Raw genomic sequence first — 55977 nt, forward strand, 5'->3', positions numbered from 1 at the left:
CGAGTTCTTCGTAAGCAGCCAAGGCCGCCATGACGTGCTCGAGGTCCACGGGGCCCTGGTCGTAGCCCCGCAAAGCGCTCAGGCACTCCCGTTCGGCGAGGATGGCGGCGCGCTGTGACACCGCTCCCGACAGGATCGCTCGCTTCAGAGCGGGGTTGCCGTCGACCTGAGGGACGCGCACGGCGGTGTAGGCACCGTCCGCGGTGTGGTAGTTGTTTCGGTCGTCCATGAACGACTGCCGGAAGGCCGATGTGCTGTCGAAGCTGGTAACGCCGAGTTCGGCGAAGCGCTCCATGCTCTCCACCCGAGTAATACCGAGCAGGTGCAGTTGCGTTTCCGGCCGCAGGATGGTCGAGATCTCCTCCAGGCACGCCAGGATCTCGTGGGTCTTCAGCGGCACCATGCCGCCGAGTGCGATTCGACAGTATCCCATCTCCTGCAGGCGGGCCACGCTGTCCGCGTAACTGCCAGGGCTCCACCCCTGTGCAGCGCCGACCGGTTCCACCAAGCTGGCGCGTTCCTGCACGGCAGCGAGGAACTTCTCGGCCAGGTCAAGGGAAATATGCCGCCGCTTCGCCCAAGCGGAGTTCACGTCACCCTCCCCTGCATCAGGGACGTACCCGAAGATGACGTGGTCGATGCTGACGCCCGAGTCGAACCCGCATTCGTCGTAGAAGTCGAGGACCTCGTCGACCGAGTAAGGCGGGTACTCCTCCTCGACGTAGTTGAAGGCGCCGCAGTCGCCGAGACTGGCGGTGGCGGGGGGCAGCCTGAAGTACTTGCGCACTCCCAGGCGGTAAAGCCTCGCACGCTGAGGTGCGGCGTACTTGCCCGCCCCCTTCATCGAGCCGTCGACGATCGCCTTGCTGACGAGGATGCCGTCGTAGGGAGACGGTGTGACCACTTCATGCGCGTACACATCGTCGCGCTGACGGACCCGGGTGGGCAGGTACTCGTCGTTGATGAAGTCGTACGTCGGGCTGACGAGGTCCTGACTGTCCGGAAAGTAGAACCTCACGACGCGTTCACCCGCGACTTGACGTAGACACGGATGATGAAGTTGGACAGGACACTGATGTGTCGCGGGGTGTTCTGGAGTTCGTTCCAGACGATGTTCAGCTCACCCCACCGCCCCTTGGTCCAGTGACAGTGGTCCGCGATCAAAGTCAGTTCCTTCTTCATCTGCTCGACGACATCTGCTGCTTCCAGGTCCACGTTTGGGACGATCTTGTCCATGAGTCGCCCCATGGCCCTGATGCCGACACCGTGCATCAGCCTGCTCTTGGTCGGCGGCAGACCCCAGGCTTCGGGAAAGGTGTGCTGCACGGCGGTCCAGTAGGAGACCAGAATCTTGCGTATCGCGCCCGTGTCGATGGTGCTGTTCGACAGGTTGCGGTAAAGGAATAAGACGCCTGCGGAAGAGTTCAGGGACTCCTCGACCGCGGCTGTGAGGCTGTTATCGGTGACGACGGCGGTGCCGCGCTGTTCCGGACTGGTCGACGGTCGCTTGATCAACCCCCGAAAGGGCGAATCCGAGTCCTGGTTGAGCATCGTGACCAGGGCGGACGGCAACTTGCGGGCGGACAGCTTCGCGGGCAGGGCCGTACCCACCTCGGGCAGCAGTTCCGCCACGAGGTTGGCGGGTAGCGGGGACACCGTGTTCACCCGCAGGAACTGGTCACGCTGGGTGGCGATGTCCTCGGCCACGAACCCGGCGACCGTCACGGGCAGGCGAGTCCGCTTCGTACGCGCGAGGGCCAGGCTCCGCTGCTGGCCGTCCACGATCCATGCCGGTCGGGGCTCGTCCGGGGTCTGCGGGAGCGGAATCTCGAGCGTGCCGCTGGTGGCCAGGCCGTCGGTGGCTGAAGGTCCTGGACTGGATCGAAAGCGAACGGAGCCGGGCAGAGCCATGATCAACCCGTTGGGGAACAGCACCTCGTCGCCGTCGAGATACTCGAGGATCTGTTTCACGTGCTGCTTCTTCTCGGGGCGCTGATAACCCAGGAGACGGCCAGCGTCGTCCCGAGAGATCCGCGCCACGTCGGAGATCAGCGCGACTTCCTCGGCCGCGAGAGTAAAGATGTACAGGGGGATCGTCGGGTGCTGGTGGACCTTCAACGCCCTGCGCTTGAGGTTCACCGCTCTCCCATCGTCTCGGAGTAGAGGTTGGCGAACCTCTTCTGCTCGCAAGCCCTGCCGCTCTCCCTGAGTAACCGGTGCAACCTGGTTCGCGAGATGCCATGCTGCTTGGCTGCCGACGCCCGGATGAACTCTTTGACCTCCGCGTCCGTCATCGGCGTGCGGTTGTAGGTCTCGCGGTGTGCCGAACGCTCGACCCAGCGTGTCCACGACTCAGTCGTGGTGGGTGAGGTCAGCCCACCGTCCTCGCAGTGGGCCAGCCAGGAACCGGCCATCCGCGCGTTCAGCCCGGTCAGGGTACCGCCCAGCGCTTTGCGAAGCGATCCATTGGCCCGTACCCGCTGTACACCGGGTATGTCCTCGCTCCCACCGACGAGCAGGACGTCACCGCCCACCTGACCCAGTTCGCGTAACTCCGCTGTCAGGGCACTCCCATAGACCTCCGACAACACCAAGAGCACGGAACTGCGAGATCCCAATTCGACGAGGGTCGATGCGCCGAGGCGTTCCTGGAGGCCCTTCCACCACAGCCGACGGTCGACCCCGGTGGACGCGACGCTGTCTTCGTGGCCGAGGCTGAAGGTAGCGGCGTATGCCGGAAATGAGGCGACAGTGGACTGCAAGCCCAACCCCGCAGACACGACCCACAGTTCCGCTTCGAACCCCGCTCGGGCGGCCGCACCGACCACAGTGTGCACTTGCTGCCAGTGCTCGCCCTTGTACAGGCGGCTCAACGAGGTGCGGTGCGCGCCAGCGCGGATCCGGTCCGTCCAAGTGCGGAGTCGACCGCTCACCGTGCCCGACGGAAGGGAGCCCGCACGGAGAGTCGGAGGCGGGATGAGCATCTTACGGTCCGTGCAGGTCACTACCACGGATAGTTTTTTCACGCCTCGCCGGCTCCCTTGGGCCCTAACTCGCTTCCGATGCGGTTTACTCTACAGCCTAGTTAGCCAGATATGATCCAGACCCGCTGTCCACGAATTGAAGGGTTGACGTCGATGGAACGACCGGCGATCGTACTGCTCAGCGGCGGTCTCGACTCGACGACGGTACTGGCCATAGCGAGGGACCAGGGCTTCACCCCGTACGCGCTCAGCTTCCGATACGGACAGCGCCACAGCGTCGAACTGGAGGCAGCTCAGCGAGTCGCTCAAGCGCTCGGGGCAGCCGGGCACAGGACTGTCGACATTGACCTTCGCGCCTTCGGCGGTTCAGCGCTCACTTCGGATATCTCGGTACCCAAGCACGACAACGTCGACGAGGTCGACGCGAGCAGCATCCCGGTGACCTACGTACCGGCGCGCAACACCATCTTCTTGTCCTTCGCGCTCGCCTACGCCGAAGTCGTCGGCGCGACGGACATTTTCACCGGCGTGACCGCGGTCGACTACAGCGGCTACCCGGACTGCCGACCTGAGTACATGGCGGCCTACGAGAAGATGGCCAACCTCGCCACCAGGGCCGGAGTCGAGGGAGGAAACCCGCTCCGCCTCCACTCGCCACTCATCGAGATGTCCAAGGCGGACATCGTTCGCGAGGGCCTCCGACTCGGGGTTGACTACTCGATCACGTCGAGTTGCTACGACCCAGACGAACAGGGACGGGCATGTGGCCGCTGTGATACCTGCCTGCTGCGGCTCAAGGGTTTCTCCGAGGCTGGTGTCACCGATCCAGTGACATATCGAAACGTGAACGCGTGACCTACTTCATCAAGGAAATCTTCTACACCCTGCAGGGTGAGGGCAGCCACGCCGGCCGGCCGGCCGTCTTCTGCCGCTTCTCCCGGTGCAACCTCTGGACCGGCCTCGAGAAAGACCGCTCCCGGGCGATCTGCAAATTCTGCGACACGGATTTCGTCGGAACCGACGGCACGGGAGGCGGGCGGTTCTCGACGCCCGACGAGCTAGCTGAGGCAGTCGAACGGACGTGGCCGTCGGCGAACTGGGACAACCGCTTCGTGGTGTGCACGGGAGGAGAACCGCTGCTGCAGTTGGACGCAGCGGCTGTGGATGCCCTACACCGCCGAGGGTTCGAAGTCGCCGTGGAGACGAACGGAACCCGTGTGCCCCCAACTGGAGTGGACTGGCTCTGCGTTAGCCCGAAGGTCGGAGCCGACCTGGTGGTGACCTCCGGTGACGAGTTGAAGTTGGTCTACCCCCAGGCGGGTGGCGACCCTGCGCAGTTCGAACACCTGGACTTCCGTTCGTTCCGGCTTCAACCCCTCGATGACCAAGAGCGGGAGAGCCACACCGAGGCGGCGGTGGAGTACTGCTTGAAGAACCCGCGTTGGTCACTGTCCTTGCAAACGCACAAGTACTTGGGAATCCGTTGATGGAGATCTTCCGAGAGTTCACCTTCGAGGCTGCTCATCGGCTTCCCGAGGTGCCGGAGGGGCACAAGTGCGCTCGCCTCCACGGCCACTCCTACCGCGTGACGGTGCATGTGGAAGGTTCCGTCGACCCGCAAGCTGGCTGGGTTGTGGACTTCGGTGATGTGAAGGCCGCGTTCAAACCCCTTGAAGAGCAACTCGACCACCACTACCTCAACGAGATTGACGGGTTGGAGAACCCCACCAGCGAAAATCTGGCCGTGTGGATCTGGGACCGCCTGGCGCCGCGGCTGCCCGAAGTGTCCGCTGTAACGGTCCGGGAGACCTGCACTTCCGGGTGCACTTATCGAGGACAGTGACGTGCACGACATCCAAGCAGAAACTGACTCTCGGGGCATCGAGGTCGACCAGGTCGGCATCGCCGGGGTGCGGTATCCGGTGGTGTTCGATGACGGCATCACGAAACAGCGGAGCATCGCCGAAATTTCGGTCGCCGTCCAACTGCAGGCGGACCGCCGGGGCACGCACATGAGTCGAATGGTCGCCCTCGTTCACGAAAGCTTGCAGGCGTTCGACCCCCGAGACATGGCCCAGGTGCTGAAAACCGGCGCGGCTAAACTGGACGTCCCTGGTATCTCGGTGGTGCTCAGCATGCCGATCTCGGAGGTGACGTCCGCGCCGACGAGCGGACTGGAGTCCGTGTCCGTCCACGACGTGGAGGTGACCGGCACCTGGCAGGACGGCTCCTGCCGCGTGACCGCAGCAGTATCGTCAGAGGTCACGAGTCTGTGCCCCTGCTCGAAGAGCATCTCCGACTACGGTGCCCACAACCAACGCAGCAAGGTCACCCTGTCGGTCACGGGAAGCGGGGACCACTTGTATCCCCTGCCGGTGCTGAATGCAGTCAAGATCATCCGAGACAGCGGGTCGGCTCCAGTGGTTCCACTCGTCAAGCGCGTCGACGAGCGCACGCTCACTATGCAGGCCTACGACCATCCCGTGTTCGTCGAGGACATGGCGCGCGACATCTCACTCATATGCCGCAACCGCGGGTTAGCCCACGAGGTCAGGGTGCGCAACCTCGAAAGCATCCACAGCCACGACGCGGTGGCTCTGATCACCGGGTGACGGCATGTCTTCAAGCGCTTGCGTAACCGGGACGAACGCACAGCGGTTCTCAGAAGTCAGCCTGCTCCGAAAGAAGGATTCCGTGAAGAAGATCACTCCGAGCGGGGTGATTCTGCTCGTCGCATACATCGCCACCATCCCTTTAGCGAACCTAGTCGTAACCCAATTCGGCGCCGTCCCGGTCGGGTTCGGCTTTCTCGCTCCAGCAGCCGTCTACTTCGCCGGTTTGGCGCTAGTCCTGCGAGACCTGGCACGTGAGAGCGTTGGACGCAGAGCAGTCTTCGGCGCCATCGTGGTGGGCACCGTCCTGTCTTACCTCTTGGCCGCCCCTGCGCTCGCCACAGCGTCGGCCGTCGCGTTCATAGTGGCAGAACTCCTGGACTTCGCGGTGTACGAACCGCTGCGGAAACGCGGCCTCATAGTTGCTGTGGTTGGCTCGAATATCGTCGGCCTGCTGGCAGACAGCTTGATCTTCCTCAAAATGGCCTTCGGTTCCTTCGAGTTCCTGCCCGGACAGATCATTGGCAAGGCATGGATGACTGTTGCCGCTGTGGCCGCCCTAGCGTTACTCGGCCGCAGGAAGACTATGATCCACCGCAGGGCATGACCTGAAATGTTGCCAGTGATGCTCAAGAGGGACGCCATCATCATGGAATGTCGCTTCCCAAGCGTTGCTCACCGTAGGCGAACGTCCAGTTCGCTTGGCTGGTCATTCCGTCCACAACGTTCAGGATGACTCCTGACGAAGGTACTGCTACGCGACCTGAATCAAGTGCGGTTCAGAATCTGCGTAGCGAGTGCGTATTCAAAAGCGATGCGGAGTCGAGGAGGCGGATCAATTCGTCCGGCGGGTCGGACCCGCAGCCGCTTGGCGAAATGGCTGGACGGCGCGGGGATGGGCTTGTTGAGCCACTTCTGCTCGTAGTTTCGGATGAACCGGTCGAGGATCGCCACGGCCTCCGAGGACCGCGCGGGGCAGCGAGTCCGCGGACGACAGCCTGCCAGCTGCGTCGTGCGCGAGATGACGAGACTCGTTCACGAGGTGAGCTTCGGGTCGAGCGTGCGCAGAACAGCGAGTTCGCGGTGAGAGAGGTACCAGCCACGAACAACAACCGAACTCACCTGCGCCGGGGTTAGTCTATCCGCATGCTCGGCTTGGACAAGTTCGACCTCGAAGAGATCGGGACAGCCCTGCAGGACCAGACCGACTTCGAGTACTTCCATCTGGTCGACCCCCGGACCGGCGAACTGGGGTTCTGGACCGCGGACGGCGGGATCGACGGTGAGCACCCGGTCGACCTGGATGAACTGGATCTGATCGCGATCCAGCCGCTGCCGTCCTACGTCTGGTACCAGGACATGGCGGACTTCGCGGAAGATGTCAGTGACGAGCGGGCCGGCCGGCGGCTGGCGAGAGCTATCCAGGGCAAGGGCGCCTTTCGCCGCTTCAAGAACGAGTTGTACGAAGAGCACCCGGAGCTTCTCCCGGCCTGGCACGCGTTCAGCGACGTCCGGGCGCGACGTCGCGCGGTCGAATGGCTTGCCGACAACACGCTCGTCGACCGCGACACCGCCGCCCGGTTCGCCGCCGAACATCCCGATCCAGACCTGCCATGAGTGAGCGCGGACCCGACATGAACGACGAAGAACGCTGGTTGCTCCCGACCGAGCAGGAAGCCGTGGCGAACCTGCGCGCGGTGCTCGAACTGTGCGCGGGAGGACAGCTGAAGACCAGTGACCGAACTTCACTGCCTGCGGCAGCGACGGTGGAAATGATCGCGGAACACCTCGTCGACGGTGATTTCTACGTCGACAACGCGATCGCGGCCTTCGCCTGGCCTCTGCTGCTCCAGGCAGGCGGCCTCGCGAAGGTGGAGCGCAGCAGGCTGCGGCTGACCCCCGCGGGCCGAGACGCGTTGGCCGAGCCGGGACCGGACACCATCCGCCTGCTGTGGCAACGCTGGCTGACCCACGCGGTGATCGACGAGTTCAGCCGCGTCGAGAGGATCAAGGGCCAGCGCTCGGCCAACGTGCTGACCGCGGCCACGACCCGGCGTCAGATGGTCGCGAAAGCACTGGCGAAGTGCCCGGTGGGCGAATGGCTGGACGTGGACGCGTTGTTCATGAAGATGCGCCGCGGCCACACGAGCCCGACCATCGCGCGTTCCGAGCGCGCGTTGTGGAAGTTGTACCTCGAGGATCCGGAGTACGGCAGCTTCGGTTACGCTGGCTTCGCCAAGTGGGAACTGCTCCAAGGCCGCTACACCCTCGCTGTCCTCTTCGAGTACGCGGGGACGCTCGGGTTGATCGACCTCGACTTCGTCCACCCGGCCGGGGCCCGTGACGACTTCCGCGACAACTGGGGTGGCGAGGACATCGAAGCCCTGAGCTGCTATGACGGGCTTCTTGCCATTCGCCTGAACGCGCTGGGCGCCTACGTTCTCGGTTTGGCCGACACCTACGAACCGCCGGTTGCCGTGGAACCGGATGTCCGGGCCCTCAAGGTGCTGCCGAATCTCGACGTCGTCGCCACCACGCGGCTCTCGGCTGCCGATCGGCTCACCCTGTCCGCTTTCTCCGAACAGACAGCCGACCACGTCTGGACCGTCTCCGCGGCCACTCTCTTGTCCGGTGTCGACGCGGGGCGGGACCTCGACGAATTCACGCGGTTCCTCGACGAACGGACCGAGCACGAACTGCCCGGCGCGTTGACGACCTTGATCTCCGACGTCCGGCACCGGATCGGGCAGCTCACCGATCTCGGGCACGTTCGCCTGATCGAGTGCGCCGAACCCGCGACGGCCGCGCTCATCGCGCACGATCGCCGACTCCGTCCGCTTTGCCGTTTGATCGGCGACCGACACCTCGCCGTCCCCCAGGACCAGGAGCCGAAGTTCCGCAAAGCCTTGCTGCGTTTCGGTTTTGTCGTGGGTGTTTAGAGGCCGGACCGCTCGAACCGCTCCAGCAGGCGCGGCTTGCGACGGTGTTCGGTACGCAGGCCCTCGAAGCGTTCGACGAATGCCGCGGGTTCGCCGGTTCGAGCGCTGACCGCCTTAGATCGGCGAGCACGACCGCGTTGTCGTAGTCGGCAGGCCGCTTGTTCTCGATCAAGCGGCGACCTTGCGCCACGCGCTCTCTTCGTCCGCAGCCAGTGCCGCGAGTCGCAGCTCCCGTACCTCGGCGCGCGTCCGGTCCCTGAGCAAGGCTTCCGCCGCGGCGCGAGCGGTGGCCACTCCCTCTCGCTCGGTGCGCCGGGCCGACGCTGCCTCCAGCAACTCGCCCACCGTGCGGGTGTCGGCCGCCGGTGCGGCGGCGTGCCGGCGCCGGAAGCGGCGGCGCACCTCTGCCGTCACGTGCGGGTCGCCGGTTACCGATCGCACGAGCAGCGCGTCTTTCTCCATGCCAGGCACTGACAGAGTCGGTGGGGCAGTACAGCTGGGCGGTGTCGACATCGAGGAACCGCTCAGGAGCTCGATGGTCATGGGATTGCCGCCGAAGTCGCCCCAGTGGTCCTTGTCGCGGTGATGTCCGCGCGCGTACCCGGTCACTCGCGCGACTCTGCCAGATGGTCTTGCGACTCCCACCTCGCTCCATAGGCCAAGCCCGGCGTGAGGCCGCGGAATCGCAAGTGGACCTCCCCCGATGAATCCACCTGTTCCCGACGGCCCAGGTAACCCGGGTCCGATACGTCCCGTTGGAACGCTCCCTCCAGCGCCCAGACCTCTGGCGGCCGAGAAGCGCCGAACCGGACCCGCAGGTCGAACTCATCGCACGGCTGCCGCGGCACTGAAACCATGTACGGCCGCAGCGACAGCGGCCGGAACACGACCGCGTAGTCGAACGACTCGCCCCGGGACAACGGACGCGGCAGCTCCAGCCCGTATCCCCACCGGGAGGACGTCTCCATCCCGCGGTCCACCAAAGTCCCGCCGTAGAGAACAGTGGCCGAGGGGCGTCCAGCCGGAAGCGACACCGCCAGATCGAGAGACCGAAGCCCCTCATGGTCAGCGACGATCCGACGCTGCTCGAGGACCAGAAGCTCGTCGAGCACGAGAGCGATGGCCAGCGACGACGTGTGCCAGCGGTCGGACGACGAAACAGCCGGCGGCGAGGACGACGTCGAAGCCAGGTCCGCCAGCAGGTCGATCGCCTCGTCCACGCGCCGGCGGACCGTGCGGGGGTCGCGGTCCAGACGATGAGCCGCCCAGCGGACCCTCTCCTGGTACAGCGGCTGGCGGGCCTCCGCGCAGATCGCGAAGGCCGCCAGCGCCGCCACCCGCAGATCCTCGGGGAGGTCCGCCGCCAGCTCGGACAGGCGGCCGCCCACCTTGTCGCGGATCGCCACCATTCCGTCCTCGGCCAAGACTGAGCATGCCGAACGAAGACGCGGTCCGACCCGGTCCTCGACGCGGCCCGCCAAGCCTCGGCCCTTGCGCAGCGTCTTCAGCTCCTGGACCAGCTCGGAACGCTCCACGGTCGTTCTCCTTCAGTGCGTTTCCATGGCCGGCACCCCCTTCAGGACAGCGTGCGACCGGGCGGTGGACCGGAAGTGGACAGAACGTGCATCACCGAGGCGATCAGCGCCGTCCCCAGGCGGACGCCGTCGCGGCTCAGGTACGTGCGGAACGTGCCGATGCGGCCCAGCGCCTCCTCGTCCGCGTCGCCTACTCCGAACGCCACGACCCGGGGGCGGCGCGGCCAAGCCGGATCGCACAAGGACGAGAACGCCGACGGCCAGGTCACCGGGTCCGTCGGCTGGCCGTCGGAAAGGAAGAACACCAAGGGCCGGTGCACCCGCACCCGGTGGGTCTCCAAGAGCCGGATGTCCATGTCGATGGCCGAGCGCAGGAACGTGAACACCGGTCCGAAGTTGGTGCCCGCGCACGGCCCCAGCGGCGGCAGCTCGGCGACCTCGCCCGCGAGGTACAGCCCGTGCACCGCCGATGGCTCCTCCCCGAAGCCGATCACGCTGCACAGCACCCGGTCGGCGACCGACGTGTCGGCGTGCACCGCGCCGCGGAACTCGCGCAATCCCCTGTTCAGCTCGTCGATGTGGTCGGCCATCGAAAGCGAGATGTCGCACGCCACGTAACACGGCAACACGTCGGACCCCATACCGGTTTCTCCTTCACCCCTGATTCGACCGGCGGAGTCTCGCAACCCGGTGTGTATCGAACGTGCAAGAAATGCGGATTACCGAAACTCCAACGGGCGATTGCGCGACATCAATCGGGGAAAGCAAGCTGACGGCCGGGGAGGCTGCGTGGAGTTCCGGATGCTCGGCCCGCTGGAGGCGTGGCACGACGGCGCACCGGTGCAACTGGGTGACCAGCAGCAACGGTTCGTCCTCGTCGTGTTGCTCCTGAACGCGAACAAGCCGGTGTCGAGCGCCCGGCTCGCCGAGATCGTCTGGGCCGACCGCGAAGCCAAGCCCACCCTGGTGCGCAGCTACGTCAAGCGGCTGCGCGACATCGGTGTCGGTATCGAGACCACCCCCACCGGCTACCTCCTGCGGCTCGGCGAGGACCAGCTCGACACCGTCCGGTTCGACCGGCTGCGCGCCGAAGCGGGCCGGACCGACGACCCGCGCCGGAAGATCGAACTGCTGCGGGAGGCCGTCGGGCTGTGGCGCGGGCGGTTCCTCGAGGACATCGACATCGACCGCGTCGGCGGGCCCGAGGTCGGGTTCCCGGAGGAGAGCCTGCCCGACGCCGTCGGCGATCTCGCCGAGCTGGAGCTGGGCACCGGCGACCACCGCTCCGCGCGCGATCGGCTGCGGCCGCTCGTCCGGTCCGACCCGGCCAGCCAGAAGCACGCCGGACTCCTCATGCGCGCCCTGCTCGCCGGGGGTGACCAGGTCGGCGCGCTGCGCGTCTTCGCCGGCACCCGCGACGCGCTCGCCGAGCTGCGCATGGAGCCGGGTCCCGTGCTGCGCAACCTCGCCGCGCGCGCCGAACACGGGGAACCGCCCAGCTCACTGCCGTCGCGACCCGGTGGGTTCACCGGCCGCGCCGACGAGATCGCCGCCATCGAGACGGCCGCCGCGGCCGGGCGCCGCGCCGTCTGGGTCAGCGGCGCGCCGGGTGTCGGCAAGACCGGCCTCGCCGTCGAAGCGGCGCACCGGCTGCGTGACCGCTTCCCCGACGGCCAGCTCCTCGCCCGCCTGAACGGCTTCACCCCGGGCGTCCCCGAGACCAGCGTCGGCGACGCGCTCACCGAGCTGCTGGTCGAGCTCGGCGTGCCGCCCGAACAGATCCCGGCCACCGTGGGCCGGAAGGTCACGCTCTACCAGACGACGCTCTGGGGCACGCGCACGCTGGTCGTGCTGGACAACGCCGCGTCGCCGGAGCAGATCCGGCCGCTGCTGCCCGAGGCCGACGGGTGCCTCGCCGTCGTCACCAGCAGGCGGATGGGTGACGTCGGCGAGCCGGTCCGGCTTTCGCCGTTGCCGCCGGAAGAAGCGGCCGAACTGTTCCACGCGCTGACCGATGCCCCGCGGGTGCGCGGCCGGGCGGCCGAGGTGGCGCTGATCGTCAAGCGCTGCGGGTTCCTGCCGATGCCGATCCGGGTGGCGGCCGCGCTGTTCCGGCGGCACGACCGGTGGCCGCTGGAGCACCTGCTCCACCTGCTCGAAGAGAACGGCCCCTGGGGCGAGGAAGACGGCGTCGCCGCCGTCCGGGTGTCCTACCAGCAGCTCGGCGAACCGCAGCGCGCCATGTTCCGGCTGCTCGGCAGCCTGCCCGGGCCGGACGTCGACGTCGCCGGCGGCGCCGCTCTCGCCGGCTGCGACGTCGCCGAGGCCCGGCTGGTGCTCGACGACCTGCACGAGGTCAGCTTGCTGGAGGAGGCCGCGCCGGAGCGGTACCAGATGCTGGACCCGCTCAAGGAGTTCGCCGCCGTCGAACCGGCGCCGCCGCAGGCGCTGGTGCGGCTGCTCGACTTCTACCTCGTCACGCTGGCGGCCGCGGTCGGCGCCGCGTACCCCTTCGACCGGGCGCAGCTGCCCGCGTCCGACCGGTCCTGCGCGGTGACCCCGGAGTTCGCCGACGCCCGTGCCGCGCTGCGGTGGATCGCCGACGAGCGCGACAACCTCGTCGCCGCGATCCACTACGCCGCCCGGCACGACCTGCCCGAGCACACCTGGCGGCTGGCTGTGCTGCTGTGGCGCTACTTCAACACGACCAACCAGTTCGAGGACTGGATCGACACCCTCGAGCTCGCGTGGAAGACCGTCTCGGCCGATCCGGGCAACGACTACGGCCAGGCGCACGTGCTGCTGCGGCTGGCCACCGCGCACGACCGGCGCGGGCAGCTCGCGGAAGCGCTGGAGCTGGCCGCGCAGGCGCTGCCGAAGTGGCGCCGCCTCGGCGATCCGCGCGGTGAAGCGGCGACGTTGTGCGCGCTCGCGATTCCCACGATGGAGCTGGGGAAGCACGAGCAGGCGATCGCGCACCTCGAGGCCGCGCTGGCGAAGTACGAGCAGACCGAAGACCGCCGCGGCGAGGCCCACGCGCTGAGCATGCTCGGCTACCTCAACGAGCTGCACGGCAACCTCGACGTCGCGCTGGGCCAGCATTCGGCGGCCGCGCGGATGCTGCGCGAGATCGGCCACGTCCAGGGTGTGGCGCACGCGCTGAACAACCTCGGCTCCGTGCAGGAGAACTTGGGCCTGCTCCCGGAGGCGCTGGCCAGTTACACGGAGGCGCACGGGCACGCCGCCGAGGTCGGCGACCACTGCGTCGAGGCCTACGCGCTGAACAACATCGGCAACGTGCACCGGCAGCAGGGCCGGTTCGCGCAGGCCGTGCGGTACCACGACAAGGCTCGCGAAGTGGCGGCGAACGTGCCGGACGCCGATCTGCGCATCCAGCTCTACCTCGACCGCGGCGCGACCGCGCTCGCCCGGGGTGCGCAGCGGGACGCTTTGACGGCGTGCAAAGCAGCTTTGGACTTGGCTGACGGCAGCGGAAACCGCGCTTATCAGGCCCGTGCGCATCGCGGCGTCGCCGAAACGCTGCACGCGATGGGTCAGCATTCCGAGGCTCGGACGCACTGGGCCGCCGCCGAAGCCGGGTTCGACGCGCTCGATTTGCCGGAAGCCGGTGCGGTGCGGGACGAACGCGCCGCGTTGGAATGCGACTGCCGCCTGCGGTGACGCATTCCGGGCCGGCCGGGGCACGGCCGGCCCGGTGCACGTCAACCGTGCCAGGGGTTGCCGTCGGTGCCCGCGGGCGGCGGGGTGGTGGTGGTGACCGGCGGCGGGGTGCCGCCGTCGCCGTCGGCGAACGCCGTGGTGGAACCGATCAGCGGCGCCGCAGCGATGATGCAGAGCGCGAGCACCGGGCCACCGATTCTGGCCAGCTTCTTGGGCATGGACATGACGAATCCTCCAAGGGAATGGTGGTTTTTCAGGGATTCCGGAGGATTTCCGGGCCCTGCAACCAGGATTCGTCACGCGGGATGGGTCAACAAGGCGTTTCCTGTTGCCTACCGAAATAGGAAACAGTCAACTCCCAGGAAACAGAAAGGCGCCGGCGAGCAGAACCACGCCGGCCACGAACAGTGCCGTCGTCATCGAAGCCGTGTTCAGGATGGCGCCCAAGATCGCCACGCCCAGGACCGCCCCCGTCTGCCGGGAAGCGTTCAACGCTCCGCCCGCTGTGCCCGCCAGCTCGGCCGGAGCCGATCCCACCACCGCCGTCAGCAGCGAGGGAATCGCCAGGGATACCCCGAAACCCAGCAGTGCCAACGCCACCACCGAAAGTCCCGGTACGAATGCCTGAAGGACCGTGCCCGTAGACATCAGCACGAAACCCGACACCGCCGGGATGCGCGAGCCGATTCGGGCCACCAGACGGCCCGTGAAGATCGGGTTGAACGCCGTCGGGATCGTCAACGGCAGGAATGCCAGGCCCGTCGAGGATGGCGAATAGCCCCGCGTTTCCTGGAAATACAGCGACAACACGAACAATACGCCCGACAGGCCGAAATTCACGATCGCGCCCGCCAAAAGGTTTCTGGAGAGCAGGGAAAACGGCAACATCGCGCCAGGACGGCGTTGGGACGCCACGAACACCGCGACCGCCGCCACGGACAGCGGCAGTAACCACAAGTCAGCCTCGACCAGGGCGTACGTCAGTGTCGACAAAGCGATGACCGCTGAGATCTGGCCGATCAGGTCGACCCTGCCCGGTTTCGGCGGCGTAGCGGGAGCCGAGCGGGACAGCGCCAAAGCGGTCAGAGCCACCGGGACGTTCACCACGAAGATCGCGCGCCAGCCGAAAGCCTGCGTCAGGAGGCCGCCCAGAAGCGGGCCCGCCACCAGGCCCGTTCCGCTCACCGCCGCCCACACGCCCATCGCCTTCGCCCGGGCGGCAGCGGACGGGTAAGCCGAAGCGATCAGGGACAGCGAGGACGGCACCAGCAGCGCACCCGCCACTCCGAGCAATGCACGGAGAGCGATCAAGACCGCCGGCGAGAAAGCGAAAGCCGACAACAAGGACAGCGCAGCGAACGACGTCAGGCCCGTGAAGAACACCCGGCGGGCGCCGAAGCGGTCCGAGCAGGCGCCCGCCGTCAACAGGAACGCAGCGAACGTCAGGGTGTAGCCGTTCGAAATCCATTGCTGGTCGGACAAAGAAGGCGACAACGCGGGGAGCGCCACCGTCACGATCGTCGTGTCCAGCATGACCAGGAAGTAGCCGAGCGACAGGCCGGCGAGGAGTCTTGCCACACCAAGAAGCCTGGACTCTCCGTGACATCGGTGGAAGCAGGCAGTTACGATGGCGGGTATCGGGAACGCCGATGGGGGTCCACATGGAACTGCGTCACCTGCGCACCTTTCGCGTCGTCGCGCGAACGCTCAACTTCACGCGCGCCGCCGCCGAGCTGCACTACGCGCAATCCAGTGTCACCGAACAGATCCAGGCCCTCGAAGCCGAACTCGGGTCGCAGCTCTTCGACCGCGCCACCAGGACGCTCACCGCCGCCGGGAAGCGGCTCGTCGGGTACGCCGACCAGGTGCTCGAACTCGTCGAGGAAGCCAAAGCCGCCGTCGACGAAGAGCGCGGCGAACCCGACGGCGAGCTGACCATCGGGGCGCTCGAAACCCTGTGCACGCACTGGGTTCCGCCGATCCTCGGCGCTTATCGCACGAGGTGGCCGCGCGTCCGGATTTCGGTGATGGAAGGTGGCCGCGGCGAGCTGTACCGAGGCATCCGAGAGTCCGAAATGGACGTTTGCTTCACCTTCGGTACCCCGCCGGCCGATCCCGCGTTCGCCAGCCGGACACTCGGCGAGATGCCGCTCGTCGTCATCGTGCCGCCCGGACATCCGTTGGCGGACAAGGAAGAAATCCGGCCCGACGACCTCCGCGGCGTCGGATTCCTCGCCACACCGAGAGGCTGCGGCTTCCGGGAAATGCTGGACCGGATCGACGGACCCGTCGTCGACACCGAGGTCGGCAGCCTCGCCGCCCTCGGGCGCTGCGTGGCCGCCGGGCTGGGGTGCGGCATCGTGCCCGCGATCGTCGACCATCCCGGCGCGGTCGCCGTCCCCCTGGCCGGGCAGACGACCGACGTCACCATGACCTGGCGACGGCGCGACGAGCGCAAACCGAGCGTCGCCGCACTGCTCGCCACCGCCGGCGCAGGCGCCGGGGCTTGACCACCTCGAGACCGCCGGCCGGTTGAGGTCTTCTCAAACGCCCATCGAGGTGGAAAGCTGCTGTCCGAACCGAGGGCCTGACCAAAGGTCCACTTCTGACAACGTTGTCATCTCCTGGAGGTGCGCCCATGTGGTCGCAGAGCAGACGGATGGCCGCCGCGGTGGCCGCGGGGGTGGTGGTCGTCGGCCTGGCGCCCGCCGTGGCACAGGCCGCGCCCGCCCCGGCGGATCCGGTGAGCCTGGTCAACCCCTTCGTCGGCACGCAGAACTTCGGCAACACGTTCCCCGGCGCGAGCGCGCCGTTCGGAATGGTGCAGGTCAGCCCGGACACCGGCGGTCAAGGCGGCTACGACTACCTGCAGAACGCGATCTACGGCTTCAGCCAGACACACCTGTCCGGCGTCGGCTGCGGCGTGATGGGCGAGCTGCCGATCATGCCGACCACCGGCGCTGTCGACAACGTTGACAAGGACGCTTACAAGTCCACGTACAGCCACGACGACGAGCACGCCGAGCCCGGCTACTACCGCGTCGGCCTTCAGAAATACGGCGTCAACGCCGAACTGACGGCGACCGCGCGCACCGGCTGGCAGCGCTACACCTTCCCCTCGACCGGCCAGGCGAACGTCCTGTTCAACACCGGCCAGGCCAACCAGTCGGTCAAGGACTCCGAGATCCACGTCGTCGGCGACCGGACCCTCGAAGGCCGCGTCCGCGCCGGCGGGTTCTGCGCCGGCCACGACGAGCACACCGTCTACTTCACGGCCACCTTCGACCGGCCGTTCAGCTCCTACGGCACTTGGCGCGGCTCGACGCGCACCGACGGCAGCCGCGACGCCGCGGGCACCGGCGGCAACGGCGCCTGGGCCAGCTTCGACGCGACCACCGACCACGACGTCGTCCTCAAGGTCGGCCTGTCGTACACGGGTCTCGACGGCGCGCGGAAGAACCTCACCGCCGAAACGAACGACAGCTACGACTTCGACGCCACCCGCGCGGCGCTGCACCAGCAGTGGGCCGACCGGCTCGGCGCGATCAAGATCGCCGGCGGCACCACCGACCGGCAGACGGCGTTCTACACCGCGCTCTACCACGCGCAGCTGCACCCGAACCTGGCCGGCGACACCGACGGCGCGTACACCGGCTTCGACGGCAAGGTGCACACCGCGAGCGGTTACACGCCGTACCAGAACTTCTCGCTGTGGGACACCTATCGCCCGCAGAACCAGCTCCTCGAAATGCTCGAACCGCAGGTGGCACGGGACGTCGCGCTGTCGGTGGTCGCCATCGGCCGTGACGGCGGGTGGCTGCCGCGGTGGGCGCTGGCCGAGAGCGAAACCAACATCATGACCGGCGACCCGGTGACGCCGTTCCTCGTCGAGGCGTGGTCGAAGGGGCTGCTCGCGGGGCATGAAGAAGAGGCGTACGCGCTGCTCAAGAAGAACGCGACGAGCACGCCGCCGGCCGATTCGCCGTACAACGGCCGGTCCGGCGTCGACTTCTACAACGACCGCGGTTACATCCCGAGCGGCCTGGAGCTCGGCAAGGACTGCGCGGCCAAGGGCGGCGACAACGACTGCGATCACCCGGCGTCCGCCACCATGGAGTACTCGGCGGCCGACGCGGCGCTGGCGTTGATGGCTCGTGGACTGAACCACCAGGCCGACGCGCGGATGTTCGCCGACCGCGGGCAGTGGTACAAGAATCTTTGGGACTCCTCGACGCAGCAGTTCCGCCCCCGCACCACCGAGGGCACCTTCCTCACGCCGTACAACCCGGTCGACGCCGACCACCAGTTCCACGAGGGCGGCGCCTACCAGTACCAGTGGCTCGTGCCGCAGGACCCGGCCGGGCTCGTCTCGCTGATGGGCGGCAAGAAGACGACCGAGAAGCGGCTCGACTCGTTCTTCGCGTACGGCAATCTTTTGAAGGATCCGGCGGGCACCGCGCGCAACGACTGGATCTCCAGCCCGTACGACTACTACGGCAAGGCGACGTACAACCCGAACAACGAGCCCGACCTGCTCGCTCCCTACATGTACAACTGGGTGGGGACGCCGTCGAAGACCGCAACCGTCGTCCGCGCGGCGATGACGCTGTTCACCACCGGCCCGGACGGCATGACCGGCAACGACGACCTCGGCACGATGTCCGCCTGGTACGTCTTCTCCTCGCTCGGGCTGTACCCGACGATGAGCGGCGCGAACTTCCTCGCGCTTTCGAGCCCGCAGTTCGAGTCGGCGACCGTCCGCATCGGACAGTACGGCCGTTCGCAGGGCGGCACGCTGACCGTGAACGCGCCGGGTGCGAGCGACACGAACCGGTACGTCCAGAGCGTGTCGCTCAACGGCCGGGACGTCCGGCAGACATCGCTGGACTGGTCCGCGGTCGCGCACGGCGGGACCCTGAACCACAAGGTCGGGTCGAAGCCGTCTTCGTGGGGGACTGGCTCCGAGCCGCCTTCGGTGAACAACGCTGTCGGTGACCTGCGGCGGCACGTCGACGCGTCGCTGCGGCAGTCGTCCGTCGTGATCCCGGCGGGCTCGGCGCAGCAGGTGCACCTCGACCTGGACGTCCTCGCGCAGAACCCGGTGCTGCAGCCGGTGACCGTGTCGGCGACCGTGCCGTCCGGGTGGAAGGCCAAGGTCCAGCCGATCGACCTGATCTGGTCGGGACGGCTGCCGGTGCAGAAGACGGTGCCGATCACGGTGACGGTGCCCGCGAGCGCCGCCGCCGGGACGTACCCGGTGCAGGTCAAGGTGTCCGGGCTGGGCGCGAACACCGTCACCCGCTCGGCGACGATCGAGGTCCGGACGCCGTCGGCGTGTGCTTCGTCCGGCACGCAGTGCGCGGTCGACCTGGGCCGCGACTACAACCACGACGGCACGGCGACGGTCGAGGCCTCTTCCGACGGCAACTTCGACGGCGGCGGCTGGAGCTACGACGCTGCGCTGCTGCCGGCCGCCGGCCCGGTGACCTGGGACGGCGTCACGTACGCGGCCCCGGACGCGTCGGGGACGGCGGCGAACTTCGTCGAGGCCCGCGGCCAGTCGCTGCTGCTCCCGGCGGGTCAGCACGGCGCGCTGCGGCTCGTCGGGTCGTCGCACAACGGGCCGGTGTCGACGACGCTGACCGCGCACTACACCGACGGCACCAGCGCGGACGTCGCCGTGACGTTCGCGGACTGGGCGGGATCGGGTTCGTCGGTCGTGCTCGACATGCCGCACCGCATCAAGGCGGGCAGCGGGGTCGACGGGCCGCCGGTGCGGCTGTTCGGGATCTCGGCGGCTTTGGACGCTGGCAAGACGGTGCAGTCGGTGAGTTTGCCGAACGACCCGCGGGTCGAGATCTACGCGCTCACCCTGGCCTGATGGTCCGGTTCGCCGGGCCCGTCCCGGCGAACCGCTCCACCAAGCCAGGGAGACTGTCAGTAGTCATTCGTCACCCCATGCATCTTGTTAATTAGCATGCGAACTAGCATGTCAACTAACATGATGGCCGGAGCGACGGAGCGGACGATGCAGGACGAAGAACTCTCCGAGATCGTCGACAACCTTCGCGCCCTCGGCAGCGACGTCTCCGACGTCGAGGTCAAGCGAGCCGAGGGCGGTCTGCCCCGGTCGGCCCGCGAATCACTGGTGGCGTTCTCCAACACGCGGGGCGGCACGCTGATCCTCGGCCTCGACGAGCAGGCCGGCTTTGCGACCACTGGCTTGTCCGACCCGACGAAGATGTCCTCGGACCTGGCGGACATGTGCACTGCGGAGATCGAACCCTCGCTACGTCCGCACATCGGCATCCACGAGTTCGAGGGCTCTCGGATCCTCGTGGCCGAAGTCCCGGAACTGGCATCGAACCGCAAGCCCTGCTTCAGCCGGGGCGCCGGAATGAGCCAGGGCAGCTTCGTCCGAGTCGGCGACGGTGATCGAAAACTCACCAGTTACGAAGTCCAGCTTTTACTGGCGAACCGCGGCCAGCCACACGAAGACGAGGCTCCCGTTCCGGGTACCGGGCTCGCCGACTTGGATCCGGCACTCGTCGAAGCCCTCCTGGCCCGCCTCCGCACTCGCCGTCCGTACGCGTTCAACGAGCTCGACGACGTCGCGGCCCTGCGCAGGGCCAAAGTCTTGGTCAACGACACGAACGGCACCGTCGTCGTGAGCGTCGGTGGGCTGCTCGCACTCGGCCGGTACCCGCAGGAGCACCTCCCGCAGGTGATGCTCACCTTCGTCCACTACCCGACCCCGGACGGCTCCGACCTCACGACCGGGGAGCGGTTCGTCGACAACACGGTGGCGGAAGGACCGATACCGGTGATCGTCCGCGACGCCCTCATCGCGGTGCGAAAGAACATGACGCGGCGGTCCGTGGTGCACGGAGCGGGCCGTGCGGACATCTGGCAATACCCCGAAGCGGCCCTCCGAGAGGCCATTGTGAACGCGCTCGTGCACCGCGACCTCTCACCGGACGCGCGCGGCACCCAGGTACAGGTCGAGATGTATCCCGACCGGTTGACCATCCGGAATCCCGGCGGCCTCTTCGGACCGGTGACCGAGGAACAGCTCGGCGAGGAGGGCGTCTCATCGGCGAGGAACGCGAGCCTCCTGCGAATCCTCGAGGACGTACCGCTTCCCGGAGGCTCGCACGCGATCTGCGAGAACCGCGGCTCGGGCATCCGGACCATGATCAACGCTCTTCGAGCCGCGCGGATGAGCCTGCCCGCGTTCAAAAGCCGGGTGAGCACCTTCACCGTCACCTTCCCCAACCACACCTTGCTGGGGGACGAGACGATCGCGTGGATCAATTCCCTGGGGGAACACGGACTTTCCGAGAGCCAGTGCGTCGGACTCGCGACCTTGCGCGATGGCGGGCATCTCGACAACCAGGCCTACCGGACGGAAACCCGCGTCGACTCCCGCGTGGCGACTCACGAACTGCGTGATCTGCTCGCACGCGAACTGGTGGTGCAGAGTGGCAACCGACGCTGGACGAGATACCGGCTCTCCCCCGCACTCCTCCCTGACTCCGGCGTGACCGCAGGCTCCGCTCGGAAGCGAGCAGACCGCCGAGGCGAAATCTTGGCCGCTCTCGGCGACGGCGAGAGGTCGAGACTCGAGTTGGCGATGGCGACCGGCCTGACCGACCAGACGGTGGCCAGGTGGTTGCGCATCCTGCGGAGCGAAGGCGTGGTGGAGACGACCGAAGTCAACGTGCGGAACCCGGCAACGCGGTATCGCCGTACCGGGCAGATCGCACTCGACGAATAGACGGCCATCAAGACGAGCCGGCGAAGCGGGCGACCAGGTCGGGAAAGCCGAACACCGTGATCCGCGCGATGCCGCCCTTGCCGAGGGTCAGCACCGCCAGGCCGAACGGCTCGCCGCGGTACCAGGCCGCCGCCGCGAGCTGGCCGTTCGCTCGGGTCGGCGTCATGTGCCATTCGCCCGGCTCGCCCATTACGTGTCGCAAGAATGCGACACAAGTCCGCTTTCCGGCGAACCACGACCGCGACGGCACCGGTTCGATCACCGCGTCGTCGCGGAGGATCTGCTCCAGCGCCGCCAGGTCGGAGTTCATGAACGCGCTCATGTAGCGGTCGAGGAGTTCGCGCTGCTCGGGCTCGGTGAGCGGGTCGACCTCCGGGGCGTCGTTGAGGGTCGCCCGGGCGCGCTGGAGGGTGCTCTTCACCGCCGCGACCGTCGTGCCGAGCATCTCCGCGACCTCGGCCGCCGGGAACGCCAGCACCTCCCGCAGGATCAGCACCGCGCGCTGCCGCGGCGGGAGCAGCTGCAGCCCGGCGATCAGCGCGAGCCGGACGCCGTCGCGGGCCACGGCGATCTCCGCCGGGTCGTCCGCCTCGGCGGTGATCAGGGCGTCGGGAATCGGCCGCGGCCAGTGGTCGTCCGGCTCGGCCGGGACCTGCGGGGCGTCGGGATCCGAAGCCGGCGCGCCCAGCCCGGACGGCAGCGGCCGGCGTCCCCGCTGCTCCAGCGCCGTGAGGCAGGCGTTCGTCGCGATCCGGTAGAGCCAGGAGCGCACCGACGCACGGCCCTCGAAGCGGTCGTACGCCCGCCACGCGCGCAGGTAAGTCTCCTGGACGACGTCCTCGGCCTCGTCGGGCGTGCCGAGCATGCGGTAGCAGTGGGCCAGCAGCTCACGCCGGTACGGCTCGAAATCCACGGTCACACTCTTGCTGACCGGCGCGGACCGCGAAAGGAATCGGTCAGGCGACGATGCGCGGCTCCGACGCCAGCCTCGACAGCGCCTGCGTGAGCCGCCGGGCGGCGGCCTCCCACTCCTCCAGCGCGCTGCCCCTCCCCAGCGCCGCCGTGCGCAGGGACCGCCTCAACTCCGGGTCCGCGTACCAGCGGTGCAGCGCGTCGGCCAGGGAAAACGGGTCGTTCGGCTCGACCAGGAGGCCCGGCATCTCGCCGTCCGCGTCGACGCCCAGTGCGTCGTACACCCCGCCGACCTCGGTGGCCAGTACCGGGATGCCGCGGGCCAGCGCCTGGGCGACGAACATGCCGGACGTCGCCGCGCGGGCCGGGATCACCAGCAGGTCCGCCGCGTTGTAGGCGGCGTTGAGGTCGACCGCGTCGCCGGCCAGTGTGATGCGGCCGCCGAGGCCGAGGCGCTCGATCGACCAGCCGAGCTCGTCGACGTACCCGCGGTCCACCTCCAGCGAACCGGCCATGACGCACGACAGCGCGAGGTGGTCGACCTCGCCGAGGACCTGGACCAGCAGATCTTGGCCGTTGCGGCGGGTGACGTCGCCGACGCACAGCAGCCGGGACACGCCGTCGGCGCCCGCGGCGAGGGGCGCCGCGTCGGTGCCGGGCTTGGCGACGTAGACGCGGCCCGGGTCCAGGTCGTGGCGGTCGATCAGCAGCCGGGCGAGCCACGGGCTGGTCGCGACGACCATGCCGGCCATCCGCAGCGTCTCGCGCTCGCACGCGTCCAGCTCCGCCGCGTGCGCCGGGTCGAGGCCCGGCTCGTCGGCCAGGGCCTGGTGCACCAGCACGGCCAGCCGCAGCCGGCGCGCGTGCGGGACGACGATCTCGGGCACGCCCGAGGCGATCACGCCGTCGAGCAGCACCACGGTCCGGTCCGGCAACGCGGCCAAGGATCTGGCCAGCCGACGTCTGGACGTCGCGTCCGGCTCCGGCCAGTCGCCGGCCATCGGCAGCTCCAGCACCGGCTGCCCGACGGCGGGCAGGTTCTTGCACATGCGCTTGTCGTAGGTGTCGCTCCCCGGCGGCGCGGCCGGGAGGATGAACACCATCGGGTCGGCGGGCCTCATCGCGAGCGCCGGAGCAGAGCGGTGGGACTGGACACGGCTACCTCCAGCGCGGTCGACAACGGTGACGCCTCATCTGTCACACGCGGTCGGCGGCGAGTCGGTTCAGCTTTGGGCGTCAATCATCCAAACGCCGTTCACCTGGACCATCGTGAAGGTGTCGTTCTCGGCCTTGCCGCCGTCGTAGAGGACGGTCGCGGTCACCTTGCTGGGCCCGGCCTCCTTCACGTTGGTCGCGGTCACCGACTTGTACCGACCCCAGAAGCTCTTGTACGACTCGTACGACTGGTGCCGGGACGCCCTGAAGTTGTCCGTCAGCAGCTTCCACGCCTCCGCCGGGTTGCCGGGCAGCAGCCGGTAGTAGGCCGAGAGCGCGTCCGCGGCGTTCGTCGTCGAGGACACCGGCGAAACCGGCGTCGAAGTGGGCGGCGCCGTGGTCGACGGGGTCGGCGAGGGCGACGGCGAAGGTGACGCCGACGGCGAAGGTGTCACAGAAGCCGAAGCCGGCGGCGTCGACGACACGGCCGGCGGGGCCGCGTTGTCCGTCGGAGGCTTCTGCCGCACGACCAGCAGGATCGCGACGACGACCGCGACGCACAGCAGCGCCGCGCCCGCCCCGACCGCGATCATGCCCTTGCGCGCACCCGGCGACACGGCGGCGACCTCACCGGGCGGCGGCGGCACGGCGACGGAGGCCGGGACGGTCGGCACCGCCGACACAGCGGCGACCTCGGCCTCCGGGATCGTCTCGGCGAGCACCGACGACCCCGGCTCCGCGTCCGGCAACAGCGCCCGCAGCTCCCGCTCGACCTCGTCCATCGACGGCCGCTCGGCCGGGTCGGTGGCGAGCATCCGCTCCAGCAGCGGGGTCAGCCGCTCCGCCTTCTCCGGCGGCTCGATCTCCCCGCTGGACGCCTTGTAGAGCAAGGCGATCGGGTTGTCCGCCGTGCCGTACGGCGGCTTCCCCTCGACGGCGGCGTACAGCGTCGCGCCCAGAGAGAAGACGTCGGCGGCGAAGTCCGCGTCCTCGCCGCGGGCCACCTCGGGCGCGAGGTACGCGGGCGTGCCGGCGATCTCGCCGGTGGCGGTGAGTTTGACGTCACCGATCGCGCGGGAGATGCCGAAGTCGGTGATCTTCGCCGTGCCGTCGTCGGAGACCAGGATGTTGGCCGGCTTCACGTCGCGGTGCACGATCCCGGCGCGGTGCGCGCCGGCCAGCGCCGAGCTGATCTGCGCGCCGACGCGGATCGCGTCGTCGACGGAGACGGGCTCGTCCTGGATCTGGACGGCGAAGCTCTTCGACGGCAGGTACTCCATGATCAACCACGGCCGGTCCTCCTCCTCGAGGACGGCGAACACCGTGATCGCGTGGGAATGCTGCAGCCGGGCCGCGATCCGCGCCTCGCGCATCGCACGGTTCTTCGCCTCTTCGGTGCGGTGCTCGTCGTGGTCGTGCGGCAGCAGGAGTTCCTTGATCGCCACGGTGCGGCCGAGCATTTCGTCCTGGGCCCGCCACACCGTGCCCATCGCGCCGCCGCCGATCGGCTCGAGCAGCCGGTACCGATCGCGGATCCGGCGACTTTCCACGAGCATCCACCATTCTCAAAAAGTGTGCCGACGAGATCCGGCCAGCATGCCAGGATCATCCGCCGGCCGGTACCAACGTAGCCGAAAACCTTGGACGGGCAGCGCAATCGAGCGTTGTGGCGCTGCCCACCGTGTACCCGCAAATCCTAACGAACAACCCCGTACGCCCGATCAAGTGCGTCCACGATCTCCTTGCGCAGCCCGGCACCGACGGCGATCGTCGACGACGAACCGACCGTGTGCTCGCTGCCGTCGCGGTCCACGACGGCCCCGCCGGCCTCGCGCACGAGCAGCACGCCGGCCATGGTGTCCCACGGGTTGTTGGACAGGATCAGTGCGGCGTCGAGCTTTCCGTCCGCCACCCAGGCGAGGTCGATCGCCGCGGTGCCGAGCATCCGGATCTTCTGCGCCCGCGCGCCGAGGTCCGACAGCAGCCGCAGGCGCGTCGCGTTCTTCTCTTCGGCCAGCCGGCCGATCGCGAAGTCGCCGACGGCGATCATGGCGTCCGACATCTCCGTCGCGACGGACGCGCCGACGCGCTCTCCGTTCGCGAAAGCACCTTCGCCGCGCGACGCGGTGTACGTGACGCCGAGGTACGGCAGGGCGATCGCCGCGACCGTGCTGTGCTCGCCGTCCACCAGGGCCAGGGAAATCCCGCAGAGCGGAATTCCGCGGGCGAAGTTCGCGGTGCCGTCGATCGGGTCGAGCGCCCACCAGCGGCCGCCGCCGTCGCCGCTGCGGCCGCGCTCCTCGCCGAGGACGCCGATCTCCGGCGTCTCGGCCGTGAGGAACTCCCGCAGCGCGTCCTCGACCGCCGTGTCGACGTCGGTCACCAGGTCGCGATCACCTTTCGCGGAAACGGAAAAAGTCGGGCGCGACCGGACGATCTCCGTCGCCTTCGCCACGGCTTCGCGCGCGACGTCGAGTAGTGCGGCATGCTCGCTCATGACTTCCAACCTAGTGAAGGGACGTGCTGATGACCGACCTGTTCCCGCTCTCGACCACGGCCGACGAGCAGCAGCGGGGTGCGGGGGTCGCAGTGCTGCCGATCGGCAGCTTCGAGCAGCACGGCGCGCACCTCCCCCTGGCGACCGACACGGTCATCGCGGCGACGCTGGCGAAGGCCGTCGCCGACGCCTACCCCGTCCTCCACCTGCCGCCGATCACGATTTCGTGCTCCCACGAGCACGCGGCGTGGGCCGGCACGGTGAGCATTTCGGCCCGCACGCTGCACGCCGTGGTCACCGACGTCGCCGCGTCGCTGAGCGCGTCGGGGGTCCGCCGGCTGGTACTGGTCAACGGGCACGGCGGCAACTACGTACTGTCCAATGTGGTCCAGGAGGCCGCCGGCGCGATGGCGCTGTTCCCCGGCGTCGCGGACTGGCAGGCGGCGCACACCGCCGCCGGTCTCCGGACGTCGCTGGACGACGACATGCACGCCGGCGAGCTGGAGACGTCGATCCTGCTGCACGCGCACCCCCACCTGGTCCGGCCCGGCCACGAGACGGCCGACCACGTCACCGACCGGGATCACCTGCTGACGCTGGGCCTGCGGGCGTACACGGAGTCGGGGGTGGTCGGCCGTCCTTCGCTGGCCAGCGCCGCGAAGGGGCACGTCGTGCTGGACACGCTGGTCCAGCGCTTCGCCGGCGTCCTCGAAGCGCTAGGCGCCTGAGAACGCCTGGCCCAGGTGCGGGAGCAGGTGGTCCATCCGCTCGGCCTTGGTCCGCAGATAGCGCAGGCTTTCCGGATTCGGCGGAACCAGCAGCGGAACCTGCTCGCTGATGCGAATTCCGTAGCGGGTGAGCTGTTCGACCTTCTGCGGGTTGTTCGACAGCAGCCGCACCGACCGGACCCCCAGGTCCTGCAGGATGCCCGCCGCCGCGTGGTAGTCGCGGGCGTCGACCGGCAGGCCGAGCGCCACGTTCGCGTCGACCGTGTCGAGGCCCTCGTCCTGCAGCCGCATCGCCTTGAGCTTCGCGAGCAGCCCGATCCCGCGGCCTTCGTGGCCCTGGACGTAGACCAGCACGCCCGAGCCCTCCTCGATGATCCGGTCGAGCGCCGCCGCCAGCTGGTCGCCGCATTCGCAGTGCGTCGAGCCGAAGACGTCGCCGGTGAGGCATTCGCTGTGCACGCGGGTCAGGGTGCCGAGCTCGGTGATCTCGCCGTGGACCAGCGCGACCTGCTCGGTCCCGGTGCGGTCGAGGTAGCCGACCGCGCGGAAGGTCCCGTGCCGGGTCGGCAGCCGGGTTTCGACGACCCGCTCGACCACGGCGCGGTGCGGCAGGTCCCCCACGACTTCACTTGCGGTCATGACTTCAACCCCACTTCCGATTCGATCCCGGTGCCGGCCGCTGCGCGCGGAGCGGGCACGACACCGGTGTGCGGAGCGCGGGTCACGCGGAACCCGGCGACGCTCCGGACGAGCAGGACACCGGCGCCGGGCAGGCTCGCGACCAGCGTGAGCACCCCGTAGACGACGGCGACGGTGACACCTTGGGCGGCGCCCAGGCCGGCCGCGCCGAAGAGCAGGGCGCAGACGCCTTCGCGCGGGCCGAAGCCGCCGACGTTGAGCGGGAGACCCATCGCGAGCAGCGCGAGGATCATCAGCGGCACGAGCTGCCCGACCGGCGCGTCCACGCCGGCGACGCGGGCGGCGACGACGAACAGCGCCAAGTGCCCGGCCAGCGTCGCGACCGACAGGAAGCCCACGCCGGGCCAGGTCTCGCGGGTGAACAGGCCGAGCCGCAGGTCGGCGAGGGTGACGGCGAAGCCGCGCCGGAACTTCGACTCGCTGTGGATCCAGCGTCCGCCGAGCAGCCGGCCGACGACGATCGCGGCGACGGCCGCCAGGAGGACGACCACCCCGGTGACCGTCACGACCTCGCGGAACGCTCCGGGCACGACGCCCGGCGCCGCGAGTACGACGGTGACCGCGGACGCGATCAGCACGAGCTGGCCGGCGGTGCGCTCCAGCACGACGGCACGGACGCCGCGCGGGACGTCACCCGAGTCTCGGCCGTGCTGCACCGCGCGGTGGACGTCGCCGAGGACGCCCGCGGGCAGCACGCCGTTGAGGAACAGCGCGCGGTAGTAGTCGGCGACCGCGGTGCGCAGCGAAAGCCGCAGGCCGAGCCGGGTGGCGACGATCTGCCAGCGCCCCGCGCTGAACAGCGTCGTCGCGAAGCCGATGACCAGGGCCGCGAGCACGCCGGGCGCGCTGATCCGGCCGAGACCGTCGAGGAAGGCGTCGCTGCCGAGCTGCCAGACGAGGACGCCGAGGATGGCGAAGGCGCCGAGGATCCGCAGCCAGGCCAGTGCGCGCTTCACGCGGCCACCTCCAGGCTGGGCGGCAGGACCAGCAGGTCGCCGTGGTGGATCACCGCGTTCAGCTCGCCGGCCTCAGCCATCTCGAGCCGCCGCTGGAGGTAGACGTCGGCGGCCGGGCGCAGCTCCCACAGCTGCTCGACGGCCGCGCCGACCCAGCCCGCGAGCCACTGCCGCTGCAGGTCGGCCTGATCGGGTCCGAGCCGCCAGGCGCTCTCGGCGCGGACGACGGTGGCACCGAGCCGGCCGAACGCGGTCGCCGCGACGTCCACCGCGGTGGGGCCGAGCAGCCGCCGCCCGCCGGTGAGCCGGCGCTGGTGGGCGTTGAACGCGGCGGAGAGGGCGGCGTCGAGCGGGTCGGCGGGCGAGAGCTCCACCCGGCCGGTGACCGTGAGCATCAGCAGCGCCGCGCAGCCCGCTTCGACGATCGCCCTGGCCAGCGCCGTGACCTCGGCTTCGGTCAGCAGGTCGAGCAGCGCGGACGCGGTGACCAGCGACGTCCCGGCGAGGTCGGCGGCGCGCAACGCGGTGACGTCCCGCTGCTCGGTGACGACGTCGACGGGGCTGCCGTCCAACGCGGTGGCCGGCAGGGCGGTGCGGGCGTGGGTGAGCAGCTCCGCGTCCTCGTCGTGCAGGATCCAGCGCTGGGTGCCGGGTAGGCGCGCGGCCAGCCAGCGGCCGAGCGAGCCGGTGCCGCAGCCGAGGTCGCGGATGACCAGTTCGCCTTCCGGCAGGTGCTCGCGCAGGGTGTCGACGAGTCCGGTGGCGCGGGCCGCGGCGTCGGCGGGTTCACGCAGGTAGAGCCAGTCCGGGGCGAACGCGGCTACGCTGCCGCTGGGCACAGTGCTGACCGATTCGCTCGCGGGCTCACTCATGCCGCCGCCTCCTGCCGCTGCAGGACGTCGGCGATCCGGCGCGCGGTGTCGTCCCAGCCGGGCAGGGTCTCGCGGCGCAGCTTCGCCGAGGCGCGCAGCCGCGTCCGCAGCTCGGGCTCGGTCAGCCAGCGGCGCAGGGCGGCGCCGAGTGCTTCGACGTCGTCACCCGGCACGAGCATCCCGGGGACCGAGCCGTCCGGCGCGACGCCGACGGTGTCGGGCAGCGCGTCGACGTCGGTGGTCAGCACCGGCACACCGCGAGCGAGGGCCTCGGTGACGACCATGCCGAACGTCTCGCCGCGCGAGGGCAGCACGAGCAGGTCGGCGGAGTGGTAGGTCGCGGCCAGCGCCGCGCCGGTCCGGGGGCCGGTGAGCGTGAAGCGGGCGCCGAGCCGGTGCTCGCGCAGCCGCTCGACGTACTTCGTCTCACGCCGGATCCCGCCGACGCATTCGCAGGTCCAGCGCAGGTCGGCGACGGTTTCCAGGGCCTGGGCGAGCACGCCCTGGCCCTTGCGCGGGGTCACGTTGGCCACGCAGACCAGGCGGGACATGCCGTCGGTGCCGATGGCCGGCGGCGCCGGGTCGACGCCGGGCGGCACGGCGTGCACGCGGTGCGGCGCGAGCCCGTGGTGGCTCACCAGCCGGCGCGCGGCCCACTCGCTGGTCGCGACGACCGAGCTCGCGGCCCGCAGCGTCTCGCGCTCGAGGGCGTCGAGCTCGGCGGCCAGCGCGGGCGGCAGGCCGGTCTCGTCGGCCAGCGGCAGGTGCACCAGCACCGAGAGCGACAGCCGGCGCGCCTGCGGGACGACGACCTCGGGCACGCCACAGGCGACCAGGCCGTCGAGCAGTACCGCGGCCCCGGTGGGCAGCGCGGACAGCAGGTGGCCCAGGACCGAGCGGGCCTCGGTGTCCGGGCGCGGCCAGCTGCCGGAGACGGCGATCTCGTGGACGTCGAAGCCGGCCTCGACGAGACGGTCGCACAGCCGGCGGTCGTAGGTGTTGCCGCCACTCGGGACCGACGCGTCGTCGATGTCCCCGGGGAGGACGACGTAGAGACGGTTCACAGCGCACGCTCGTAACTCGCCCAGGCGACGTGCGATTCCTTCAGCGAGACGGCGATGCCTTCGAGGCCGCGCGCGCCTTCGCCGAGGCGTCCGGCGTGGACGGCGTCGGCGAGGCGGTCGGCGATGACCTTCGCGAGGAACTCGGTGGAGGTGTTGATGCCCTTGAACACCGGCTCGTCGTCGAGGTTGCGGTAGTTCAGGTCGCTCAGCACCGCCCCGAGCTCTTCCGTGGCCTTGCCGATGTCGACGACGATGTTGTCCTCGTCGAGGTCGGCGCGGCGGAAGGTCGCATCCACCACGAAGGTCGCGCCGTGCAGGCGTTGCGCGGGTCCGAAGATTTCCCCGCGGAAGCTGTGGGCGACCATCACGTGGTCACGGACGGTGATGCTGAACACCAAGACCTCCGATGCGTTCGGGTGGACGTGGTCACTGCGGCTGATACATGACACGGAGGCAGAGGGCGGAAAGTTCATCAGCGGCCAACCGGGGTAACACGGTTGGAAGATCTTCAAACATGCATTCGCCGGTGACCAGCGCTTCGAAGGCCGGATCGGCCAGCAGTTCGAGGGCGAGGCCGAGCCGCTGGGCGTAGTCGCGGTCGGGCCGCGCGACCGTCCCGACCTGGCTGCTGCGGATCGTCAACCGGCGCGAATGGAAGTTCTCGCCGAGCGGCACGCTCACCCGGCGGTCGCCGTACCAGGACAGCTCGACGACCGTGCCTTCCGGCGCGAGTAGCTCCAGCGCCTTGGCGAGGCCTTGTTCGGACGCGCTGGCGTGCACGACGAGGTCACAGTCGGTTTTCGCGGCTTCCGGCGTCGAGAAGTCGACGCCGAGGGCTTCGGCGATTTCCGCGCGCGCCGGGTCGATGTCGATCAGCTGCACGCGGGTGGCCGGGAAGCCCTGAAGCAGCTTCGCGACACTGCAGCCGACCATGCCGGCGCCGATCACCGCGATCCGGTCGCCGAGCTTCGGCTTCGCGTCCCAGACGGCGTTGACCGCGGTCTCGACGGTGCCGGCGAGGATCGCGCGGCCGGGCGGGACGGCGTCCGGCACCGGCGTCACGGCGCTCGCGGGTACGACGTACGCGGTCTGGTGCGGGAAGAGGCAGAAGACCGTCCGACCTTTGAGGTCGTCCGGGCCCTGCTCGACGACGCCGACGTTGAGGTAGCCGTACTTCACCGGACCGGGGAACTCGCCCTCCTGGAAGGGCGCGCGCATGACGTCGTGCTGGTTCGCCGGGACGCCGCCGCGGAAGACGAGGGTTTCGGTGCCGCGGGAGACGCCCGAGTAGAGCGTGCGGACGAGGACTTCGCCGTGTTCCGGCTCACGCAGTGTCACGGATCGGAGGGCGCCTTCGTCGGGCCTTTGAACCCAGAAAGCCTGTTCCACGTGTTCTCCTCTGCAGGCGACCGGAGGCTGGTGTCGCCGCCACCTTATGAGCACCCGTGCCGATTCGCGGAGTAAAAGATGATCAAGAACGGACTTCTCCTACGCTCGGCGGTCCCGGTGTGGGCGCTCGCCGCCGGGGCCGGTTTCCTTTCGCCGCTCGCTTGGACGACCGGGGCCGCCTACGGTCTCGCGCTGGTGCTGCTGACGGGCTGGGGCCTGCGGCAGAGCGGCCGCGGCAAGTTCGGCCCGGCGGACTGGATCACGTTCGCCCGGGCGGTCCTGGTGGGCGGCGCGGCCGAGCTGATCGCCGACGGCGGCCACCCGCTCTGGCTGCTGGTCGGGCTGGTCGCGGTGGCCCTGGCGATGGACGGTTTCGACGGCCAGGTCGCCCGCCGCACGGGCACGGCGTCGGAGTTCGGCGCGCGGTTCGACATGGAGGTCGACGCGTTCCTGATCCTGCTGCTGTGCATCCAGGTGTCCCGGACGCTCGGGCTGTGGGTGCTGGTGATCGGCCTGATGCGGTACGCGTTCGTGGCGGCTTCGTGGGCGTTGCCCTGGTTGACGGCGCCGCTGTACCCGAGCATGGCCCGGAAGACCGTGGCCGCGGTGCAGGGTGTGGTGCTGGTCGTGGCGGTTTCCGGAGTCTTCGCGTCCGGGGTGACGTTCGCTTTGGTGGTGGCCGCGCTGGTGTCGCTGGTGTGGTCGTTCGGCCGTGACACGGTGTGGCTGGCGCGCCACCGCGTGAAGGCGGAGCCGGGCCGGATCGTGGAGCTCACCCGCGCGACGCTGCGCCGCCCGCACGGTCCGGTGTGGCGCGGTCACAACCAGGCGGCTTAACCCGACTCGCGGGCCGCCCGGGCTCGGCGTTTGCCCTCGTGCATCGCCAGTACCCGGGCGATCGGGATGGTGTGCCCCTCCTCCACCAGGTCCGCCGGCAGCACGAACGGCGCGGGCATCTCCTCGGTCCAAGCGTCCGGGCCGTCACCCAGCAACTCCGGTGCCGTCCGCACCGTGAAGTCGCCCGGCTTCACCCCGGCCAGATCGGCCCACCGGACCGGGAACGACACCGGCGCGTCCGGCCGGTTGCGCGGGCTGTACACCGACACCACCGTCGCACCGCCCGCCCGGGTCGAATCCAGGAACACCTTGCCCTCGCGGCGGTCCTTGACGAACTCCGTCGTCCCGAGCGACGGGTCGATGCGCTCGGCGCGCGCCGCGACCGCCCGCGTCGCCGCCGCGATGTCCTCGATCGCCTGGCCCGGCGCCAGCGGCACGAAGACGTGGACGCCCTTCGAACCGCTCGTCTTCACCGCGCCGTCGAGCCCGTCCTTACGCAGCGCTTCGCGCACCAGCGTCGCCGCCCCGATGGCCAAGGAAAACGGCCCGTCGGCGGGTGGGTCCAGGTCGAGGATCAGGTGCGTCGGACCGTTGCCCGGCTCGCCGCGGTAGAGCGACGTGTGGAATTCGATCGCCCGCTGGTTGCCGAACCAGATCAACGTGCGGAGGTCGTTGCACAGCGCGTACGAGACGTCCCGTTTGGACGCTTCGGCCCACACGGAGACCCGCTCGACCCAGTCCGGTGTGTACTTCGGCAGGTTCTTCTGCATGAACGGGCCCTGCCCGCGCAGCACCCGCAGCACCGTCAGCAGCCGGTCGCGCAGCTCCGGGAGCATCCGGTCGGCGACGGCTTCGAGGTAGTCGAGCCACTCCCGCTTGGTCACGCCCGCACCGGGGAAGACCTCCTGGTCGAGACTGCTCAGCTTGACGCCGTGGCGCACCTCGTCGCTGCTCATCGGCCCACCTTCGCGCCCGCGCGCGACCCGGTCAACTCTCAACGAGCCGTCAGACCAGTGGACGCCCGGTGCGCAGCCGGCGGCGCAGGTCCCAGAGGCAGAGGTTGAAGGGAAACCGCCGGACCGCGGCGGGCAGCAGGCGGGTGACCCGGCCGAGCGCGGCGAGGAGCACGTCGAACCGGCGCTGGTCGGCGGCGGTCCAGGGCAGGCGCATCTCGTCGCGGAAGCGCTGCGGGAGGAAGCCCGTCGTGACGAAGCGGTGGAACCGCCGCCCCGGCGCGGCGACGACCGGGTGCAGGAACCGCAAGTCGACGAGGTCGGTGAGGTAGCGGCGGACGGTGTCGTCGACGCTGACCTCGTCGAGCCCGGCGGCCCAGTACTCCTCGAAGGCCGCGCGGTCCGCCGGCCACATCTCGGGGTGGACCTGCAGCGTGGTGCCGAGCTTGGCGGCGTCGCGGTAGAAGCTGTGCGGTTCGCCGCCGACGAAGGCGACGTAGACGTCTTCGAAGCCCTTGTAGAGGCAGGCCGCGACCCACAGCTGCAGGTCGGTGTCGAAGGCGTTGTAGGCGACGGGACTTCCGGCGCGCGAGTGCACTTGGGCGTGGGCTTGGTCGACGCCGTGCCGATAGGCGGCGCGCTCGGCGTCGGTCCCCATCGTGGCGACGGCGAGGTAGGTGAGGGTGGTCCGCGTCCGCTTCACCGGGTGGCGGAAGAGGTTGCCGCTGTCGACCTTGCTCTCGAGGACGCCGTAGCCGACGGGCGCGCGGGAGAGCTGCATGATCACGTTCGCGCTGCCGGCGAGCAGCCCGGCACCGACGACGGCGTCCTGGAGCGCGGTATCGGTCACGCTCTTCAGGGAACGACACTGTTGACGACGTGTCAAGAGCGGTAGCTCGCCCGGGCGAAGGCGATCAACGCCCGCGCCGCCGGGCTCAACGGCCCCTCGGTGCGCCACGCCAGCGCCAGCACGCCCCGCAACCCCGGCCCCGCGATCGTGATGACCGGCAGCTCCGCCTCGTGGTAGCGGCCCAGCGACTCCGGCACCACCGCCACCCCGAGCCCCCGCGTCGCGAGCTGCACCAGCACGTTCGGGTCGGCCGCCTCGAACGCGATCCGCGGCGTCAGCCCCTCGCGCGCGAACGCGGCGTCCAGCGCCGTGCGCAGGCCCGTCCCCTTCGGCAGCGCCATCAGCGGCAGCCCGGCCAGGTCCGCGATCACCACCTCCGCGCGGCCGGTCAGGAAACCCGACGCCACCGCCACGAACGGCTCGTCGATCAGCACCTGCGTCGCGATGCCGGGCGGCGGCTCGGTCGACAAACCGACCACCGCGAGGTCGAGCCGGCCTTCACGCAGGGCCGCCAGCATCGTGTCCGAGTTGGCCTCGGACAGCGTGATCTCGACCGCCGGGTAGCGCTCGTGGAAGCGGGCGAGCAGGTCCGGCAGCTTCACCGGGCCCGCCGACGTCACCGCGCCGATCGCCACTTGGCCGCGGACCAGCCCGGCCAGCTCCTCGACGGCTCCGCGCACCCCCTTCACCGCCGCGAGCGCCGCTCGCGCATGCGGCAGCGCGGCCGCGCCGACGTCGGTGAGCCGGACCGTGCGGCCCGACCGGTCCAGCAGCTCCTGCCCCAGCTCGCGCTCAAGTCGTTTCACCTGCGCGCTCACCCCGGGCTGGGCGACGTGCAGCCGCTCCGCCGCGCGCGTGAAGTTGCCTTCCTCGACGACCGCGACGAAGTACGCGAGCTGGTGCAGTTCCATAAGCGTTGATTCTAGTAGTCAGACAAGCCAGATCTTGGACTTCTGATCGCCGCGGCCCGAAGCTGGAGGCAACGAAAGGAGCCAAGAATGCACACCCTTCGCCCTGGTCAGGACGGGTACGCCGAGGAGGTCGCCGGCTTCCAGACGTCCGTCGCCACCCGGCCCGCGGTGGTCGTCGCCGCCGAGAGCGCCGAAGACGTCGCCGCCGCGGTGAAGTACGCCGCCGAGCACGACCTGCGCGTCTCCGTCCAGGCCACCGGACACGGCTTGACCGCCGGCACCGACGGCCTGCTGATCAGCACGCGCCGCCTGGCCGACGTCGAGATCGACGCCGCCGCGAAGACCGCGCGGGTCGGCGCCGGCGTCCGCTGGGGCGCGGTGATCGAAGCCGCCGCGAAGCACGGGCTGGCCCCGTTGAGCGGCTCGTCGCCCGACGTCGGCGTGGTCGGCTACACGCTCAGCGGCGGCTTCGGGCTGATGGCGCGGCGGTTCGGCCGCGCGGCCGACCACGTGCGCGCGATCGACGTCGTCACCCCCGACGGCGAACCGCGCAAGGTGACGCCGGGAGACGACCTGTTCTGGGCCCTGCTCGGCGGCCGCGCCGGCTTCGGCGTCGTGACGGCGCTGGAGTTCGGCCTGGTTCCGGTGACCGACCTGTACGGCGGCGGGCTGTACTTCGACGCCGCGGACCTGCCGACGGTGCTGCGCGCGTGGCGGACGTGGGCGATGACCGCGCCCGACGAGCTGACGACGTCGATCGCCGTGGTCCCGCTGCCCGATCTGCCGTTCCTGCCGGAGCCGATCCGGGGGAAGCACGTCGCCAACGTGCGGATCGCGTACCTCGGCGACGACGGCGAGAAGCTCGTCGCGCCGCTGCGGGCCGCCGCGCCGGTGCTGCTGGACACGCTGAAGCGGTTGCCGTACACGGATTCGGGGTCGATCGCGAGCGACCCGCCGCACCCGCACCCCTACCACGGGACGAACGCGACGGTGGAGGTCCTGAACGACGGGATGCTGACGTCGATCCTCGAGCACGCGGGCCCGGGCGCGCCGGTGGAGACGGTGCTGATCATCGACCGGCTCGGCGGCGAACTCGCACGCCGGGACGGGCTCGGCGTCGGCTGGGACTCGACGGCGGAGTTCGTCGTGCGGGCGCTGTCGGTGGTCGAGGACGGCGTCGAGACGATCCGAAGCGCGCACGCGAAGCTGTTCGACGCGCTGGCGCCGTGGTCGACGGGCCGGCTGCTGCCGTTCCTCTACGGCGAGCACTCCGCCGCGGAGCTGGCGACGGCCTTCCCGGCGGCGGACGTCGCCCGGCTGAAGCAGCTGAAGGCGAAGTACGACCCGTCGGGGCGGTTCGGCTGAGCCTGATCCGCCGGCCGGGCGAAAATCGGCCGGCGGATCGGGAGATCAGCGCTCGAGGACGACGATCGGGATGAGCCGCGTGGTCTTCGTCTCGTACTCCGCGAAGCCCTCGGCGTGGGCGACCATGCCCGCGTACAGGCGGTCGCGCTCGGCGCGGTCTTCGATCACGGTGGCCGTGGCTTCGAACTTCTCGGTGCCGACCTCGACGGTGACCTTCGGGTTGGCGACGAGGTTGTGGAACCAGGCCGGGTTCTTCGGCGCGCCACCCATGGACGCGGCGATGACGAGGCGGTCGCCGTCGCGGGTGTAGACCAGCGGCGACAGGCGCTCCTGCCCGCTCTTCGCGCCGATGGTGGTGAGCAGGAGCACGTTCTTGCCCTCGAAGTAGCCGCTGACCTTGCCCTCGTTGGCCCGGAACTCTTCGACGACCTGGTTGTTGAAGTCGTTCATGTCGGCTGGCGCTGTCATGGAATCCCCTGTTCTGGCCGGTACGCTCGTTCGTGGCCCGAGGTACGCTCGGAAACCAGTGAAGCGTTTGCTTTGCAAACAAAGCTACCGACGGGAGGCAGGCGGTGTCAACGGAGGCCGGTCTGAGTCTCGAAGACGGCGTGCGCCGGCTCCTGCTGCTGATGCCGCGTCTGGTCGGCCGCGCGAAGCGGACGCCGGTTCCGGACGAGCTGAACGGCTGCGCGCTGGCGCCCCGGCACCTGTCGCTGCTGTCGATCCTGCTGTTCGACGGCCCGATGACGGTCACCGAGCTGGCCGGCCGCCTGGAAGTCGCTCCGACGACGGCAAGCCTGATGGTCGGCGACCTGAGTCGTCAGGGCGTGCTGAACCGCGACGAGGACCCGGCGGACCGCCGCCGCACGATCGTGAGCATCACGCCGGAACGGCGCCCGGCGGTGGACGCGTGGCTGGCGCGCGGCGCGCAGGCGTGGAGCAACGCGCTGGCGCCGCTGACTCCGGCCGAGCGCCGGCTGGTGATCTCGACGCTGGAGGCCTACGAACACGGCACGTGCGAAGGCCCCACCTGCTAGCTCAGTCCTCGGTGTTCTTGTCCCGGGCCAGCTTCCGCTGCGCCTCCGCGCGTTCGCGGCACTGGCGCAGGAACTCGTCGTCGTCGTCCGCGCTGCCGGCCGCGAACCGGCCCGGGCGGTCGTACTCCGGGTACGCCGGGGCGTTCCGCTCGTACGGGCCGCGCGTCCGCATCACCTGCTGCGGCCGCCCCGCGACCAGCCAGATGATCGACCCGACGAGCGGCAGCACCAGCACGACGAGCAGCCAGAGCCCCTTCGGCAGGTTGCGGCAGGACGGCTCGTCCGTCGTGATCACGTCGACCAGGCAGAAGATCCACAGCCCAAGCGTGACGATGCCCAGCAGACCATCGAAATACAGCATTCCGCGCCTTCCCCCAAGAAGATGAACGCGGTAAGTAGTAGCAGAACCCGCCGGCGGGTCAGCCGCGGGTCACCCGCAGCACCGCGGGCATCCGGAGATTCGGCGACGACACCCACGCCGTTTCCGTTTCTGTCAGGCGAAAGCCGCGCAGCGCCTGGAGAACGCCGGCCGCGAGGGCGGTCGCGTGCGACGAACCCGGGCATTCGCGTGGCCCGGCGCCGAACGGCGTTCCGGCCAGCGACACCGTGACGTCCGAGCCGTCGACCCGGCGGCGCGTGCACAACACCGGCTGGCCGACGGGTTTCCCGGACAGCCACGCGGAAAGCTCGTTCCCGATCAGCCCCGCGGTGGCGTCGCAGGCCTGGACCAGCAGGCCGATCCGCGCCGCCGTGAATTCGGTCGGTCCGCCGCAGGCCGCGATCAGCCGCCCCAGCGCGGCTTCGGCGTCCGGGCTGGGTGTCACGTGCGGGTGGTACGCGGCCGCGACCGGGACGACGTCCGCCGAAACGTCCGGCAGGCCCAGTGCTTCCGCGAGCACGCCGACCGGCACCGGCCGCGCGATCTCGGCCATCACGTCGACGTCCTCAAGGGAATCCATGAGTGGAGTGGTGCGAGCGAAAGCCTTGTCCCGCAGTGAATCCGCATCGACGCCGGCAAGGAGCCCGACGGCCAGGGACCGTCGGCGGACGTGGTCGGAACCATTGCTGAACCGGGCGACGGAAGCGCGCAACCAGGCGACGCTCCCCAAGGGAACGTCGGCAGGCACAGGCGGAACCGGAGCGGCGAGCGAAGTCATGCGGCGACGTTAGCCGCGGGAAACATCGGCGACGGCCGAAGCTTCTACAGCAGCGACGGCGGGAACCACGTCGCCTGTGGACCGCCGCAGCGGGTGGTCCGCGGGACGGCGTGCTGGAACCACCACGCCTCGGTGACGCGGCCGTCCGGCAGCCGGTACGTCGGCGGCCCGGCGACGCGGGCGAGGCCGGCGGCCAGCAGCGACCGCGCGCTCGCGACGTTGCCGACCTCGGCGCCGGCGCGCACCCGCGGCAGGCCGAGGTGCTCGTGCGCCAGGGTCAGCCCGGCCGCGAAGAGGATCCGGCCGTTGCCGCGGCCGCGGTAGTCCGGCGCGAGGTAGCCGCCGGTCTCCGGGCCGCCGTCCTCGCCGGTGTGCACGCTCACCAGGCCGACACACCGGTTGGCCTCGACGTCGATCATCACCAGGTCGATCGACTGCGGGTCGGGCGACACCCAGTCCGGGCCGGTGCCGGGGACGACGCGCAGCGCGTCGGCCCGCGCCCCCCTCGCGACGATCGAGTCACGCTGCCAGCCGAGCCAGCGCTGGGCGGCCGGATCGCTGCCGCAGGCGACCGCGGCGGCGTACTCCCACGCGGTCGGCGTCCGGAACAGGAAACGCCCGTCACGCAGCACGTGGCCCTGCCGGTCGCAGGTCCGTTTGGTCATCAGACGGCCGCGGCGGGTGAGCCGGTCGAAGATCCCCTTGGTGGCTGGCAGCATCGCGGCGAAATCGTAGCGGAGCGATCGGCACGGGAGGCGTTATTGTGGCCCGATGACGGCCGTACCCGAGGCAACCGAACTGGACGGCTCCGGCCGCGCGGCCCAGCCTCGCCAGCTCATCGTGACGGTGTACGGCCTCTATTCGCGCACCGAGGGCGGCTGGCTCTCGGTCGCTTCGCTGATCGACCTGCTGGCCGCCGTCGGCGTCGACGAGCCCGCGGTGCGCTCGTCGATCTCGCGGCTGAAGCGGCGCGGGATCCTCGAAGCGGTGCGCCGCGGCGCGACGGCCGGCTACGAGCTGTCCGACGACGCGCGCGAGATCCTGCGCGAGGGCGACGAACGGATCTTCCGCCGCGGGCGCGCGACCGCGGCCGACGGCTGGCTGCTCGCGGTGTTCTCGGTGCCGGAGACCGAGCGGCACAAGCGCCACCTCCTGCGCACCCAGCTCGCCCGGATGGGCTTCGGCACCGCGGCCTCCGGTGTCTGGATCGCCCCGGCGCACCTGCACGCCGCGACCGCCGAGGCGCTGACCCGGCTCGGCCTGGCCGGCTACGCCGACCTGTTCCGCGCCGACCACCTGGCCTTCGGCGACGTCCGGGCGAAGGTCCGCGACTGGTGGGACCTCGACCGGCTCGACGAGCTGTACACGACGTTCCTCGACGAGCACGGTCCCGCGCTGCGCCGCAAGTCCGTGACCGACGAGCAGGCCTTCGCCGACTACGTCCACGTCCTGACCGGCTGGCGGCGGATGCCCTACCTCGACCCGGGCCTGCCCGCGGAGTTCCTCCCCCGCGACTGGTCGGGAATCCGCGCGGCCGAGCTGTTCTTCGAGCTGCACGCGCAGCTGGAGGACCCGGCCCGGGCGTACGTCGCGAAGTCGATCAGCTTCGGCTGACGACGGCGAAGCCCTGCACCTCGACCAAGGCCTCTTCGTCCCAGAGCCGGTCGACGCCGATGCCGGCCATCGCCGGGTACTCCGTGCCCGCGAGCCGCTTCCAGACCCGGCCGATCGCGCGCGCGTGGGTCCGGTAGTCCGCCATGTCGACGATGTAGATCGTCACGCTGCAGAGGTCTTCCGGGGCACCGCCCGCCGCGCGCAGCGACGTCAGCAGGTTGCCGAGCGCGCGCTCGAACTGCTCGACGACGCCGTCGCCGACGATCTTGTTCGACGCGTCCAGCGCGGTCTGCCCGGCGAGGAAGACGACGCGGCCTTCGGCCACCACCGCGTGCGAGAACCCGGACGGCTTGCCCAGCTCCGGCGGGTTGATGCGCTCCATGCGGGACACCGTACGCCATCTTTCGCCTTATTGACGGTCGTACCGGTGACGACATACTCTGGACGGCGTGCGTATCGCGGTCATCGGTGGCGGCCCGGCGGGTCTGTACTTCGCCGCGCTGGCGAAACAGCTCGGTCACACCCCGCTTTTCGGGGGTCCGGGTGGCAAAGCCCCCGGCCCGGGGCGAAGCCCCGGTTGTCACAGTCACGAAATCACCGTCTGGGAGCGCAACGCGCCGGACGACACGTTCGGCTTCGGCGTCGTGTTCTCCGACGAGACGCTCGGCGGCATCGAGCACGCCGACGCGGCGGTGCACGAAGCGATGCGCGCGGAGTTCGCGCGCTGGGACGACATCGACGTCCACTACCGCGGCACGGTCACCACCTCGGGCGGCCACGGCTTCGCCGCGATGAGCCGCAAGCGCCTGCTCGGCATCCTCCAGAGCCGGTGCGCCGAACTCGGCGTCGGCCTCCACTTCCGCGAAGAGGCCCCGGCAGACCTCTCGGGCTACGACCTGGTCATCGCCGCCGACGGCGTCAACTCCGCGGTCCGCGCGAAACACGCCGAGACGTTCCGGCCGAGCATCGAGACCCGCCGCTGCCGCTACATCTGGCTCGGCACGGACCTGGTGTTCGACGCTTTCAAGTTCTACGTCCTCGAGACGCCGGCCGGGATCATGCAGATCCACGGCTACCCCTACGGCCGCGACGGCAGCACGTTCATCCTCGAGGTGCAGGAGGACGTCTGGCAGCGGACGTTCGGGCCGATCGCGGCGACCGCACTCAAGCCGGGCGAGAGCGACGAGAAGTCGATCGCGCTGATCCGCGAGCTGTGCGCCGACGTCCTGGGCGACCACCGCGTCATGGCGAACAACTCGAAGTGGGTCACGTTCGGCACCGTCCGCTGCGAGACGTGGGTGCACGACAACGTCGTCCTCCTCGGCGACGCCGCGCACACCGCGCACTTCTCGATCGGCTCCGGCACGAAGCTGGCGATGGAGGACGCGCTCGCGCTGGCCGCCTGCTTGCACGAAAACGAAGGCGTCGCCGAGGCGCTCAAGGCGTACGAGCTGGAACGGCGACCGGTCGTCCAGTCGACGCAGCGTGCCGCGCAGGCGAGCCTGGAGTGGTTCGAGAACATCGCGCAGTACGCCCATCAGGAGCCGCCACAGTTCGCGTTCAACATCCTCACGCGCAGCCGCCGCGTCACCTACGACAACCTCCGCCTGCGCGACCCGGAGTTCGCGACCGAGCTGGACCACTGGTTCGCGCAGTCGCTCGGCACGACGTCGCGGCCGCCGATGTTCCAGCCGTTCAAGCTCGGCGAGCTGGAGCTGCCCAACCGGATCGTGGTGTCCCCCATGGACATGTACTCCGCGGCCGACGGCGTGCCCGGCGACTTCCACCTGGTGCACCTGGGCAGCAAGGCCCTCGGCGGCGCCGGGCTGGTGATGACCGAGATGGTCTGCGTCTCCCCCGAAGGCCGGATCACGCCCGGGTGCGGCGGGTTGTACACCGCGGAACAGGAAGCGGCGTGGAAGCGCGTCGTCGACTTCGTGCACGCGCAGTCCCCGGCGCGGATCGGTGTCCAATTGGGACACTCGGGACGCAAGGGTTCGACGAAGCTCATGTGGGACGGCATCGACGAGCCGTTGCCGGCGGACAACTGGGAGGTCTGCGCCCCTTCCGCACTGGCGTACTCGGATCGCAACCAGGTCCCGCGTGAACTGTCCACTTCGGACATGGCGTCGATCCGTGACGAGTTCGTCGCGTGCGCTCACGCGGCCGCCCGCGCCGGGTTCGACGTCCTCGAACTGCACTGCGCGCACGGGTACCTGCTGTCGTCGTTCCTGTCGCCGCTGACCAACCGGCGTGACGACGAGTACGGCGGCTCGCTGGACAACCGGCTGCGGTTCCCGCTCGAAGTCTTCGACGCGGTGCGCGCCGCGTGGCCCGCCGAGCGGCCGATGACCGTCCGGATCTCGGCGACCGACTGGGTGGACGGCGGCATCGACGCCGACGACGCGGTCGAGATCGCGCGAGCGTTCGCCGCCCACGGCGCGGCGGGGATCGACGTCTCGACCGGCCAGGTCGTCTGCGACGAGAAGCCGCAGTACGGCCGCAGCTACCAGACGCCGTACGCCGACCGGATCCGCAACGAGATCGGTGAGGAGTACGGCATCGCGGTGATCGCGGTCGGCGCGATTTCCTCCTACGACGACGTCAATTCGCTGATCCTGGCCGGGCGAGCGGACCTCTGCGCACTGGGTCGCACGCATCTCTACGATCCACAGTGGACGTTGCACGCGGCGGCGGAACAGGGCTATTCGATGCCGTGGCCGAAGCCGTTCGCCGCCGGCAGCCGGAAGCCGCAGTCGGGCCGCACCGACGGCCCGGAGCCGCGGCTCGACCTCGTCCGGTCGGGGCCGACCGGCACCGCCCATGCCCGCTGGCGACCGGGAGCTTCGTCATGACTTTCGCCCTCGATGCCGATCAGCAGGCGTTCGCCGCGGAGGTACGGCGGCTGGCGGAGGACCGGCTGCGTCCGCTCGCCGAGTCCGGTGTGGAGGGTGCGGTCAACCGCCCGCTGCTCAAGGAGATGGGCGCGCTCGGCCTGCTCGCCCGGCTCTTCCCCGGCGTCGCTTCGGGCAAGCCGTCGAGGCAGGCGGCCGCGACTGATCTGTGCATCCTGCGGGAGAACCTCGCCACGGTGAACACCGAGGCCGAGACGGCGCTGGCGTTGCAGGGCCTGGGAACCTACCCGATCCTCCAGTCCGGACAGGACGGTCAGGTCGCGAAGTGGCTGCCTGCCGTCGCGGCCGGGGACGCGGTGGCGGCGTTCGCGCTGACCGAGCCGGACGCCGGTTCGGACGCGGCGGCGCTCTCGCTGGCCGCCGAACCCGACGGTGACGGCTGGCGCCTCACCGGCGAGAAGATGTGGATCTCGAACGCGCCGGAAGCCGACTTCTACACGGTGTTCGCCCGGACCACGCAAGGCGCGGGCTCACGCGGGGTCAGCGCGTTCGTCGTCCCCGCCGACCGGCCGGGACTCGGCGGTGAGCACTTGGACCTGGTGAGCCCGCACCCGATCGGCACGGTCACGTTCGACGGCGTCGAGGTCCGGCGCGAGGAGCTGCTCGGCGAGGAGAACCGGGGCTTCGCGGTCGCGATGCGGACGCTCGACCTGTTCCGCCCGAGCGTCGGCGCGTTCGCGGTCGGGATGGCCCAGGCGGCGCTCGACGCCACTGTGGACTACACCGGGCAGCGAGAAGCCTTTGGCGGCCCGCTGATCAAGCAGCAGGCGGTGGCGCACGCGCTGGCGGAGATGGCGACGCGCACGGAAGCGGCCCGGCTCCTGGTCTACGCGGCCGCGGGTGCGTATGACGCCGGCGAGCAGAACCTCGGCGGCCGCGCGGCGATGGCGAAGCTGTTCGCGACCGAAGCTGCCCAGTTCGTCGTCGACTCCGCGGTCCAGCTGCACGGTGCCCGCGCCTTGCGACGCGGGCACCTGCTCGAACACCTCTACCGCGAAGTCCGGGCGCCGCGCATCTACGAAGGCGCGTCGGAGATCCAGCGGACGATCATCGCACGCTGGCTGGCTTCTTCGCGGGCCGGCGATCCAGCCACCACTGGCTGAGCAGCAGCAGGGTGAGCAGGCTCATCGTGCCGGCCAGCGTCGAGGCGGCTGGGAAGAGCGTGGCCTGGTCGGGGTAGTGCGGGCCGAGGGCGATGAACGCGATCGGCGCGTAAACCCGGCTGAGCAAGGTGTTCATGGTCATCGCGAAGCTGCGGATCATCCACCGCCGGTGGTCGGCGTACCGGCGCTGCCGGGTCGCGCGGAAGCCGGCGATGGTGAACCCGAGCCACAGCAGCGCCGCGACGACGTTCAGCACGCCGGCCGCCGGGCCGAACGGGCTGAACAGGGCGATGCTCAACGCCATCAGCGCGGACGGGATCGCGCCGCCGAAGACGTAAACGCGGCCGATGCGCCGGTGGGCGACCGGGTGCGTGCGCCGCAGCCACGGCCAGACCTGCAGGATGACGCCGACGATGGCGATAGTGCCGAAGAGGATGTGCCCGACGAGGAACCAGTAGTGCGCGGCGAACCCCGGCGGCGCGGGGACCCGGGACTGCGCGGGGTCCAGCGTGAGGTAGGGCGGCACCGAGTAGGCGAGGAAAGCGGCGACCAGCAACGCCAGCGGCGCGATCCACGGCCGCCGCCACCACGTCCTACCCGGTCTCGCGGCAGGCGGGGCCGCCGTCCCGGTGACCGTCACCGCGCACCGGCCGGCTTCTTCGCGGGCCGCCGCTCCAGGATCAGCTGGCTGACGATCAGCGCGAACGCCAGCCCGCCCCAGGATGAGAGGGCCCCGATGCTCTGGCTGTAGGCGAGTTCGCTGCCGCCGAAGGTCGTCGGGATCTGCGGTTCCAGCACGATCATCGCGATCGGCGAGATGACCCGGTTGACGATGATCGAGAACGTCAGCGTCACGCTGCGGATCATCCACTTGCGGTGGTCGCCGAAGCGCCGCTCGCGCACCGCGCGCCAGCCGGCGATGGTGCACCCGATCCACAGGACCGCGGCGAGCACGTCGCTGACGCGGGTCACCGGGCCGAACGGGCTCTGCGACCCGATGGTCAGGGCCATCAGCCCGGAGGGCAGCACGCCTGCGAAGACGTACGCGCGGCCGGCGTAGCGGTGGATCACCGGGTGCGTCCGGCGCAGCCACGGCCAGATCTGCAGGACAGCGCCGATCATCGCGACCGAGCCGAAGATGACGTGCCCGACGAGGAACCAGTAGTGCGCCGGGAACCCCTCGGGCTGCGGCACCCGCGACTGCGCCGGGTCGAGGGCCAGGTAGGGCGGCAGCGAGAAGGAGAGGAAGGCGAGTACGACGAGGGCCAGCGGACCGATCCACGGCCGTCGCCACCAGGCCTTCGTCACCGTCGTGCGCGGGATCGGCCTGACCTCTGTCCGGACCGCCATGATTCCCCCTGTCCGTCGTCGCGGGATCTTGCCCGTCCGACGTTAGGGGTGCTCAGGGGTGGCGAACCATGGTGCCGGCCACCGACGCGGGGGTGGGGCGAACCCCACCCCCGCTCACAAAGCGGCAACCACCGTTGCTCGGTCCGGCCCGCCGACCCACCCGACGACCGCTTCGTTCCTACGCTGAGCTTTCAGCTCACACGCCACCGCGCGGGTAACCAGAGTCACCACGCTGAGCCGGCCAGTGCCGCAGACGCAGATCGTGAAGCCGCCTCCGGCGATGTCCGCGAGACCGCGCGTGAGCGTTCGAGCTGTGTGGGCCAATCCGGTCACGCCGGCATGGAACCGATCCAGGGCGAGGCATCCGTGTGGGTGACTGCCCCCGATGACGAGCGGCCGCGGGAACGCAATCCGCCCGGCATCGACTTCACGTCTGAGCCGACGGGCGAACGCCGCCGCACCGGAGGGGTCGAAGCGCGCATCCGCGGCCTCGAAAAAGGCGATGACCAGCGCTCGGTCCATTGGACTCTCCTCCCCACACGGACCTAGCAAAACACGCGGAGGACGTCGGGCTTCGGTCGGACCGATCGCGCACATCATGTGCGAATTCTGCAAACCGGCTTCTCCGTTACTTTCCGGAGTTACCGTAGAGAAGCCGGAACCCCATCGGGGGAGGTCGCCGATGCAGCAGGACCAGATCCTCGCACTCCTTCTCCGGGACCCTCGACCGCCCTGCGACGTGGTTCGCATCGCGAGAACAGCCGCAGGCTCGACGCAAGGCGCGCTCGGGCGGCGTTGCGGATTCTCGGCCAGCCAGATTTCCCGGTGGGAGAATGGCAGGTCACCATTGCGCGATATCGGCGTGTTGCAACTCCTCGCGACCGCATTGGGCCTGCCCTTGCAGGTTTTCGGCCTCCTCCCCGATACCCCGGACGGTGTGTCCGACAGGACGATGCCTGGTTGTGGGCCTACTGTGGGCCCAGTCTTGGTGCCGATGCTCGAGGAGGACGACCCGATGCGGCGTCGCACGTTGCTCTTCGGCGTCGGTGGCTTGACCGGAAGGGCGCTGCTCGGGGCCACGCCGGCGTTCGGCGCCGCCGACCCGATCCGCTCGCTCGAGACCTCGCTGCTGAACCCGCCCATCGCCCACGTGGAGCCCGTCCAGCTCGCCGAGCTCAGACTGGCTGTCGCCCAAGCCCGCTCGGTGTTCCAGCAGGCGAAATACCGCGATGTCGCCGCCCTGATGCCCGAAGTGCTCGCCCGCGCCCTCGCCACCCGCGCGGACCTGCACACCTCCGACGCTGTCGCCGCGGTCAACCGGCACTTGGCCGAGCTGTACACACTGACCTCGAAGCTGATGATCAAGGTCGGCAATGACCGGCTGGCGTGGACCGCCGCAGACCGGGCACTCCGGGCCGCCGACGCCTGCGGCGACACCCTCACCCAGGCTACGACTCGCCGCAGCTGGGGAATCGTGCTGCGTCGCGCCGGTCGGCCCGAAACCGCTCGTCAGCTCGTTCTCGACACTGCCGCTGCGTTGCAACCCGAACTCCACCGCGGAACCGAGCACCTCTCGGTGTACGGATCCCTGCTCGAGACCGGTGCCTACACGGCTGCTGTCGATGGTGATCGAGACACCGCGAGATCCTTGATCGCCGAAGCCGCCGAGGCCGCCGGCCGGATGGAAGCCGGGCCGCATTCCGCCGCCTTCAACTCCACCGCGGTAAGTCTCTACCAAGTCAGCATCGCTCGGGTGCTCGGCGACTCGGGTACCGCGATCGAACACGCACGCCGTATCGATCCGGCCGCGATCCCCGTGGTCGAGAGGCGGGCTCGCTACTACTCGGACGTCGCAAGAGCGTTTCACCAATGGGGCAAGCCGGAGCAGTGTTACCGCGCGTTGCTGGCGGCTGAGCATGCGTCGCCCGACGAAGTCCGCTACCACAAGGCAATCCACCAGATCACCGAGAGCCTGGTCCGGCACCCGAACGCTCGCAACCTCCCAGGGTTGACCGCGTTCGCGCACCGGACCGGCGTCCCGGTCTGAGTCAGCTGCCGCGGACCCGCCGCACCGTGTCGCGGTAGAAGTAGCCGCTCTGCTTGATCGTGCGCGCTTGCGTCTCGTAGTCCACGCGGATCAGGCCGAACCGCTTCGCGTACCCGTACGCCCACTCGAAGTTGTCCAAAAGGGACCACGCGAAGTACCCGCGCACGTCCGCCCCGGCTTCACGCGCCGCCGCCACCGCGGCGATGTGCGAAGCCAGGTAGGCCGTGCGCTGCTCGTCGCGGACGAAACCGGACGAGTCCGGGTCGTCGTCGAACGCCGAGCCGTTCTCCGTGATGTACATCGGGAGGCCCGGGTAGTCGCGGCCGAGCCGGGTCAGCAGCTCGGTGAACTTGTCCGGCAGGATCTCCCAGCCCATCGCCGTCGTCGGCTCGCCGAACGGGACCGTCCGGGACGCCGGGACACCCTCGTCGTCGACCGCGTTGCCGGACTCGTCCACGCCCGAGAACTGCTGGCCGAAGTAGTAGTTCACGCCCAGGAAGTCCAGCGGCGTCGAGATCACGTCGAGGTCGCCGTCCTGGATCGGCAGCTTCACACCGCGGTCGGCCAGGTCCTCCACCACGTCCGTCGGATAACGGCCGTGCACCAGCGGGTCCAGGTAGATCCGGACGCCGAGGCCGTCGGCCTGCCGCGCGGCCCGGACGTCCTCCGGGGAGTCCGTCGCCGGGTCGGCCGTGCACATGTTGAGCGTGATGCCGAACTCCGTGTCCGGCGGCGCGGCCTCGCGCATCCGCTGCGTCGCGAGCCCGTGGCCCAGCAGCAGGTGGTGCACCGCGTGCAGCCCGGCCGCGTAGTCCCGCCGCCCCGGCGCCATCACGCCGTGGACGTACCCGTGCATCGCCGAGCACCACGGCTCGTTCAACGTCGTCCAATGCCGGACCCGGTCGGACAGCCGGTCGAACACCAGCATCGCGTAGTCCGCGAACCGGTACGCCGTGTCGCGCGCCGGCCAGCCGCCCGCGTCCTCCAGTTCCTGCGGCAGGTCCCAGTGGTACAGCGTCAGCCACGGCGCGATGCCCTTGCCGAGCGTCTCGTCGACCAGCCGGTCGTAGAAGCCGATGCCCGCCTCGTTGACGCCGCCGCGGCCGCGCGGCTGGACCCGGGGCCACGCCACGGAAAACCGGTAGGTGTCCGCGCCGAGCTCGTTCACCAGCTCGATGTCCGCCGGCATCCGGTGGTAGTGGTCGCACGCCACCTCACCGGTGTCGTTGTTGTCGATGGCCCACGGAACCTGGCAGAAGGTGTCCCAAATGGACGGAGTGCGCCCGTCTTCCGCGACCGCGCCTTCGATTTGGTACGCGGCGGTCGCCACACCCCAGCGGAAGTCCGGCGGCAGCGTGTCGATCAGCGCCTGCTGTTCGGCGGTCGCGGCTGTGGTCTCGGTCAAGGCGGGTCTCCTCCAGGATGGGACCGGATAGGACGGACGGCGTTCAGGGGTTGGCGACCGGGTGCAGGAAGCAGGCCACTTCCCGCGACGGGTCGCCGCCGGGCAAGCCCAGCTCGGGCACCTTCGAGTCGCACGGCTCGAAGGCCTTGGGGCACCGCGGGTGGAACGCGCAGCCGAGCGGCATCCCGCGCGTGTCCGGTGGCGATCCCGGGATCCCGGACAGCTCGCGGCGTGGCCCCCGCAGGGCGGGGAACGAGTTCAGCAAGCCGTGGCTGTACGGGTGCAGCGCGTCCCGGTAGAGCGCCGACGCCGGGGCCTGTTCGACGATCCGGCCGCCGTACATGATCGCGATCCGGTCCGAGAACTCGACCAGCAGCGAAAGGTCGTGCGTGATGAACAGGACCGAGAAGCCGAGCCGCTCGCGCAGTTCCACGAGCTGGCCGAGGATCTGGCGCTGCATCACGACGTCGAGCGCGGTGGTCGGCTCGTCCATGATGACCACGCGCGGTTCGAGCGCGAGCGCCATCGCGATCATCACGCGCTGGCGCATGCCGCCGGAGAGCTGGTGCGGGTACGCCTCCAGCCGGTCGGCCGAAATCCCGACCAGCTTGAGCAGGTCCTTCGCCCGCGCGTGCCGACCGGCCTTAGTCGACCGCGGTTCGTGCGCCTTGATGACGTCGACGAGCTGCGTGACGACCTTGTGCACCGGGTTCAGCGAGTTCATCGCGCCCTGGAACACGATGGACGTCTCCGCCCACCGGAAGTCGCGCAGCTGCTTGTCCGTCAGCTTCAGGACGTCGTAGGGCTCGCCGTCGGCGGGGTGGTAGATGACCTGCCCACCGCGGATCACGCCCGGCGGCGCCAGCAGCCGCGTCAGCCCGTAGGCCAAAGTGGACTTCCCGCTGCCGCTTTCCCCGGCCAGGCCGAGGACTTCGCCGCGGTGCAGCGTCAGGTGCACGTCCCGGACCGCGCGCACGGCCTCGTCGCCGACGCCGTAGTCGACGTCCAGGCCCTTGATCTCCAGGACCGGGTCCATCATGACTGTTCCTCCCGCCCGAGCACGGGCGTGAAGCCCACGCGCATGCGATGCGTCCGTCCGTCGGCGCCCTTGACGCGCGCCTTGCCGCTGCCGCGCAGCCGCGGGCTGACGAACTCGTCGATGCCGAAGTTGAGCAGGGACAACGCGGTGCCGAGGATCGCGATCGCCAGCCCGGCCGGCACGAACCACCACCACGCGCCCTGCGCGAGGGCCTGCTGGCTCTGCGCCCAGAACAGGATCGTGCCCCAGTTCCAGTTGGACAGTCCCGAGACGCCGACGAACGCGAGCGTGATTTCCGACATCACGGCGAAGATCACCGTGCCGACGAAACTGGACGCGATCACCGCGGTCAGGTTCGGCAGGATCTCGAAGAAGATGATCCGCCACGTCGACTCGCCGGTCGCCCGGGCCGCTTCGACGTATTCCCGGCCTCGCAAGGAAAGCGTCTGGGCCCGCAGCACTCGCGCGCCCCACGCCCAGGACGTGAGCCCGATGATCACCGCCACCAGGTAGTCGCCGCCGGTGGGCACCGCGCTGCCGATGATGATGATCAGCGGCAGCGCCGGGATCACCAGGAACACATTGGACAGTGCGGAAAGTCCTTCACCCGGCGTCCCACCGAGGTAGCCGGACGTCACGCCGACGATCACCGCGAGGATCGTCGCCACGATCCCGGCGGTCAACCCGACCAGTATGACGCTGCGCGTGCCGACCACCACCTGGCTGAAGATGTCCTGGCCGAGGTGGGTGGTGCCGAACCAGTGCCGCCCCGAAGGCGCCTCCAGCAGGTCGTTGCTGCGCGCCGACGGGTCGAACGGCGCGATCCACTCCCCGATGATCGCGATCACCACGAAGAAGACGGTGACGGCGAGCCCGGTGACGGTCTTGCCGCCGGTCAGGAACCGGAACCGGCGGCGCTTCGACCGGCCGGCGACCACGTCGACGGGGAGGGCTTGGGCGGCTTTGACGTCCGCCGCGGGTACGGCCATGTCAGCCCTCCTTCCGGGTGCGGGGGTCGAGCGCGAGGTAGGCGACGTCGGCGAACAGGTTCGCGACCAGCACGGACAGCGTGATGATCAGGAAGATGCCCTGCATCAGCGGGTAGTCCTGCGAGCCGACCGCCTGGAACAGCTGGTACCCGACGCCGGGGTACGAGAAGACGATCTCCACCAGCAGCGTGCCGCCGACGATGAAGCCGAGCGCCAGCGCGAAGCCGGACACGCTCGGCAGCAGCGCGTTGCGGGCGGCGTACCCGACCATCACCCGGCGCTCGGGCAGGCCCTTGGCGTGCGCGACGGTGACGTAGTCCTCCGACGCGACGGTGACCATCATGTTGCGCATGCCCAGGATCCAGCTGCCCATCGAGCTGATCAGGATGGTGAGCGCGGGCAGCAGGCTGTGCTGGATCGCGCTGCCGATGAACCCGCCGTCCCAGCCGGGCACGACACCCGGGTCGTAGCCGCCGGACGACGGGAAGAAGCTGCCCGGGCCGGCCAGCAGCGTCAGCGCGATCAGGCCGAGCCAGAAGTACGGGATCGACGAGAGGAACGTCGTCACCGGCAGCAGGCCGTCGACCCACGAGCCGCGCTTCCAGCCGGCGATGACGCCGAGGCCGGTGCCGAGCGCGAAGCCGACGATCGTGGTGATGCCGACCAGGATGATCGTCCACGGCAGACTGTCGCCGATCAGCTCGGACACCGGCGACGGGAAGAACGTGAACGAGATCCCGAGGTCGCCCCGGAAGAGCTGGCCCCAGTAGTCGAAGTACTGGGAGATCAGGCTTTCGTTCTTGTCCAGTCCGAAGAGCGTGTACAGCGACTGCATCGCTTCCGCGCTGATCATGCCCTGGTTCTTCGCGATCAGCGACTGCACCGGGTCGCCCGGGATCATCCGCGGGATGAAGAAGTTGATGGTGACGGCGGCCCAGGCCGTGAAGACGTAGAAGGCCAGCCGTTGCAGCAGGAACCTCATCGCGCGGCTCCGTCGTACAGCCAGCACGCGGCCCAGTGGCCGGGCGCGTCGTCGACCTCGAACCGCGGCGGCAGGTCGGTCTTGCACCGCTCCATCGCGACCGGGCAGCGCGGGTGGAACCGGCAGCCCGGCGGCGGGTCGATCAGGCTCGGCGGCTCGCCGGCCCCGCGCTCGGCCGGCACCTCGCCGGGATCGAGCTCGTCACTCCCGCCGGACAACCGGTCCGGGTCGGGCGCGGAGTCGATGAGCAGGCGCGTGTACGGGTGCGCCGGGTTCTGCGTGATGGTCTCGCTGTCGCCGCCTTCGACCATGCGGCCCGCGTACATCACCATCGTCTCGTCGGCGAAGTAGCGCGCCGACGCGATGTCGTGCGTGATGTACAGGATCGCCAGCTGCAGGCGTTCCTTGAGGTCACGCAGCAGGTTCAGCACGCCGAGCCGGATGGAGACGTCCAACATGGACACCGGCTCGTCGGCCAGCAGCGCCTCCGGGTCGGCGCCCAGCGCCCGCGCGATCGCGACGCGCTGGCGCTGCCCGCCGGACAGCTCGTGCGGGAACTTGTCGACGTACCGCTCGGGCGGCGTCATCTGGACCCGGGCCAGCAGGTCGTGCAGCGACTTCTCGAGGTCGTCGCCCGCCCGGCCGTGGATCTTCAGCGCCCGCGTCAGGTGGTAGCGCACGGTGTGCACCGGGTTCAGCGACGCGAACGGGTCCTGGAAGATCATCTGGACCCGCCGGGCGTAGGCGCGGAACGCCCGGCCGCGGTGGATGTTCACGGTCTCGCCGTGCAGCCGGATGTCCCCGCCGGTCCGCGGGTAGAGGCCCGCGAGCAGGCGGGCGACCGTCGACTTGCCCGAGCCGGACTCCCCGACCAGCGCGGTGACCCGGCCCCGCCGCAGCGTCAGGGTCACGTCGTCGACGGCTTGGACCGCGCGGCGCGGGCCGGTGAGACCCGCGCGTCCGCGCCGCCGTACCGGGAAGTGCTTGGTGAGTCCCGTGGCCTCGAGGACCACGTCGCCGGTCACCTCGCCCGAGGTGGGGAGGCCCCCCTCCGACCCGACGGCGATGGGGTCGGAGGGGGCGGGGGCGGCCGCGTCGCCGCGGCCGTCCCCGTGATCCGTCACAACTGAGTCCGCCATGGATCAGGCCGCGGGCTTCAGGTGCAGGACGATGTCGAGCGCGTTGCGCAGGGTGGGCTGCGCCGGGCCGTACGGGTTGGCCTCGTCCGGCCAGCCGACCCAGTTCTTCGTGCTGTACTCGCCACCGGAGTTGGCCGCCGAGGTCGGGACCATCGGCTGCTGGTCGATCATGATCTTCTGCAGCGTCGCCATGGCGGCGGTGCGGGCGGCGTCGTCCTCGGCGTTGGCGTAGGTCGCCAGCGCCTGGGTCGCCTCGTCGTTCTTGAAGCGGCCGTAGTTGCCGTTGATGCCACCCTGGCCGGTCGGCTTGTAGCGGCTGCCGTCCATGACGTCGCGGTACATGTCGTACGGCGTCGCACCGTCGTTGGTCCAGTGCATCAGGCCTTCGAAGTCACCGGTGTCGACCGACTTGATCCACGCGTCCTGGTTCATCTTCTCGACGGTCGCGGTGATGCCGATCTGCGACAGGTTGTCCTTGATGATCTCCAGGTCGGTGATGTAGTCCGACCAGCCCGACGGGACGGTGAGCTTGAGGGTGACCGGCTTGCCGCTCGGGTCCGCCAGCTTGTCGCCGTTGAACTTGTAGCCGGCGCCGGTCAGCAGCGCCTTGGCGCCCGGGACGTCGACCTTGACCGTCTGGCCCTTGTACTGCGGCGCGATGAACGAGTCGCCCGCCGGCGTCGGGATGCCGGTGACCTGGTCGTTCTTCGGGTAGAAGTAGCCGGCCTCGCCCTGGTTGAAGATGTCGTCGCGGTTGACCACCTTGCTGACCGCCTGACGCAGCTTGGCGTCGTTCCAGGGGGCCTTCTCGGTGTTGAACCACAGGCCGTGGACGGCCAGCTGCGCGGGGAACCACAGCTTGTAGTGCTGCGGGTCCTTGTTGGTGTAGACGGCCTTGTAGTTCGGGATGAAGACGAAGCTCCACTCCGACGCCCCGCTGACCAGCGCGGACACCTGCGCGTTGTTGTCGGTGTAGGAGGTGTAGCGGATCTCCTTGACCTTCGGCGCTTCCTGCCAGTAGCCGGTGTCGCGCAGCGTGACGATCATCGTCTGCGGCGTGAACGACTTCAGCGTGTACGGACCGGTGCCGATCGGGTTCTTCACCGTGTCGAGCGCCGGGTCCTTGATGCCCTGCCAGACGTGCTTCGGCACGACGAGGGTCTGCAGGATCTTGAGCTGGTTGACGAACTGGGAGGTCTCGAAGCCCAGCGTCACCTGGTTGCCGGCCGCGGCGATGTCCTTGTAGGGGACGGCGTCGACGTTCAGCGCCTTGTTGTCGCGCAGCAGCTGGAACGTGTAGGCGACGTCCTCGGCGGTCATCGCCTGGCCGTCGGAGAACTTCACCCCGTCACGGACGGTCAGGACCAGCTTCTTGTAGTTGTCCGACCAGTCCCACTTCGTCGCCAGCCACGGCTTGGCGGGATCCTGCGGCTTGACGCGGTTGTGCATGACCAGGGGCTCGTAGATCATCCACCGGTAGCCCATGTTCGACAGGGCCGAAGTCTCGAGGAACGGGTTGTTGTTCTCCGACTGCGGGCCGTCGGGCTTGCCCACGTTGAGCACGGCGTTCGGGTTGCTCTGACCTGCGTCGGAGCTGCTGCTCCCGCACGCGGTCAAACCCCCCAAAGCCATTACCGCCACTAGCGCTGCGACGATGGAGCGCTTGACTCGCATCGGTTCCTCCTGGTCATCGACGACGTGCTGAGTGTCGACTGGTTGCGAGCCCCGACCGCCGGCGACCGAACGACGCCCAGAAGTCAACCCGGGTGACTCGGGTCACGTCAATAACACGGCGGTAACGTTTTGTACCTAAGTTTAAGTAATAAAAGAACTGGCGGTCTGGACCTGTTGGCAGCACTACTCCTTGCGACGCAAGGGAATCAGCCGGTCCGGCCCCCGTTGGCGAGCAGCTGCGCGATGGGCAGGGTGGCCGCGCCGAGCGCGACCGCCTCGGGCCCGAGCCGGCCGAGGACGACCTCGGTGCGCCCGGCCAGGTAGTCCAGCGCGTGCCGGCCCACCGCGTCGCGCACGGCGGGCAGGATCGCCGGTCCCATGATCGCCCCCGCGGAGCCGGACAGCACCACCCGGTCCGGGCTGAGCAGGTTGATCAGGTTCGCGATGCCGATCCCGAGGTATTCGGCGGCCTCGGCGAGCACGTCGGCGGCCGGGCCGTCGCCTTGGGCTTCCTCGACGATGTGCGCCAGCTCGACGTCGCTTTCGTCCCCGATGACCGGTTCCTTGTCAACACTCTCGGCGTAGCGGCGGACGACCGCCTCGGTGCCGACGTAGGCCTCCAGGCAGCCGTGCGAGCCGCAGCGGCAGGCCGCCCCGGCCGCCTTGACGACGGTGTGGCCCCACTCGCTGGTCGTGATGTCCGGGTGCGAGCGCCCGGCCGTCGCGACGGCGGCCCCGACCCCGACGCCGAGGAGGGCGACGATGGCGCGTTCGGCGCCCCGGCCGGCGCCGCGCCAGGTCTCGGCCTGC

Annotated in this window: 55 protein-coding genes and 1 pseudogene (2 of these 56 running past the window's edge); 19 read left to right on the forward strand and 37 right to left on the reverse strand. The window is 69.6% G+C overall.

The annotated features are described in order from the left end of the window. The 3 genes in view from dpdA to AB0M59_RS31335 are tightly spaced (each overlapping or abutting the next) and all read right to left on the reverse strand, a layout consistent with a single transcriptional unit that may run on beyond the window. Positions 1 to 1018: the 5' portion of a tRNA-guanine transglycosylase DpdA gene (gene dpdA, locus AB0M59_RS31325; RefSeq protein WP_364622284.1), read on the reverse strand. The gene continues 257 nt to the left of window position 1, outside the view; the window shows 1018 of its 1275 coding nt (coding positions 1-1018); it begins with the start codon at positions 1016 to 1018; its stop codon lies beyond the left edge, outside the window. Then, on the reverse strand, positions 1015 to 2139 hold the full coding sequence (gene dbpB, locus AB0M59_RS31330; RefSeq protein ID WP_364622287.1) for a DGQHR domain-containing protein DpdB: 1125 nt from the start codon (positions 2137 to 2139) through the stop codon (positions 1015 to 1017). Before dbpB ends, dpdA begins: the two co-directional genes overlap by 4 nt. Beyond that, positions 2136 to 2873, reverse strand: a complete 738-nt coding sequence (locus tag AB0M59_RS31335; protein WP_364622290.1) for a hypothetical protein — start codon at positions 2871 to 2873, stop codon at positions 2136 to 2138. The genes dbpB and AB0M59_RS31335 overlap by 4 nt, the downstream gene beginning before the upstream one ends. 264 nt (positions 2874 to 3137) lie before the next feature. Here AB0M59_RS31335 and queC point away from each other — a divergent pair, with 264 nt between their 5' ends. From queC to AB0M59_RS31360, 5 genes are all read left to right on the forward strand, one after another. Continuing rightward, complete coding sequence (gene queC, locus AB0M59_RS31340; protein ID WP_364622293.1) at positions 3138 to 3839, forward strand: 7-cyano-7-deazaguanine synthase QueC; 702 nt, start codon at positions 3138 to 3140, stop codon at positions 3837 to 3839. Beyond that, positions 3836 to 4471: a 7-carboxy-7-deazaguanine synthase gene (gene queE / locus AB0M59_RS31345; protein WP_364622296.1), complete on the forward strand. Its 636-nt coding sequence runs from the start codon at positions 3836 to 3838 to the stop codon at positions 4469 to 4471. Before queC ends, queE begins: the two co-directional genes overlap by 4 nt. Further along, the gene (gene queD, locus AB0M59_RS31350; RefSeq protein ID WP_364622299.1) at positions 4471 to 4827 is read left to right on the forward strand and encodes a 6-carboxytetrahydropterin synthase QueD; all 357 of its coding nucleotides are present in this window, start codon (positions 4471 to 4473) and stop codon (positions 4825 to 4827) included. The genes queE and queD overlap by 1 nt, the downstream gene beginning before the upstream one ends. Position 4828: 1 nt before the next feature. Beyond that, on the forward strand, positions 4829 to 5596 hold the full coding sequence (locus AB0M59_RS31355; RefSeq protein ID WP_364622302.1) for a GTP cyclohydrolase, FolE2/MptA family: 768 nt from the start codon (positions 4829 to 4831) through the stop codon (positions 5594 to 5596). Positions 5597 to 5678: 82 nt separating this feature from the next. Then, a complete protein-coding gene (locus tag AB0M59_RS31360; protein ID WP_364622305.1) occupies positions 5679 to 6203 on the forward strand; it encodes a VUT family protein in 525 nt (174 codons plus the stop codon). 161 nt (positions 6204 to 6364) lie between these two features. Here the strand turns inward: AB0M59_RS31360 and AB0M59_RS31365 are convergent, their stop codons facing one another. Beyond that, on the reverse strand, positions 6365 to 6550 hold the full coding sequence (locus tag AB0M59_RS31365) for a hypothetical protein (RefSeq protein WP_364622308.1): 186 nt from the start codon (positions 6548 to 6550) through the stop codon (positions 6365 to 6367). A gap of 192 nt (positions 6551 to 6742) precedes the next feature. Between AB0M59_RS31365 and AB0M59_RS31370 the strand changes: the two genes are divergently transcribed. Together AB0M59_RS31370 and AB0M59_RS31375 are read left to right on the forward strand one after the other, a co-directional pair. Further along, positions 6743 to 7213 carry a UPF0158 family protein gene (locus AB0M59_RS31370; protein WP_364622310.1) on the forward strand — a complete coding sequence of 157 codons (471 nt, stop codon included), beginning with the start codon at positions 6743 to 6745 and terminating at the stop codon, positions 7211 to 7213. 17 nt (positions 7214 to 7230) lie between these two features. Beyond that, positions 7231 to 8535, forward strand: coding sequence for a helicase-associated domain-containing protein (locus AB0M59_RS31375; protein ID WP_364622313.1), 1305 nt, complete (start codon positions 7231 to 7233; stop codon positions 8533 to 8535). A 168-nt stretch (positions 8536 to 8703) separates the two neighbouring features. Here AB0M59_RS31375 and AB0M59_RS31380 read toward each other — a convergent pair whose 3' ends face one another. The 3 genes from AB0M59_RS31380 to AB0M59_RS31390 are packed head-to-tail and all read right to left on the reverse strand — an operon-like array spanning position 8704 to position 10711. Continuing rightward, positions 8704 to 9144, reverse strand: a complete 441-nt coding sequence (locus tag AB0M59_RS31380; RefSeq protein ID WP_364622316.1) for a hypothetical protein — start codon at positions 9142 to 9144, stop codon at positions 8704 to 8706. After that, positions 9141 to 10070 (reverse strand): hypothetical protein, encoded by a 930-nt coding sequence (locus tag AB0M59_RS31385; protein ID WP_364622319.1) that lies wholly within the window; start codon positions 10068 to 10070, stop codon positions 9141 to 9143. The genes AB0M59_RS31380 and AB0M59_RS31385 overlap by 4 nt, the downstream gene beginning before the upstream one ends. Positions 10071 to 10111: 41 nt before the next feature. Then, on the reverse strand, positions 10112 to 10711 hold the full coding sequence (locus AB0M59_RS31390) for a hypothetical protein (protein ID WP_364622322.1): 600 nt from the start codon (positions 10709 to 10711) through the stop codon (positions 10112 to 10114). A gap of 148 nt (positions 10712 to 10859) precedes the next feature. On the opposite strand from AB0M59_RS31390, the gene AB0M59_RS31395 reads away from it, so the two are divergent. Then, complete coding sequence (locus AB0M59_RS31395; protein WP_364622324.1) at positions 10860 to 13751, forward strand: tetratricopeptide repeat protein; 2892 nt, start codon at positions 10860 to 10862, stop codon at positions 13749 to 13751. Positions 13752 to 13792: 41 nt separating this feature from the next. On the opposite strand, the gene AB0M59_RS31400 is transcribed toward AB0M59_RS31395, so the two are convergent. Together AB0M59_RS31400 and AB0M59_RS31405 are read right to left on the reverse strand one after the other, a co-directional pair. Beyond that, positions 13793 to 13975: a hypothetical protein gene (locus tag AB0M59_RS31400; RefSeq protein WP_364622326.1), complete on the reverse strand. Its 183-nt coding sequence runs from the start codon at positions 13973 to 13975 to the stop codon at positions 13793 to 13795. A 127-nt stretch (positions 13976 to 14102) separates the two neighbouring features. Then, the gene (locus tag AB0M59_RS31405) at positions 14103 to 15329 is read right to left on the reverse strand and encodes an MFS transporter (protein ID WP_364622328.1); all 1227 of its coding nucleotides are present in this window, start codon (positions 15327 to 15329) and stop codon (positions 14103 to 14105) included. 83 nt (positions 15330 to 15412) lie between these two features. Here AB0M59_RS31405 and AB0M59_RS31410 point away from each other — a divergent pair, with 83 nt between their 5' ends. The 3 genes from AB0M59_RS31410 (at position 15413) to AB0M59_RS31420 (ending at position 21528) form a co-directional block, all read left to right on the forward strand. After that, positions 15413 to 16261: a LysR family transcriptional regulator gene (locus tag AB0M59_RS31410; protein ID WP_364622331.1), complete on the forward strand. Its 849-nt coding sequence runs from the start codon at positions 15413 to 15415 to the stop codon at positions 16259 to 16261. A 128-nt stretch (positions 16262 to 16389) separates the two neighbouring features. Next, complete coding sequence (locus AB0M59_RS31415) at positions 16390 to 19632, forward strand: GH92 family glycosyl hydrolase (RefSeq protein ID WP_364622333.1); 3243 nt, start codon at positions 16390 to 16392, stop codon at positions 19630 to 19632. Positions 19633 to 19779: 147 nt separating this feature from the next. Continuing rightward, entirely contained in the window at positions 19780 to 21528 is a 1749-nt protein-coding gene (locus tag AB0M59_RS31420; protein ID WP_364622336.1) for an ATP-binding protein, read from the forward strand. 7 nt (positions 21529 to 21535) lie between these two features. Here the strand turns inward: AB0M59_RS31420 and AB0M59_RS31425 are convergent. From AB0M59_RS31425 to AB0M59_RS31440, 4 genes and pseudogenes are all read right to left on the reverse strand, one after another. Further along, positions 21536 to 22450: pseudogene (locus tag AB0M59_RS31425) on the reverse strand (RNA polymerase subunit sigma-70); the annotation flags it as partial. Positions 22451 to 22484: 34 nt separating this feature from the next. Next, the gene (locus AB0M59_RS31430; RefSeq protein ID WP_364622538.1) at positions 22485 to 23543 is read right to left on the reverse strand and encodes a glycosyltransferase; all 1059 of its coding nucleotides are present in this window, start codon (positions 23541 to 23543) and stop codon (positions 22485 to 22487) included. A gap of 120 nt (positions 23544 to 23663) precedes the next feature. Beyond that, positions 23664 to 25151, reverse strand: a complete 1488-nt coding sequence (locus AB0M59_RS31435) for a protein kinase (protein ID WP_364622339.1) — start codon at positions 25149 to 25151, stop codon at positions 23664 to 23666. A 140-nt stretch (positions 25152 to 25291) separates the two neighbouring features. Then, complete coding sequence (locus AB0M59_RS31440; RefSeq protein ID WP_364622342.1) at positions 25292 to 26092, reverse strand: inositol monophosphatase family protein; 801 nt, start codon at positions 26090 to 26092, stop codon at positions 25292 to 25294. A gap of 29 nt (positions 26093 to 26121) precedes the next feature. Between AB0M59_RS31440 and AB0M59_RS31445 the strand changes: the two genes are divergently transcribed. After that, positions 26122 to 26820 carry a creatininase family protein gene (locus AB0M59_RS31445; RefSeq protein WP_364622345.1) on the forward strand — a complete coding sequence of 233 codons (699 nt, stop codon included), beginning with the start codon at positions 26122 to 26124 and terminating at the stop codon, positions 26818 to 26820. Here AB0M59_RS31445 and ribA read toward each other — a convergent pair. Genes ribA through AB0M59_RS31475 form a run of 6 tightly spaced genes read right to left on the reverse strand, consistent with a single transcriptional unit; the run spans position 26809 to position 31800 of the window. Further along, positions 26809 to 27459: a GTP cyclohydrolase II gene (gene ribA, locus AB0M59_RS31450; RefSeq protein WP_364622348.1), complete on the reverse strand. Its 651-nt coding sequence runs from the start codon at positions 27457 to 27459 to the stop codon at positions 26809 to 26811. The genes AB0M59_RS31445 and ribA overlap by 12 nt on opposite strands. Further along, positions 27456 to 28475 (reverse strand): lysylphosphatidylglycerol synthase transmembrane domain-containing protein, encoded by a 1020-nt coding sequence (locus tag AB0M59_RS31455; RefSeq protein WP_364622350.1) that lies wholly within the window; start codon positions 28473 to 28475, stop codon positions 27456 to 27458. The genes ribA and AB0M59_RS31455 overlap by 4 nt, the downstream gene beginning before the upstream one ends. Beyond that, a complete protein-coding gene (locus AB0M59_RS31460) occupies positions 28472 to 29347 on the reverse strand; it encodes a class I SAM-dependent methyltransferase (RefSeq protein ID WP_364622353.1) in 876 nt (291 codons plus the stop codon). Before AB0M59_RS31460 ends, AB0M59_RS31455 begins: the two co-directional genes overlap by 4 nt. Further along, positions 29344 to 30411, reverse strand: a complete 1068-nt coding sequence (locus AB0M59_RS31465) for a glycosyltransferase family 4 protein (protein WP_364622356.1) — start codon at positions 30409 to 30411, stop codon at positions 29344 to 29346. Before AB0M59_RS31465 ends, AB0M59_RS31460 begins: the two co-directional genes overlap by 4 nt. Beyond that, positions 30408 to 30806 carry a 6-carboxytetrahydropterin synthase gene (locus AB0M59_RS31470; RefSeq protein WP_364622359.1) on the reverse strand — a complete coding sequence of 133 codons (399 nt, stop codon included), beginning with the start codon at positions 30804 to 30806 and terminating at the stop codon, positions 30408 to 30410. Before AB0M59_RS31470 ends, AB0M59_RS31465 begins: the two co-directional genes overlap by 4 nt. A gap of 31 nt (positions 30807 to 30837) precedes the next feature. Then, entirely contained in the window at positions 30838 to 31800 is a 963-nt protein-coding gene (locus AB0M59_RS31475; RefSeq protein WP_364622362.1) for a zinc-binding alcohol dehydrogenase, read from the reverse strand. 78 nt (positions 31801 to 31878) lie between these two features. Between AB0M59_RS31475 and AB0M59_RS31480 the strand changes: the two genes are divergently transcribed. Next, positions 31879 to 32637: a CDP-alcohol phosphatidyltransferase family protein gene (locus AB0M59_RS31480; protein WP_364622365.1), complete on the forward strand. Its 759-nt coding sequence runs from the start codon at positions 31879 to 31881 to the stop codon at positions 32635 to 32637. On the opposite strand, the gene AB0M59_RS31485 is transcribed toward AB0M59_RS31480, so the two are convergent. Genes AB0M59_RS31485 through AB0M59_RS31495 form a run of 3 tightly spaced genes read right to left on the reverse strand, consistent with a single transcriptional unit; the run spans position 32634 to position 35351 of the window. Beyond that, positions 32634 to 33593, reverse strand: a complete 960-nt coding sequence (locus tag AB0M59_RS31485) for an ATP-dependent DNA ligase (RefSeq protein WP_364622368.1) — start codon at positions 33591 to 33593, stop codon at positions 32634 to 32636. The two genes, AB0M59_RS31480 and AB0M59_RS31485, sit on opposite strands and share 4 nt — an antisense overlap. Before the next feature lie 49 nt (positions 33594 to 33642). Continuing rightward, positions 33643 to 34440 carry an oxygenase MpaB family protein gene (locus AB0M59_RS31490; RefSeq protein WP_364622371.1) on the reverse strand — a complete coding sequence of 266 codons (798 nt, stop codon included), beginning with the start codon at positions 34438 to 34440 and terminating at the stop codon, positions 33643 to 33645. Positions 34441 to 34472: 32 nt separating this feature from the next. Next, entirely contained in the window at positions 34473 to 35351 is an 879-nt protein-coding gene (locus AB0M59_RS31495) for a LysR family transcriptional regulator (protein ID WP_364622374.1), read from the reverse strand. Between the two features lie 87 nt (positions 35352 to 35438). Between AB0M59_RS31495 and AB0M59_RS31500 the strand changes: the two genes are divergently transcribed. Next, positions 35439 to 36716, forward strand: coding sequence for an FAD-binding oxidoreductase (locus AB0M59_RS31500; RefSeq protein ID WP_364622377.1), 1278 nt, complete (start codon positions 35439 to 35441; stop codon positions 36714 to 36716). Between the two features lie 45 nt (positions 36717 to 36761). Here AB0M59_RS31500 and AB0M59_RS31505 read toward each other — a convergent pair whose 3' ends face one another. After that, a complete protein-coding gene (locus AB0M59_RS31505; RefSeq protein ID WP_364622380.1) occupies positions 36762 to 37184 on the reverse strand; it encodes a nitroreductase family deazaflavin-dependent oxidoreductase in 423 nt (140 codons plus the stop codon). Between the two features lie 104 nt (positions 37185 to 37288). Here AB0M59_RS31505 and AB0M59_RS31510 point away from each other — a divergent pair, with 104 nt between their 5' ends. After that, positions 37289 to 37753, forward strand: a complete 465-nt coding sequence (locus AB0M59_RS31510) for a MarR family winged helix-turn-helix transcriptional regulator (RefSeq protein ID WP_364622383.1) — start codon at positions 37289 to 37291, stop codon at positions 37751 to 37753. Position 37754: 1 nt separating this feature from the next. Here the strand turns inward: AB0M59_RS31510 and AB0M59_RS31515 are convergent, their stop codons facing one another. From AB0M59_RS31515 to AB0M59_RS31525, 3 genes are all read right to left on the reverse strand, one after another. Then, entirely contained in the window at positions 37755 to 38114 is a 360-nt protein-coding gene (locus AB0M59_RS31515) for a PLDc N-terminal domain-containing protein (protein ID WP_364622386.1), read from the reverse strand. A 58-nt stretch (positions 38115 to 38172) separates the two neighbouring features. Continuing rightward, complete coding sequence (locus tag AB0M59_RS31520; RefSeq protein WP_364622389.1) at positions 38173 to 38712, reverse strand: hypothetical protein; 540 nt, start codon at positions 38710 to 38712, stop codon at positions 38173 to 38175. A 242-nt stretch (positions 38713 to 38954) separates the two neighbouring features. Further along, a complete protein-coding gene (locus AB0M59_RS31525; protein WP_364622392.1) occupies positions 38955 to 39629 on the reverse strand; it encodes a GNAT family N-acetyltransferase in 675 nt (224 codons plus the stop codon). Positions 39630 to 39681: 52 nt separating this feature from the next. On the opposite strand from AB0M59_RS31525, the gene AB0M59_RS31530 reads away from it, so the two are divergent. Further along, positions 39682 to 40524 carry a PaaX family transcriptional regulator C-terminal domain-containing protein gene (locus AB0M59_RS31530; RefSeq protein ID WP_364622394.1) on the forward strand — a complete coding sequence of 281 codons (843 nt, stop codon included), beginning with the start codon at positions 39682 to 39684 and terminating at the stop codon, positions 40522 to 40524. On the opposite strand, the gene AB0M59_RS31535 is transcribed toward AB0M59_RS31530, so the two are convergent. Next, positions 40511 to 40906 carry a RidA family protein gene (locus AB0M59_RS31535; RefSeq protein ID WP_364622397.1) on the reverse strand — a complete coding sequence of 132 codons (396 nt, stop codon included), beginning with the start codon at positions 40904 to 40906 and terminating at the stop codon, positions 40511 to 40513. The two genes, AB0M59_RS31530 and AB0M59_RS31535, sit on opposite strands and share 14 nt — an antisense overlap. A gap of 67 nt (positions 40907 to 40973) precedes the next feature. Between AB0M59_RS31535 and AB0M59_RS31540 the strand changes: the two genes are divergently transcribed. Then, positions 40974 to 43379: a bifunctional salicylyl-CoA 5-hydroxylase/oxidoreductase gene (locus AB0M59_RS31540; RefSeq protein ID WP_364622400.1), complete on the forward strand. Its 2406-nt coding sequence runs from the start codon at positions 40974 to 40976 to the stop codon at positions 43377 to 43379. Continuing rightward, complete coding sequence (locus tag AB0M59_RS31545) at positions 43376 to 44542, forward strand: acyl-CoA dehydrogenase family protein (RefSeq protein ID WP_364622403.1); 1167 nt, start codon at positions 43376 to 43378, stop codon at positions 44540 to 44542. Before AB0M59_RS31540 ends, AB0M59_RS31545 begins: the two co-directional genes overlap by 4 nt. Here the strand turns inward: AB0M59_RS31545 and AB0M59_RS31550 are convergent. From AB0M59_RS31550 to AB0M59_RS31560, 3 genes are all read right to left on the reverse strand, one after another. Beyond that, positions 44487 to 45113 carry a DUF2306 domain-containing protein gene (locus tag AB0M59_RS31550; RefSeq protein WP_364622540.1) on the reverse strand — a complete coding sequence of 209 codons (627 nt, stop codon included), beginning with the start codon at positions 45111 to 45113 and terminating at the stop codon, positions 44487 to 44489. The genes AB0M59_RS31545 and AB0M59_RS31550 overlap by 56 nt on opposite strands. 65 nt (positions 45114 to 45178) lie before the next feature. Beyond that, positions 45179 to 45892: a DUF2306 domain-containing protein gene (locus AB0M59_RS31555; RefSeq protein ID WP_364622406.1), complete on the reverse strand. Its 714-nt coding sequence runs from the start codon at positions 45890 to 45892 to the stop codon at positions 45179 to 45181. A 114-nt stretch (positions 45893 to 46006) separates the two neighbouring features. Next, a complete protein-coding gene (locus AB0M59_RS31560) occupies positions 46007 to 46414 on the reverse strand; it encodes a hypothetical protein (RefSeq protein WP_364622409.1) in 408 nt (135 codons plus the stop codon). Between the two features lie 160 nt (positions 46415 to 46574). On the opposite strand from AB0M59_RS31560, the gene AB0M59_RS31565 reads away from it, so the two are divergent. Next, on the forward strand, positions 46575 to 47939 hold the full coding sequence (locus tag AB0M59_RS31565; protein WP_364622412.1) for a helix-turn-helix transcriptional regulator: 1365 nt from the start codon (positions 46575 to 46577) through the stop codon (positions 47937 to 47939). A gap of 1 nt (position 47940) precedes the next feature. Here the strand turns inward: AB0M59_RS31565 and AB0M59_RS31570 are convergent, their stop codons facing one another. From AB0M59_RS31570 to AB0M59_RS31600, 7 genes are all read right to left on the reverse strand, one after another. Continuing rightward, on the reverse strand, positions 47941 to 49344 hold the full coding sequence (locus AB0M59_RS31570; RefSeq protein WP_364622415.1) for a GH1 family beta-glucosidase: 1404 nt from the start codon (positions 49342 to 49344) through the stop codon (positions 47941 to 47943). A 43-nt stretch (positions 49345 to 49387) separates the two neighbouring features. Continuing rightward, positions 49388 to 50383 carry an ABC transporter ATP-binding protein gene (locus tag AB0M59_RS31575; protein ID WP_364622418.1) on the reverse strand — a complete coding sequence of 332 codons (996 nt, stop codon included), beginning with the start codon at positions 50381 to 50383 and terminating at the stop codon, positions 49388 to 49390. Continuing rightward, positions 50380 to 51372 (reverse strand): ABC transporter permease, encoded by a 993-nt coding sequence (locus tag AB0M59_RS31580; RefSeq protein ID WP_364622421.1) that lies wholly within the window; start codon positions 51370 to 51372, stop codon positions 50380 to 50382. The genes AB0M59_RS31575 and AB0M59_RS31580 overlap by 4 nt, the downstream gene beginning before the upstream one ends. A gap of 1 nt (position 51373) precedes the next feature. Next, positions 51374 to 52354, reverse strand: a complete 981-nt coding sequence (locus AB0M59_RS31585) for an ABC transporter permease (protein WP_364622423.1) — start codon at positions 52352 to 52354, stop codon at positions 51374 to 51376. Then, complete coding sequence (locus tag AB0M59_RS31590) at positions 52351 to 53478, reverse strand: ABC transporter ATP-binding protein (RefSeq protein ID WP_364622426.1); 1128 nt, start codon at positions 53476 to 53478, stop codon at positions 52351 to 52353. Before AB0M59_RS31590 ends, AB0M59_RS31585 begins: the two co-directional genes overlap by 4 nt. Positions 53479 to 53496: 18 nt before the next feature. Further along, positions 53497 to 55167 carry an ABC transporter substrate-binding protein gene (locus AB0M59_RS31595; protein ID WP_364622429.1) on the reverse strand — a complete coding sequence of 557 codons (1671 nt, stop codon included), beginning with the start codon at positions 55165 to 55167 and terminating at the stop codon, positions 53497 to 53499. Positions 55168 to 55373: 206 nt separating this feature from the next. Continuing rightward, on the reverse strand, positions 55374 to 55977 hold the 3' portion of the coding sequence (locus AB0M59_RS31600) for an ROK family transcriptional regulator (protein WP_364622432.1). The gene runs 584 nt beyond the window's last position; the window shows 604 of its 1188 coding nt (coding positions 585-1188); the start codon falls outside the window, past its right edge; the stop codon is at positions 55374 to 55376.

This window comes from Amycolatopsis sp. NPDC051371 (assembly GCF_040682155.1).
Lineage (GTDB): Bacteria > Actinomycetota > Actinomycetes > Mycobacteriales > Pseudonocardiaceae > Amycolatopsis.

What these genes read in the sequence shown, in the direction of transcription:
- queC (WP_364622293.1), top strand. Translation starts at nt 3,138, where the DNA reads ATGGAACGACCGGCGATCGTACTGCTCAGCGGCGGTCTCGACTCGACG.
- queD (WP_364622299.1), top strand. Translation starts at nt 4,471, where the DNA reads ATGGAGATCTTCCGAGAGTTCACCTTCGAGGCTGCTCATCGGCTTCCC.
- AB0M59_RS31370 (WP_364622310.1), top strand. Translation starts at nt 6,743, where the DNA reads ATGCTCGGCTTGGACAAGTTCGACCTCGAAGAGATCGGGACAGCCCTG.
- AB0M59_RS31375 (WP_364622313.1), top strand. Translation starts at nt 7,231, where the DNA reads ATGAACGACGAAGAACGCTGGTTGCTCCCGACCGAGCAGGAAGCCGTG.
- AB0M59_RS31390 (WP_364622322.1), bottom strand. Translation starts at nt 10,711, where the DNA reads ATGGGGTCCGACGTGTTGCCGTGTTACGTGGCGTGCGACATCTCGCTT.
- AB0M59_RS31400 (WP_364622326.1), bottom strand. Translation starts at nt 13,975, where the DNA reads ATGTCCATGCCCAAGAAGCTGGCCAGAATCGGTGGCCCGGTGCTCGCG.
- AB0M59_RS31410 (WP_364622331.1), top strand. Translation starts at nt 15,413, where the DNA reads ATGGAACTGCGTCACCTGCGCACCTTTCGCGTCGTCGCGCGAACGCTC.
- AB0M59_RS31415 (WP_364622333.1), top strand. Translation starts at nt 16,390, where the DNA reads ATGTGGTCGCAGAGCAGACGGATGGCCGCCGCGGTGGCCGCGGGGGTG.
- AB0M59_RS31420 (WP_364622336.1), top strand. Translation starts at nt 19,780, where the DNA reads ATGCAGGACGAAGAACTCTCCGAGATCGTCGACAACCTTCGCGCCCTC.
- AB0M59_RS31430 (WP_364622538.1), bottom strand. Translation starts at nt 23,543, where the DNA reads ATGGTGTTCATCCTCCCGGCCGCGCCGCCGGGGAGCGACACCTACGAC.
- AB0M59_RS31435 (WP_364622339.1), bottom strand. Translation starts at nt 25,151, where the DNA reads ATGCTCGTGGAAAGTCGCCGGATCCGCGATCGGTACCGGCTGCTCGAG.
- AB0M59_RS31440 (WP_364622342.1), bottom strand. Translation starts at nt 26,092, where the DNA reads ATGAGCGAGCATGCCGCACTACTCGACGTCGCGCGCGAAGCCGTGGCG.
- AB0M59_RS31445 (WP_364622345.1), top strand. Translation starts at nt 26,122, where the DNA reads ATGACCGACCTGTTCCCGCTCTCGACCACGGCCGACGAGCAGCAGCGG.
- ribA (WP_364622348.1), bottom strand. Translation starts at nt 27,459, where the DNA reads ATGACCGCAAGTGAAGTCGTGGGGGACCTGCCGCACCGCGCCGTGGTC.
- AB0M59_RS31460 (WP_364622353.1), bottom strand. Translation starts at nt 29,347, where the DNA reads ATGAGTGAGCCCGCGAGCGAATCGGTCAGCACTGTGCCCAGCGGCAGC.
- AB0M59_RS31480 (WP_364622365.1), top strand. Translation starts at nt 31,879, where the DNA reads ATGATCAAGAACGGACTTCTCCTACGCTCGGCGGTCCCGGTGTGGGCG.
- AB0M59_RS31485 (WP_364622368.1), bottom strand. Translation starts at nt 33,593, where the DNA reads ATGAGCAGCGACGAGGTGCGCCACGGCGTCAAGCTGAGCAGTCTCGAC.
- AB0M59_RS31495 (WP_364622374.1), bottom strand. Translation starts at nt 35,351, where the DNA reads ATGGAACTGCACCAGCTCGCGTACTTCGTCGCGGTCGTCGAGGAAGGC.
- AB0M59_RS31500 (WP_364622377.1), top strand. Translation starts at nt 35,439, where the DNA reads ATGCACACCCTTCGCCCTGGTCAGGACGGGTACGCCGAGGAGGTCGCC.
- AB0M59_RS31505 (WP_364622380.1), bottom strand. Translation starts at nt 37,184, where the DNA reads ATGACAGCGCCAGCCGACATGAACGACTTCAACAACCAGGTCGTCGAA.
- AB0M59_RS31515 (WP_364622386.1), bottom strand. Translation starts at nt 38,114, where the DNA reads ATGCTGTATTTCGATGGTCTGCTGGGCATCGTCACGCTTGGGCTGTGG.
- AB0M59_RS31520 (WP_364622389.1), bottom strand. Translation starts at nt 38,712, where the DNA reads ATGGATTCCCTTGAGGACGTCGACGTGATGGCCGAGATCGCGCGGCCG.
- AB0M59_RS31525 (WP_364622392.1), bottom strand. Translation starts at nt 39,629, where the DNA reads ATGCTGCCAGCCACCAAGGGGATCTTCGACCGGCTCACCCGCCGCGGC.
- AB0M59_RS31530 (WP_364622394.1), top strand. Translation starts at nt 39,682, where the DNA reads ATGACGGCCGTACCCGAGGCAACCGAACTGGACGGCTCCGGCCGCGCG.
- AB0M59_RS31535 (WP_364622397.1), bottom strand. Translation starts at nt 40,906, where the DNA reads ATGGAGCGCATCAACCCGCCGGAGCTGGGCAAGCCGTCCGGGTTCTCG.
- AB0M59_RS31545 (WP_364622403.1), top strand. Translation starts at nt 43,376, where the DNA reads ATGACTTTCGCCCTCGATGCCGATCAGCAGGCGTTCGCCGCGGAGGTA.
- AB0M59_RS31555 (WP_364622406.1), bottom strand. Translation starts at nt 45,892, where the DNA reads ATGGCGGTCCGGACAGAGGTCAGGCCGATCCCGCGCACGACGGTGACG.
- AB0M59_RS31560 (WP_364622409.1), bottom strand. Translation starts at nt 46,414, where the DNA reads ATGGACCGAGCGCTGGTCATCGCCTTTTTCGAGGCCGCGGATGCGCGC.
- AB0M59_RS31565 (WP_364622412.1), top strand. Translation starts at nt 46,575, where the DNA reads ATGCAGCAGGACCAGATCCTCGCACTCCTTCTCCGGGACCCTCGACCG.
- AB0M59_RS31575 (WP_364622418.1), bottom strand. Translation starts at nt 50,383, where the DNA reads ATGATGGACCCGGTCCTGGAGATCAAGGGCCTGGACGTCGACTACGGC.
- AB0M59_RS31580 (WP_364622421.1), bottom strand. Translation starts at nt 51,372, where the DNA reads ATGGCCGTACCCGCGGCGGACGTCAAAGCCGCCCAAGCCCTCCCCGTC.
- AB0M59_RS31585 (WP_364622423.1), bottom strand. Translation starts at nt 52,354, where the DNA reads ATGAGGTTCCTGCTGCAACGGCTGGCCTTCTACGTCTTCACGGCCTGG.
- AB0M59_RS31595 (WP_364622429.1), bottom strand. Translation starts at nt 55,167, where the DNA reads ATGCGAGTCAAGCGCTCCATCGTCGCAGCGCTAGTGGCGGTAATGGCT.